Source organism: Pelomonas sp. Root1217 (assembly GCF_001425705.1).
Lineage (GTDB): Bacteria > Pseudomonadota > Gammaproteobacteria > Burkholderiales > Burkholderiaceae_C > Pelomonas.
The window spans coordinates 1,219,048-1,276,718 of record NZ_LMDC01000001.1; the positions used below are offsets into that span (position 1 = coordinate 1,219,048).

Sequence of the window (57,671 nt, forward strand, 5' to 3'; positions counted from 1 at the left end):
CTGAGAGACTGGCTGCCCGCGGCAGTGGCGGATTGGCTGGTCTCCACGGTCGAGACGCTGTCGCCTCAGCTGCAGTCACTGGCCAGCGCGCTGCCGTCGCTGACGGGCGGCGTCACGCTGTTGGCCTGGGTGGTGTGGACGCTGGGCGCCGTGATGCTGTTCGTCTTCGGCCTGGCCATCCACGTCGGCGTGGCGCTGTGGCGCAAGTCCAAGGCTTCCACGTCGCCGCCTGCCACGACGATCCCGTGACGAATGGGGGTCGTCGCGCCTGCTTCTTAGAATTCGTTGCCCCTAACCCTAGGGGGTAGATTCAGGAGATCCCTTGAAGCCCGTGACCTTCGCTGCCATCAGCAGCCTGGCCCTTGCCGTGGCCCTGTCGGCCGCAGCCCCCCTGCAGGCACAGACCGCGCCGCCCAAGCCCGTTCCCAGTCTCGAGCAGATCTTCCGTGCCGAGCCTTATCGCGGCGAGCCCGCCAAGGAGGCCGACTTCAGCCGCAGCGGCCGCTACCTGGCCTGGCTGTGGAGCCCATTCGGCGAGCCCGGCACCGATCTCTGGGTGTACGACACCAAGACCGGCAAGACGCAGCGCATCACGTCGCCCCAGGTCATGGCGGCCTTCGAGGCGCCTGAGGACATGGAGCGCTTCGACAAGAAGCTCCGGCAGCGCAACACCGAATACGCCGAGCGCCAGGCCCGTGAGGTGGCGCAGCAGGCCTATCTGCGCGGCGAGAAAGTCGACCTGGCGCAGTGGGAAACCGCCGCGATTGCCACGCTGAAGAAGGAACTGGCCGAGAAGAAGGCCAAGGACGACGCGCAAAAGGCCGCCGACAAGGCCGAGGCCGAGCTTGAGAAGCAGGCCATGGCCGCGCTGGCCGCCAGGCGCGCCGGCAAGCCGGTGCCTGCGGCAGCGCCAGCATCGGCCGCCTCGTCGCCCGACAAGGACAAGGAAAAAGAGCTTTGGGAGCTCCGCGACGAGCTGAAGAAGAAGCTCGCCCGCGACAAGCTCAAGCCTGCCGATCTCTACCCCGGCCCGAGCCAGTTCGCCTGGGCGCACAAGGCCGACGAACTGGTCTTCCAGTACCGCGGCGGCCTCTATCGCTGGAAGGCGGACGACAAGGTGCCGGCTGTTCAGCCCCTGGTGGCCACGCAGCGCGAACTGAAGCTGGTCGCCTACACCGCCGACGACAGCGGCGTCATCTACACCGACGAGACCCGCGTGCTGCGCAGCGGCTTCAAGCAGGCCGGCGTGCAGGTCATCAACCGCGAACTCATCCACCCGGACGACGAGCAGAAGAAATACAAGATCGCCGAGACCGCCATCAGCGAGGACGGCCGCTGGATGTCGCTGCTCGCCAAGGCGCCGCTGAAGACGGCCGACGACAAGCCGGCGCCGCCGCCCAAGCAGGTCGAGATCATGAACTACAGCGAGCGCTGGGCCACGGCCAAGAAGGTCAACCGCGAGGTGTCGGACGACAAGCGCAACCAGCAGCCGCTGGCCCTGTACATCCGCCAGCTGTCCAGCGGCAATGAGGCGCCGCGCAAGCAGCCGGCGCCGGTGTTCACGCAGAACGGTGGCGATGTCTGGTTCGAAATGAGCGACGTGGCCTGGGCCCGTGACGGCAGCCGCTATGCCTTCACGACCTGGGAGCGCGACAAGGAGCTGCTGCGCGTCTACATCGGCAAGACTTCTTGCCCCCAGCCGTCGGGTACGACGGCTGCCCCCCAAGGGGGCGCTGCAGGCCTTGGGAGCGGCCCGGCGGCCTGCGACGAATCCGCCAAACCCGAGATGGTGCTGGAGCGCCGCGGCGAGGTCGGCCACGAGGTCGTCAACGTGCTCAAGCCCCGCTTCACGCCCGACGGCAAGACGCTGGTGCTGGCCCTGGACGAAGCCGGCTGGCGCCAGCCCTATGCCATCGACGTGGCCACCAAGGCGCTGCGCCCGCTGGTCAAGGGCGAGTTCGAGGCCCATCAGGTGATCGGTTTCACGGCCGACAGCAAGGCCATGTTCGTGCTGGCCAACCAGGGCGACATGGCGGCCATGAATGTGCTGCGCGTCGACCTGGCCAGTGGTGCCACCCAGGCCCTGGGCGCGGCGGGCGAGTACCACCGCGCTGCGGCGGCGTCGGAGGACGGCCGCTGGGTCGGCGCCGTGGCCGGCAACTGGGCCCAGCGCCCGGAATTGAAGCTGCTGGCCACTGATGGCAAGACGCCGGCGCGCACGCTGACCGACAGCAATGACAAGGCCTGGGGCGAGTTGAAACTGTTGCGGCCCGAACGCTTCAATTTCACCAACCGCCATGGCGACCGCATCGAGGCCTATGCCTTCAAGCCCGCCAGTTGGACTGCGGCCGACAAGCGCCCGGCCATCGTCTACGTCTATGGCGGCCCGCTGAACGACCGCCACATCGTCGAGGTCGACAGCTTCCAGAACACCGCCTATCTGTTCGGCCAATACATGGCCGCCAGGCATGGCTATGTGACCATCGCCGTGGACCCGCGCGGCCACAGCAACTATGGCCGCAAGTTCTCCGACGCCAACTGGGAGCGCCCCGGCGAACCCCAGGCCGAGGACCTTGAAGACCTCGTCAAGCTGCTGCCTGCCCAGTTTGGCGTGGACGCCCGCCGCGTCGGCCTGAACGGCTGGAGCTTCGGCGGCTTCCAGACCCAGTACACGATGTACACCCGGCCCGATCTGTTCGCCGCCGGCATCGCCGGCGCCGGCCCGACCGAATGGGAGAACTACAACAGCTGGTACAGCGGCCGCACCATCGGCAAGGCGACCGACCGCACCAAGCCGGTGTTGCGCAAATATTCGCTGCTTCCGTTGGCCAAGGGCCTGAAGAAGCCGCTGATGCTGGTGCACGGCATGCAGGACCCCAACGTGCTCTTCCAGGATACCGTCAACGTCTACCGTGAGCTGCTGGATTCGGGCAAAGAGTCGCTGGTCGAGCTCTTCCTCGACCCCGACGGCGTGCATGCCCTGGGCGGTGCGGTGAAGCCGGCCGGCTGGCACCGCAAGTACGAGGCCTTCTGGCTGCGCAACCTGGGTCGCGCGGCTCCCTGAGAAAAATCAGGGTAAGGGCCGCAGCTGCGTCGCCAGCACTTCCTCGGCGACCTTCTGGCCGAGGCGGTAGCCCACGTCCACCGAGTTGCGGAAATGCACGCCGCTCCAGACGCGTGAATTGGCCAGCTCCTGGCCCATGGCCTCGGGCGAGCTCCAGCTGCGCGTCATCGACAGCGCCGAGTTGACCCAGATCAGCGGCGCGGGGCTGTCGCCGCGGAAGTCCTTCAGCAGGACCTGCAGCGTGCCGCCGCCGACCGCGCCGCCCGAGGGGTAGTCACTGTTGGGCGGCGTGTGGATCAGCGGTTCCCAGCTCGCGTCGCGCAGCCTGGCATCGGCAAAGGCACCGCGCAGCGCGTTGTAGGGCCGCCAGTGGCGGTACTTGGTCTTGATGCCGGTGTAGACGATGCGCGAGTCCAGGTCGGCCATGTCCATCAGGGCCAGCATGCGCGCGAACTCAAGCGGCGTCGCCTGGGTGCTCTCGGCCAGCTTCTTGAGCATCGCCACGGCGTCCTCCCCCTCGCCGGAGTTCCAGAACAGCGCGATGATCGACTGTTCGCCCGTGCGCTGCGTGCTGACGCGCCCGCCGACAGCCTTAACCTCGGCCAGGTCGCGCAGCGCCACGGCACTGCCGACGGCCGGCGGTGGGCCCGGGTCGTAGGCGGCGACGTCCTTGATGCCGAAGGGCTTGAATTTGGCCAGGCCGACGCCCGACTCCTGCTTGTATTCCGGTGTCAGCACATGGATGCCCGGCGCCGGCTCGACCTTGGGAGGCTCGACGCGGGCAAAGGCGTCATCGGCGCGCAGGGCCAGCAGCGCCAGTGCGACACGACGGCCCAGGGCCACGCCCTTGGCGCGCGCGGCCGCGTCGGTCACGGGTTTCAGAGAGGCCTCGTAGGTCTTGTCGAGCAGGGTTTGGTCGGTGCCCGGCACGCTGCCGAGCACGACGCGCGCGGCGGACGCGACGGCCGCCTCCGGTGAGGCATCCGGCACGGCCGCCGGTGCCGGGCCATAGGCCTGGTAGCGCGGCGTGATCGCATTCAGCGCGTTGAACATTGCCAGGTCGGTCAGCAACGTCGCGGGCAGGACCTGACCACGCGGCGACTTCTGCAGCACCTTGGGCGTGGCTTCGGCCCAGTCGCTGACGACATCGGCGCGCACCGGCGCGATCAGCAGTGCCAGCAGCAGGGCGCAGAGCTTGAGCATGAGGTTCTCCCTGGAAAGACGGCGACGCTACGCCGCGCGGGCGGCCGGCGCAATGAGGAGCGACGCGCTGACCTGCCCTAAGCTGTCGCCCATGGTGACCCCGCCCCCGCCGCCCGACGAAGACCGCCGCCTCGCCCGCCTGGCGGCGCTGGCCGTCATGGACACCGGGTCCGAGCCGCTGTTCGACCACCTTACCGCCCTGGCGGCGCAGATCTGCGGCACGCCCGTCGCCCTGCTCGGTCTGCTGGACGAGCGCCGTCAGTGGTTCAAGTCGGCCGTCGGATTTGGCCGCAGCGAGACGCCGCGGGCCCAGACCTTTTGCGCCCACACGCTGCTGGCCGATGGCCTCTTCGAAGTGCGCGATGCCCGGCTGGATGCCCGCTTCGTTGACCACCCCGATGTGCTGGCACGCCCCGCGCTGCGCTTCTACGCCGGCGTGCCCATTCGCCTGGACGACGGCAGCCACCCCGGCACCCTGTGTGTCGTCGATTTCCAGCCGCGCGAGCTGACCGAGGCGCAGCGCGAGGCCCTGACCCGCCTGGCCGACGCCGCAGCCGAGGCGCTGATGATGCGCGAGCGCGCGTTGCGTGGCGCCGACCTCGAGGCGGCGGAACAGCCCTTCCAGGTGCTGGCCGAGACGGCGCCGTTGGGCATCTTCCGTACCGACGCGGCCGGGCGCTTCATCTTCACGAACGCGAACTGGCAGCGCATCTGCGGCCTGTCGGCGCGCGCTGCCCTGGGCGAGGGCTGGGCAGCCACGCTGACGACCGAAGACAGCACCTCGGTGCTGGCCCACTGGCGGCGTTGCATTGCTCAACGTCAGGCCTTCGAGATGCGCTACCGGTTGCGCCGCGGCGGCAACGGCCAGGGCGTGCGCCAGGTCTGGACCCGCGCCCGGCCGCTGCTGGCGCCCGATGGCGGGTTGCGCGGTTACGTCGGCATCACCGAGGACGTCACCGACCGCATCACCGCCGAGCGCGAGCTGCGTGAGAGCAAGGCCCTGCTGGATCGCACCGGCCGCGTCGCCGGCATTGGCGGCTGGAGCCTGGACCTGCAGACGGAGGAACTGGTCTGGAGCGACCAGACCTGCCGCATCCATGATCTCGAGGCCGGCCACCGGCCGACGCTCGAAGAGGCCATTGGCTACTACAAGCCCGAGGCGCGCGCCGTCATCGAGGCGGCCGTGCTGCGCGGCATGCAACACGGCGAACCCTGGAGCCTGGAGCTGCCGCTGGTGACGGCCAAGGGGCGTGAGATCTGGGGGCTGTCCCAGGGGCAGGTCGACTGGCAGGACGGCATGCCGGTGCGGCTGGTGGGCGCCTTCCAGGACGTCACCGAGCACCACCGCGCGGCTGTTGAGCTGGAACACAACCGCCAGCGCCTGCGCGCGCTGTACGAGTCGACGCCGGCGCTGATGCATTCGGTGGACGCGGCCGGTCGCGTGCTCAGCGTGTCCGACCGCTGGCTGGAGCGCCTGGGCTACAAGCGCCAGCAGGTGATCGGCCGCTCCATGGACGACTTCATGACGCCGGAGTCGTCGCAGCAGGTGCGTGACGTCTATCGGCCGGCGATGTGGCGCGACGGCCATGTCAGCGACTGCCCCGTGCAGCTGATCTGCGCCGATGGCCGGCTGCGCGACGTGCTGGTCTCGGCGGTGGCCGAATACACGTCCGACGGCCGGCCGCTGCGTGCCCTTGCCCTGGTGGACGACATCACCGAGGACCTGCAGCGTCGCGCCGAGCTGGCGCACGAGCAGCGCATGCGCCGCCAGACCGAGCGCCACGTGCAGGAGCTGGACCAGCTGCTGCGCGAGCGCTCCGAGATGCTGGACGTGCTGGCCCACGAGGTGCGCCAGCCGCTGAACAACGCCAGCGCGGCGCTGCAGAGCGCGGCCGCCAGCCTGGCCGGCCGCGGCGAGCGCCAGGCCCAGGAGAGGTTGAACCGCGCCCAGGCTGTGCTCGGCCAGGTGCTGGCCGGCGTCGACAACACGCTGGCTGCCGCCAGCCTGCTGGCGGGCGGCGGACGCATCGCGCGCGAGGACACCGACATCGACACGCTGATCGCCGTCACCATCGCCGACCTGCCGCGCGAGCAGCGCGACCGCATCGTCGTGCATCGCCACACCGCCACCCGCACGGCGCTGATGGACATGAGCCTGCTGCGCCTGGCCTTGCGCAACCTGCTGTCCAACGCGCTGAAGTACGCGCGCGGTGTCAGCCCCGTGACCCTGCATGTCATCGATTTTGACGAACCTGCCGTGCTGCAGTTCGAGGTCGCGGACGCCGGCCCCGGCATTCCGCGTGAGCTGCTGCCCCGCCTCTTCACCCGCGGGGCGCGCGGCAGCGGCCATGCCAACGTCGGCGAATCGGCCCACGGCCTGGGCCTGTACATCGTGCGCCGCGTGATGGACATGCATGGCGGCACGGCGGAACTGTTGCGCACCGGCCCATTGGGGACGGTCATGAGGCTGACACTGCCCCAGGCCGACTAGAGCGGACTAGACTCGCGCGGCCCCAGCTTCGCAGACCCCGCGATGCCCTTGCGCCCCGATGTCGCCGTGTTGGAGGATTTGGCCGACCTGGCCTGGTCGGGCCAGCATCAGCGTCTGATCGACGTGAGCGCGGGCTGGCGCGCCGACGCCCGGGTGCTGGAGCTGCGCGTCGAGAGCTTCATCGCGCTCGGCGCCCTGGCTGCTGCGGCCGATGCCGCCGCAGCCCTGGCCAAGCTGGCCGAGGGCCACCCCGCCTGGCGGCTCCGCGCCCGCCTCGCGTTCGGGCTGGTGCAGATGCGCCGCGGTGAACTGCTGGCGGCCATCGCCACCGCCGAAGCCGCGCTGGCCGATGCCGGCACTGACCCACTTGACCGTGCCTATGCGCTGGCCCTGTTGGCCGAAGCCCAATGCCGTTGCCAGCTGGAGCCCGAAGTGGCGCTGGGCCGGGTGCACGAGGCCGCCGCGCTGTTTGCCGCCGCCGGCAAACCGGTGCCCCGTGGCCGCTGCGGCTATGTCGAATCCTTGCTGCTGGGCATGCTGGGTTTCATTGCCGAGGCGCGCGCAGCGGCCGAGGCCGCATTGGCGCTGGCGCTGGCCACCGGCGACCTGCTGGGCCAGGGCAATGCCTACAACGCCCAGACCTTCAACAACCCCGACCTGGCCGACTGCCTGCACCTGTGCAAGCTGGCGCTCGCGGCCTACGCCGCGGCCGGCTATGCGGAGCGCCAGGGCACGGCCATCCACAACATCGGCAACCACTACGTCACGCTGGGCCTGACGCGCCGTGCGCGCCGCTACTACCTGGCCGCGCTCGCGATCTGGCGCCGCACCGGTGCGACGGCGCTGCTGCCCTACACGCTGACGGCCCTGGCCCGGCTGGACCTGGAGGCTGGCGCGCTGGCCGAAGCGCGCGCCTATGCCGGCGAGGCCGAGTCCCTGAGCCTGGCGCGCCAGAACCCGGGCTTTCGCTCCGAGATCGCGCGCCTGCACGGCGAGCTGGCAATGGCGGAAGGCGATGCGGCGGCTGCGGCGGCGCAGTTCCGCCTGGCGCTCGAACATTCGCCGTCGGCGGCCCAGCGCATGGCCGACCTGGGCCTCATCGCCTGGGCCGAACTGGGCGCCGGCCAACTGCAGGCGGCGTTGAACGCCAGCGCCGAGGCGGCCCGCCTGCACTGGGCCCAAGGCCTGGCGCCGCTGGAGAACCTGGACCTGCCGGCGCTGTGGTGGCGGCGCTGCGAGGCGCTGCGCGCGGCGGGCCGGCGGCGCGAGGCCGGCGTCGCGCTGGCGCGGGCCTATCGTTTCGTGTGCCTGCGCCTGGCCGGCTTGTCCGACGAGGGCTTGCGGCGCAACTCGCTGAACAAGCGGCCGGTGGCGCGTGCGGTCGTGCAGGCCTGGCTGGCCGACGGCGGCCGGCCGCGTCATCTCAATGGCGCCGCGCATCTGGACGAGCGCTTCGCCCGCCAGGTCGACGTCGGCCTGCGCCTGGCCGAGCTGGCCACGGGCACCGAGTTGCATGAGTTCCTGGTCGACGAGTCGGCTGAGATCAGCGGCGCCGAACGCGTGCTGCTGGTGCTGGAGTACGGCGGCAGCCTGCGCCACATCGCCAGCCATCTGATGCCGCAGGGGGAGGCCGGTGGCGAGGAGGCCCTGCTGGCCGCCATCACGCCCTGGTTGGATGAAGCGCGCGGCAGCCGCGCGGCGGCCCTGCGCATCGGGCCCGAAGGCGTACCGGCCGTGCAGCAGCGCTCCTGCCTCGTCGCGCCACTGATCGCCGAGCGCGAGCTGGTTGGCTATCTTTACGCCGACCTGGACGGCGCGTTCGGGCGCTTCCGCGAGGGCGACCGCGATCTGCTCGTCATGCTGGCCGCCCAGGCCGCCGTCGCGCTGGCCAACCTGCGGCTGCGCGAGGGCCTGGAGCAGCGCGTCGCCGAGCGCACGGCCGAGCTGCTGGCCAGCAAGGCGCAGGTGGAGCGCCGCGTCAACGAGCTGGCGATGCTGAACAACCTGCAGCAAAGCCTGTCGCCGGAGCTGAGCTTCGAGGCCATCATCCAGCGTGTCGGCGACCGCCTGTGCGAGTTGCTCGAGACCCGGGACATCGGTATCCGCTGGTATGACCCGGCCAGCGGCCTCAACCACTACCTCTACGAGCGCGAGCACGGCCTGCCCATCCAGCTGCCCCCGGAGCGGCCGGCGCCGGACGGCCCCTTCGAGCAGATGCGCCGCACGCGCCAGCCGCTGGTCTGCCGCAACGTGGCCGAGATCGCCGCCGCCGGCCTGTTGGCCCTGCCGGGCACCGACCAGGCGCTGTCCTTCGCCAACGTGCCCATCATCGGCAACGACCAGGTGCTGGGCGCCATCCTGGTCGAGAGCTATGAACGCGAGAACGCCTTCAGCGAGGCCGACGTGCGCTTCCTCAGTACGGTGGGAGCCAGCGTCGGCGTGGCGCTGGAGAACGCGCGCCTGTTCGACGAGATCCAGCGCCGCACGCGCGAGAGCGCGGCCCTGGCCGAGGTGGGGCGCGAGATCTCCTCCACGCTGGACCTGGCCACGGTCATGAACCGCATCGCCGTGCATGCCAAGGAGCTGCTGGACGCCGACAACAGCGCCGTCTTCGTGCCGGAGGAGGGGGGCGAGGATGCAGCGCGGCGCTACCGCGCCATCGTCGCCGTCGGCAGCTACGAGGATGCGCTGCGCGACGCCGTCATCACCGCCGGCGAGGGCATCATCGGCTCGCTGATCGCCAAGGGCGAGCCCGGCGTCATCAACGCCACGCGCGACGACCCGCGCGGCGTCCGGATGGAGGGCACGCAAGAGGACCCCGACGAGCGCATGATGGTGGCGCCGCTGCGCGCCGGCCAGCGCGTGCTGGGCGCCTTGACCGTCTGGCGCCAGGGCGGCCAGCCGTTCCGCGACAGCGAACTGGGCTTTCTGGTGGGCCTGAGCCTGGCGGCGTCGGTGGCGATGGAGAACTCGCGCCTGTTCGGTGAAACCCAGGCCGCCAAGGCCGTGGCCGAGCAGGCCAATGCGGCCAAGAGTGCCTTCCTGGCGACGATGAGCCACGAAATCCGCACGCCGATGAACGCCGTCATCGGCATGAGCGGCCTGCTGCTGGACTCCCCGCTCGACGGCGAGCAGCGCGAACACGCGGCCATCATCCGCGAGGCCGGCGAGGCGCTGCTGACCATCATCAACGACATCCTCGACTTCTCGAAGATCGAGGCCGGCCGCATGGACATCGAGAGCGCGCCCTTCGTGCTGCGTGACTGCGTGGACGCGGCTGTCGACCTGATCGCGCCGCGTGCCCGCGAGAAGGGGCTGGCGCTGGCCGTCGACATCGCGCCCGGTGTGCCCGCCGGCATCAATGGCGACGTGACCAAGCTGCGCCAGATCCTGCTGAACCTGCTGTCCAACGCGGTCAAGTTCACCGAGGCGGGCAGCATCACCATCGAAGTGGAGGCGGCACCGCTTGACGCCGGCGTGGAGCTGCGCTTCCTCGTGCGCGACACCGGCATCGGCCTGGGCCCCGAAGCCCTGGCCCGCCTGTTCCAGAGCTTCAGCCAGGCCGATGCGAGCACCTCGCGCAAATACGGCGGTACCGGCCTGGGCCTGGCCATCAGCCGGCGCATGGCCGAGCTGATGGGCGGGCGCATGTGGGCCGAGAGCGAGGGGCCGGGCTGCGGGGCGCGCTTCGGCTTCACGCTGCGCGCCACGGCGGCGGCCGGCCTTGTGCCAGGCCCGCGGCGGCAGCGCGCCAACCCAGGCGCCACGCAAGACCTCGCCGGGCAGCACCCGCTGCGCATCCTGCTGGCCGAAGACAACGTCGTGAACCAGAAGCTCGCGCTGCGCCTGTTGCAGCAGATGGGCTACCGCGCTGACCTGGCCGCCAACGGCATCGAAGCGCTGGAGGCGGTGGCGCGCCAGGCCTATGACCTCGTCCTGATGGACGTGCAGATGCCGGAGATGGACGGGCTGGAGGCGTCGCGGCGCCTGAACGCCCAAAGCGAGCGGCCGCGCATCGTCGCCATGACCGCCAATGCGATGCAGGGCGACCGGGAAACCTGCCTTGCCGCCGGCATGGATGACTACCTGACCAAGCCGATCCGAGTCGACGAGCTGGTGCTGGCGCTGCAGCGCACACCGCTACGAAAGGAGCCCGAGCATGTCCCAGCCGGTGATTGACGGGGAGGTTTTCGCCGACCTTCAGGAAACGGCGGGCGTCGAGTTCGTCGTCGAGCTGATCGACTCCTTCCTGGAAGACGCCCCCCAGGGCCTTGCGGCGTTGCGCCGGGCTGCCGCGACGGGCGACGCCACGGCCTGGACGCGCCAGGCGCATTCGCTGAAGTCCAACGGCCTGACCTTCGGCGCCACGGCCCTGGCCGCCGCGGCGCGCGAACTCGAACACACGCCACTGGCCGAACTGGGCGCCGCCGCCCCGGCCCGCGTCGATGCCTTGGCCGCGCTGTTCGCCGCGGTCGCGGCCGACCTGAAGGAGCGCCGCCATGCGTGAGCGCCGCGCGCCATCCGCCCGCATCCTCCTCGTCGAGGACAACCGCGTGAATCGCCTGCTGCTGGCCCGGCACGTGGAGCTGCTGGGCCATCAGGTCGTCAGCGTCGAAGACGGCCACGCGGCCCTGGCGCGGCTGCAGGACAGCGTCTTCGACCTGCTGCTGGTGGACATCCACATGCCGGTCATGGGTGGCATCGAGCTGATGGAAAGATTGCGCGCCAGCCCCGAGCTGCGCGAGCTGCCGATCATCGTGACGTCCGCCGTGGAGGCCATGGACAGCGTGGTGCGCTGCATCGAGCTGGGCGCCGAGGACTATCTGCACAAGCCCGTCAACCTGGTGCTGCTGAAGGCGCGCATCAACGCCAGCCTGGAGCGCAAGCGCCTGCGCGACCAGCAGCGCGAGCTGGTGCGCCGCTTCGCCACCCGCGAGGTGGCCCAGGACCTGGAGGCCGAGGGCTTTGCGCTGGGCGGCCGCAAGGTGCAGGCGACGGTGCTGTTCTGCGACATCCGCGGCTTCACGACGCTGGCCGAATCGCAGCCACCCGAGGACATCATCGAGCTGCTGAACACCTACTACACGCTGATGTTCGCGGCCATCAACGGCCATGGCGGCGTGGTCAACCAGATGATCGGCGACGGCCTGATGGCCATCTTCGGCGCGCCGCAGCCGCTGCCTGCGGCCGGCCAATGCGCTGTGATGGCCGCGGCCGAGATGATCGCGATGGTGGCCCAGTTCAGCGAGGAGCAGCGCGCCGCCGGCCGGCCCGAGATCCGCATCGGCGTAGGCATTGCCAGCGGCGACGTCGTGGCCGGCTACACCGGCACGCGCCAGCGCGCCACCTACACCTGCATCGGCGACGCGGTCAACGTCGCGGCGCGCATGGAAGCCCACACCAAGGTGGCCGGCCACGCCGTGCTGTTCGACGCTGCCACCCAGGCCCAGCTTGCCGGCGCCTTGCCGAGCGAGCCGCTCGGGCCGGTGCAGTTCAAGGGCAAGACGAGCTCGGTCGACGTGTTCGCCCTGACGTTGCCATGACTGAGGGTTATCACGACCGCCTGCTCGGCGAGCTGCTGGCCCAGGCCTTCGGCGAGCTCGACGCCGCCACGCTGGCGCTGCTGCGCGAGCAGCTGACCTGGGTCGAGGTCGCCGGCGGCCAGACGCTGATGCAGCAGGGCGAGCCGGGCGACTCGATGTATCTGTCGGTCAGCGGGCGCTTGCGGGCCTATGTGTCGAGCGATGGCGAGGCGCCGCGTGTCGTGCGAGAGCTGGGCCGCGGCCAGGTCATCGGCGAGATGAGCCTGTACACGGCGGCACCGCGCTCGGCCACCGTCGTCGCCATTCGCGACTCCGTGCTCGTGCGGCTGGACAAGGCCCCTTTCCTGCGCCTGATCGAGCAGCAGCCGCGCGTCGGCATCGCGCTGACGCGCCAGATCGTGCACCGGCTGCAGACCGAACATGCGCCGGCGCCCTTCGCCGCGCCGGTCGTGCAAGCGCTGTTGCCCATCACCGCCGGCGTGGACGCAGCCGGGCTGGCGCGCGGCCTGGCGGCCGAACTCGGCCGTTTCGGCCGTGTCTGCGTCGTCGACGCGGCCGCGGTGGATGCCGCCGTCGGCGCGGCTGCCGACGAAGGCGAGCGCTATCGCCAGGTGTCGCTGTGGCTGGACGAGGTCGAGGCCGCTCACGACTTCGTGCTGCTGCTGGCCGACGACGCACCCACGCCCTGGACGCAGCGCTGCTGCCGCCATGCCGACGAGGTGCTGCTGCTGGCCGATGCCAGCACCGCGCCGGCCGTGCATCCCAGCGAGACGCAATGCCTGCTGCAGCGCCCACCGAGAACGGAGGCCGCGGAGATCGTCGTGCTGCTGCACGCGGCCGACGCGCTGGCACCGCGCGGCACGGCGGCCTGGCTGGCGCGCCGGCCGGTGGCCGATCATTTCCACGTGCGCCCCGCGCTGGCAGGCGATCTGGCCCGCCTGGCACGGCTGCAGGCGCGTCGTGCGGTCGGCCTCGTGCTGGCGGGAGGTGGCGCGCGCGGCTTCTCGCACCTCGGGCTGCTGCGCGCGCTGCAGGAGCGGGGCGTGGAGGTGGACTGCGTGGGCGGCACCAGCATGGGCGCGGTCATGGCGGCGCTGGCCGCAACCGACCAGCCGCTGGTGCACACCATGGCCGTGGCGCGCGAGGCGTTCAAGGTCAACCCGACCGGTGACTTCAACCTGCTGCCGCTGATCTCGCTGATCCGCGGCCGGCGGCTGCGCGGCATCCTGGACAAGGCGCTGGGCCGGCTGGCCGGCGCAGGCGCCGGCATCGAGGACCTGTGGAAGCCCTTCTTCTGTGTGGCGACCAACTATTCCCAGGCCAGTGAGGCCCTGTTGACCCACGGCCCGCTGGAGCGTGCGGTGCGCGCCAGCACGGCCATCCCCGGCGCGCTGCCACCCGTCGTCGTCGACGGCGACCTGCTTTGCGACGGCGGCAGCTTCAACAACTTCCCCGTCGACGTGATGCGCGCGCGCCGCGGCGTGGGCCTGGTCATCGGCGCGGACCTGAGCCTGCACAAGGCCCGCAAGCTGGACTTCGACGAAGTGCCCGGACCCTGGGCGCTGCTGCGCGACCGCTGGCGCGCGCGCTCGCGGCGGCGCTACCGGCTGCCCGCGCTGTCGGCCTATCTGCTCAACGTGACCATCCTCTACAGCAACTCGCGCCGCCGTGCCGCGCAGGCCGCCTGCGATGTTTATTTCAACCCGCCGCTGGAGCGTGTCGGCCTGCTGGCCTGGCAGCGCTTCGACGCCATCGTCGAGCAGGGCCATGCCCATGCCGAAGAGGTGTTGGCCCGCCCAGACGTGAAGGCTTTGTTGAACCCATGACCGACACCCTCGCCACCATCCTCGGCTTCATCGGTGCCACGCTGATGCTGGCCAGCTATCTGATGAAAAGCATGCTGCCGCTGCGCATCGCCGCACTGACGGCCTGCTGCTTCCTCGTGGCGTACGGCGCGCTGAAGTCAGCGCTGCCGACGCTGCTGCTCTATGGTGCCCTGATCCCGATCAACGTCAAGAAGACGCTGCAGATCAAGAAGCTCGTCAAGGCCATCGAGAACGCGCGCGACGACACGCCGGTGTCCGAGTGGCTGCTGCCGCATATGCATCGCCGGACCGTGAAAGCCGGCACGACCCTGTGGCGCCAGGGCGATGCCGCCACCGAGATGCTCTATCTCGACACCGGTACGCTGCGGCTGGCCGAGTACGACGAACTGCTGCCACCGGGCAGCCTGGTCGGCGAGATCGGCCTGTTCGCGCCCGACAACCGCCGCACCCTGACGCTGGAGGCCCGGGGCGACTGCGTCGTCTACAGCCTCACAGCCGAGGAGATGGCCTTGCTTTATTACCAGAATCCGAAGCTGGGTTTTCACGTCATGCGCCTCATCGTCGCCCGGCTGATGCGCGACGCGCAGCGCCACCGGCCCCAGCCCACCATCGCCGCTGCCGTGCCGTGACCGGCCCGCTCGGCCCAGTTCTGGGCGGCCTGGCCCCGTCCATCCTCGCGCCCCAGGACGATGCCGACGCGCGCCCCTCATTGCCTGGGCCGACGCGGCGCTGTACGAAGCCAAGCGCGGTGGCCGTAACGCCGCGGTGCTGAAGGCGGCCGACGCCGTGGCCTAACGACGTTCGCTCACGGGCCCGGCGCCGCGCCGCCAACAGGCCTCATTTCACGGCCGGGCGCTCGGCGCACCGTTCTGGAGGCGGCCCGACAGCCGGAATCAAGAATTCCCCGCATCGGTTCAAGGGGGGTGGCTTCTAGGCTGCGTACATGTTCTCCGCACCCATTCCAATGCCGCTCGACTGCCTCGTCAGTGCGGGCGCCCCGGCGTGCGCGGCACACCCCGACCAACTCTCCTGCAACCTGCCGTGAGGTCCGCCATGACCGCCAGCCCACCCTGGGGCAGCCTGCCCGCGGAGGTCAGCATCTACACCGCCGCCGAGCTGCGCTTGCAGTGGCTGGACGCCTTGCAGACGCCGCCCGGCGAGAGCGACGCCGTCGAGCTGGACGGATCGGCCGTCGAGCAGTTCGATGCCGCCGGCGCCCAGTGCCTGCTGGCCCTGGCCCATGCGCTGGTGGCGCGTGGCCAGCGGCTGCAGCTGACCCGCGCCAGCGACGCCCTGGTCAGCGCCTGCCGCAGCCTGGGCCTGGAAGATTTCATCGCCTCCACCGCGAACGGGGCCTAAAGATGCGAGACCAGGATCAGGACTTCATCGCCGCGGCGCTGCCCACCTTCATCAGCGAGGCCGAGGAACAGGTCGAGCGCCTGGAGCAGCTGCTGCTGGAACTGGAGGCCGCCCCCGGCGACCGCGAGCTGCTGGACACGCTGTTCCGCTGTGCCCACACCGTCAAGGGCTCGGCCGGTATCTTCGGCCTGGATGCGCTGGTGGGCTTCACCCACCATGTCGAGACCCTGCTCGACCAGGTCCGCGAAGGGCGCCGTGCGCTGGACGGTGGCCTGAGCACGTTGCTGCTGCAGTGCAACGACCAGATCCGCCGCCTTGTCGCCGCGGCCAGTTCGACCCGGCCCGACGATCCTGACGGCGCCGCCGAGCGCAGCCGGTTGCAGGAGCGGCTGGCCAGTGCCTGCGGCAGTGCCGCCGCCGCGCCTGCACGTGCGGCGCTGGCGCTGCCGGTCTCGTTGACGCCGGCCGGCGAGCGCCTCTGGCATGTCTGGGTGCGCTTTGGCACCGACACCTTGCGCAACGGCATGGACCCGCTGGGCCTGTTGAACTATCTGCAGACCCTGGGCCGGCTGGAGCACATCGTCTGCGACCGCGCCGCCGTGCCGGAGCTGGACGCGCTGGATGCCGAGTCCTGCCACCTGGCCTTCGAGTTCGGCCTGCGCACGGCGGTCGGCCGCGAAGAGATCGAGTCGGCCTTCAGCTTTGTGCGCGAAGACTGCGAGCTGCACCTCATCGAGCCCGATGCGGGCCCGGAGCAGTTCGTCGCGCTGATCCAGTCGCTGCCCCAGCATCCGCGCCTGGGCGACATCCTCGTCGCCGCCGGCGCCATCAGCCAGGCCCAGCTGCACGCTGCTCTGGCCGAGCAGGACCGCAGCCGTGCGGCCGGCGTGCCCACGGCGCCGCTGGGCGAGATCCTGAAGGAAAGGGCCGGCGTACCGGCGGCCGTCGTCGACGCGGCGCTGCAGAAGCAGGCTCGCCACGGCGACAGCGGCGACGACCAGCGCGTCATCCGCGTGCAGGCCGACCGACTGGACGCTGTCATCAACCTGCTGGGCGAGCTCGTCATCGCTGGCGCGGGCGCCTCCGAGCTGGCCCGCCAGGCCCGCCAGAGCCGCCTGGTGCAGGCCAACGACCAGATCAGCGGCCTCGTCGAGGAGATCCGCAACGCCACGCTGCAGCTGCGCATGGTGCCCATCGGTGAGACCTTCACGCGCTTTCGCCGCGTCGTGCGCGACACCGCGGCCGAGCTGGGCAAGGCCGTGCAGCTCGAGATCGCCGGCGGCGAGACCGAGCTGGACAAGGCCATGGTCGAGCGCATCGCCGACCCGCTGATGCACCTGGTGCGCAATGCGCTGGACCACGGCCTGGAGACGGCCGAGCAGCGCCGCGCCGCCGGCAAGCGCCCCGAGGGCCGCCTGGTGCTGTCGGCCTGCCATGATGGTGGCAGCATCCTGATTTGCATCGACGACGACGGCCGCGGCGTCGACCGCGAGCGCGTGCTGCAACGCGCCTGGGACAAGGGCCTGGTCGAGCCCGGCGTCGTGCCGGCCGAGGCCGACATCCTCGGCCTGATCTTCGAGCCGGGCTTCTCGACGGCCGAGAAGGTCACCAACCTCAGCGGCCGCGGTGTCGGCATGGACGTCGTGCGCCGCAACATAGAGGCGCTGCGCGGCAGCGTCGCCATCACCAGCGAAGCCGGCCGCGGCACGCGCATCGAGATCCGCCTGCCGCTGACGCTGGCCATCATCGACGGCTTCCTGGTCGGCGTCGGCGACTCGCGCTTCATCTTCCCGCTGGACGCGGTCGTGGAGGTCATCGAGGGCCGCAGCGCCGAAGCTGCCATGCAGCCCGATGGCAGCGGCGTGCTGGCGCTGCGCGGCGAAGCGCTGCCGGTGCTGAGCCTGCGCCACCTCTACGAGCTGGACGACGGCGCGGCGACCGAGCGCGCCAGCGTCGTCGTGATCCAGTCCGGCGCTCGGCGCTACGGCGTGCTCGTCGACGCGCTGCTTGGGCAGCACCAGACCGTCATCAAGCCCCTGGGCCGCATGTTGCGCATGCTGCGCGGCATGTCGGGCTCGTCCATCCTCGGCAACGGCGAGGTGGCCCTGATCTTCGACGTCGAGGCGCTGCGCCGCTTCGCTGAACAACCGGCCCAGTCCGTCCCCGCACGCGCGCTGGCCGCCCGCTGACACCCGCCCCCCGCACCATCGCCTCAGAGAGGAACAACCATGAACACTCCCACGCCCTCCTGGCTCGCCCGCCTTTTTGCCGGCGCGGCATTGCGCGAGGCCGATGACAGGCTGCAGGAGCAGGCGCTGGCCCGCCAGGCGGCTGAAGCCGCATTGGCTGACACGCAGGCACGCCTGCAGCAGACTCAGCTCGAGCGCGGCGATGCGCGCGGTGTCGTCGCCGCCGTCGACGCCTCCTACGCCTACATCGAGTTCAACCTCGATGGCAGCATCGTGACGGCCAACGACAACTTCCTGCGCGCCCTCGGCTACCGCCTGGACGAGGTGCAGGGCCGGCACCACCGCATGTTCTGCGAGCCGGCCCTGGCCGCCTCGCCGGCCTACGCCCAGTTCTGGCGCGAGCTCAACGAGGGCCGGCCGCAGAACGATGTCTTCAAGCGCCTCACCCGTTCGGGCCAGGAGATCTGGATCCAGGCCGTCTATGCGCCGGTGCTGGACGAGGCGGGCCGCGTGCGCAAGGTCGTCAAGATCGCCACCGACATCACCGAGGCCAGGCTGCGCGCGGCCGACTTCGAGGGCCAGCTCAACGCCATCGGCAAGGCCCAGGCCGTCATCGAGTTCAAGCTCGACGGCACCATCCTGAACGCCAACGAGAACTTCTGCCGCACGCTGGGCTACAGCCTGGACGAGATCCGCGGCAAGCACCACAGCATGTTTGCCGAGCCGGGCCTGGTGGGCACCATCGAATACCGCATGTTCTGGGACAAGCTGGGCCGCGGCGAGTACGACGCCGGCCAGTACAGGCGCGTCGCCAAGGGCGGCCGCGAGGTCTGGATCCAGGCCTCCTACAACCCCATCTTCGACATGAACGGCAAGCCCTTCAAGGTCGTCAAGTACGCCACCGACGTGACCGCGCAGGTGCAGGCCGCGCGCATGCTGGAGCAGGCCGTGGAGCAGGCCCAGCAGGTGGCCTCGGCCGGCCGCCGCGGCGACCTGGGCCAGCGCATTCCGCTGGACGGCAAGAGCGGCCCCATCCTGGCGCTGTGTGAGGGCGTGAACCAGCTGATGGAGACGACCTCGGTGATCTTCGACGACGTCGGCCGCGTGTTCGGCGCACTGGCCGCGGGCGACCTGTCGGAGCGCATCACGCGCGACTACGCGGGCATCTTCGGCCAGGTCAAGACCGACGCGAACGCCACGTCCGAGACGCTGGCCGCCATCATCGAAGACGTCGGCCGCGTGTTCTCCGGCCTGGCCAACGGCGACCTGAGCCAGCGCATCGAGCGCAGCGCCCAGGGCGTGTTCGAGCAGGTCAAGAACGATGCCAACAGCACCAGCGAGAAGCTGGCGGGCATCATCGAGGAGGTGCGGGCCGCGGCCGATGCGCTGACCGGCGCGGCCAGCCAGGTCAGCGCGACGGCGCAGAGCCTGTCGCAGTCGGCCAGCGAGCAGGCCTCGTCGGTCGAGGAGACGACGGCGTCCATCGAGATGATGTCGGCCTCCATCTCGCAGAACAGCGACAACGCCAAGGTCACCGACGGCATGGCCACCAAGGCCAGCCGCGAGGCCGGCGACGGCGGCCAGGCCGTCACTCAGACGGTGGTGGCGATGAAGCAGATCGCGCAGAAGATCGGCATCATTGACGACATCGCCTACCAAACCAACCTGCTGGCGCTGAACGCGGCCATCGAGGCGCGCGTGCCGGCGAACACGGCAAGGGTTTTGCCGTCGTCGCCGCCGAGGTGCGCAAGCTGGCCGAGCGCAGCCAGGAGGCCGCCAAGGAGATCGGCGACCTGGCCGGCAACAGCGTCAGCACGGCCGAGCGCGCCGGCAAGCTGCTCGACGAGATCGTGCCCAGCATCCGCAAGACCAGCGAGCTGGTGCAGGAGATCGCCGCCGCCTCGCAGGAGCAGAGCGAGTCGGTCAGCCAGATCGGCGGCGCGATGAACCAGCTGAGCAAGGCCACGCAGCAGAACGCCTCGGCCTCCGAGGAGCTCGCGGCCACGTCCGAGGAGCTGTCTGGCCAGGCCGAGCAGCTGCAGCAGTCGGTCGCCTTCTTCGACCTGGGCGGCGACGGCGCCGGGCGCCAAAAGGCCCAACGCGCCGAGGTCAGCGACATCGCGGCCCGCCGCATCGCGCCGCGCGGCGTGGCCAGCCTGCCGGCAAGCCGTTCGCGCAGCCCGGTCGCGAGCGGCATGAACGGCACGCACGGCACGAACGGCAACTTCCGGCCCTTCTGATCATGAGCAGTCCGACCGGCGCCGTCGCGGCGCAATACCTGAGCTTCGCCCTCGGCAACGAGGTGTTCGCGATGGACATCCGCACCGTGCGCGAAATCATCCAGCACGGCAGCATCACGCCGGTGCCCCTGATGCCCGACTTCGTGCGCGGGATCATCAACCTGCGTGGCGCCGTCGTCCCGGTCATCGACCTGAACGCGCGCTTCAACCGCCCGGCCGCGCGCATCGGCAAGAAGAGCTGCATCATCATCTTCGACGCCAGCCGCCAGGGTGAGCGCGCCGAGCTCGGTTTGCTGGTGGACGCGGTCAGTGAGGTCGTCGAGATCCCGGCCGAGCAGATCGAGCCGGTGCCCGACTTCGGCACCTCGGTGCGCCGCGAGTTCATCCGCGGCATCGGCAAGCTGCATGGCCGCTTCGTCGTGCTGCTGGAGCCCGACCAGGCCTTCGACATCGAAGAAATGGCGCAGCTGTGCGAGGCGCCACGCCCCTTGCTGGCCGCCTGAAAACATGGCTTTGCAGGAACTGCGCGAACCCACCTACGTGCGGCTCGCCGAGCTGATGCACGGGTCGGTGGGGCTGAGCTTCTCGGTGGCCAAGAAGCCACTGGTCGCGTCGCGCCTGGCTCCGCGCCTGCAGCGCCTGGGGCTGGACAGCTACGACGCCTACGTCGATCTGATCAGCGGCACGAATGACGCCGGCGAGTTTCAGATGGCCGTCGACCTGCTGACGACCAACGAGACCTATTTCTTCCGCGAGCCGGCGCATTTCGACCTGCTGGAGGCCGAGCTGGGCCGGTTGCGCCCGCAGCGCCTGCGGCTGTGGAGCGCGGCCTCTTCCTTTGGCGACGAGGCCTACAGCCTGGCCATGCTGCTGGCCGACCTGCAGCAGGCCGGCCGCATCGGTGCGGACTGGTCACTGCTGGGCACCGACATCAGCGAGCGCGTGCTGCACAGTGCCGTCGGGGCCGTCTACCCCGAGGACAGGCTGCGCCACGTGACGCCCGAGCGCTTGCGCCGCTATTGCCTGCGTGGCACCGAGGGCTCGGCTGGCCTCGTCCAGATGCAAGCCCGGCTGCGTGAGCGCGTGGCGTTTGGCCAGCTCAACCTGTGCCGGCCCATCGAGGCGCTGGGCCCCTTCGATGCCGTCTTCCTGCGCAATGTGCTGATCTATTTCGACGCCCCGACCAAGCAGGCCGTCGTCGAGCGCGTGCTGTCCCAGCTGCGCCCCGGCGGCCTGTTCTTCATCGGCACGGCCGAGGGCCGCGTATCTGGCGTGGCGGGCCTGGAAGTGCTGGCGCCCGGTGCCTTCCGCAAGGCGGCCGCGTGAAGGCAGCGACCCACGTGCTGCATCCGGGCAACGTCGTCTGCATGGTCAGGACCTGAGCATGGCGACGCGCGTCTACATCGTCGACGATTCGGCGTTGATGCGGCAGACGCTCACCCACCTGCTGCGCGGCGATGCCGAGTTCGAGGTGGTGGGCAGCGCACCCAATCCGCTGCTGGCCGCACCGGCCATCGCCAAGTGCCGGCCCGACGTGCTGCTGCTGGACATCGAGATGCCCGGCATGGACGGCCTGACCTTCCTGCGCCAGCAGATGGAGCGCGAGCCGATCCCGACCGTCATCTGCTCGACGCTGACCACCGACGGCAGCCGCATGGCGCTGGACGCACTGGCCGCAGGTGCCGTGGCCGTCGTGGCCAAGCCGCGGCTGGGCCTGAAGCAGTTCCTCGAAGATTCCCGCCGCGAGCTGTGCCAGACACTGCGCAGTGCCGCTGGCGCGACGGCGCGCCGTGCGCCGCGACCGACTGCAGCGGCCGCCACAACCGCTACAGCCGTGAAAGCGGCGGCAGCCAACCCGCTGGCCTCGGTGCCGGCCATGAACCAGCCGGTGCTGATCGGCAGTTCCACCGGCGGGACACAGGCCGTGGAGGCCATCCTGATGGCGCTGCCCGCTGACGCGCCGGGCATCGCCGTCGTGCAACACATGCCCGAGAAGTTCACGGCCATGTACGCGGAGCGGCTGGACCGGGCCTGCGCGATGCAGGTGCGCGAGGCGCGCGACGGCGACCGGCTGGAGCGCGGCCTGGTGCTGATCGCGCCCGGCGGGCGGCATCTGCAGTTGTGCAAGGCGGGCGGGCAGTATTTCGCCGTCGTCCTCGACGGCCCGCCGGTGAACCGCCACAAGCCTTCGGTGGACGTGCTGTTCCGCTCCGCCGTCGACTGCGCCGGCAAGGACGCGCTGGCGCTGATCCTGACCGGCATGGGCGACGACGGTGCCCGCGGCATGGCGGCGCTGCGCGAGCGCGGCGCCCGCACGCTGGCCCAGGACGAGGCCAGCTGCGTCGTCTTCGGCATGCCCAAGGAGGCGATTGCGCGCGGCGGCGTCGACGCGGTGCTGCCGCTCAAGGAGATGGCGGCGGCGATCCTCGCTTTCGATCGCCGCTAGATCAGTTGCAGCGGCGCGCGGAAGACATAGCCGACGCGCGACTTGCTTTGCAGCGGCACCAGCGTGGGCGTGGCGCGCTCGATGCGGCGGCGCAGGCGGTAGATGGTGGCCGACAGGCCGTCGTCGGTCTCGCCCTCGGGCACCTCGCGACCGAGCTTGTTCAGCAGGGTCTCGCGGGTGACCGGTTCGCCACCGGCCTGGGCAAAGCATTCCAGCAGCTGGCGGTCGGCCTCGCTCAGCTGGATGCGCGTGCCGTCGGGCACGACGAGTTCGCCGCTGGCGCGGTCCAGCTTCCAGACCGCGTCGGCCGCCGAGGGCTTGGCAACGCGGCGCTGCACGGCGGCAATCGCCAGCGACACCTGCTCGAACTGCACCGGCTTGACGAGATACATGTCGGCGCCGGCCGTGATGACCTCGCGGAAGACCTCCGGCCCGAGGCGCCCTGATACGACGACGATGCCGGCATCGGTGCGCCGGCGCAGGATCTTGATCAGCTCCACGCCGTTGACGCCGGGCAGCATCAGGTCGACGAGGTAGAAATCGAAGCCAAAGGCGTCGGGCGAGGCCAGCAGCGCATTGCTGTCGTCGAAACGGCTGACCGCGATGCCCTGCTGCTCCTGCAGATGCTGGGTCAGGAACTCGGAGTACTCAGCGTCGTCATCGATGAGGGCGAGGGTCTTGGGTTGCATGGTGGCGGAGGGCACGAGAGCAGCCGCGGAGTTTGCCGCATGACTGGGGCGTCAGCATGCCTCGGAATGCCTCTTGAGCGTGGTTTGCTGCACGTTTTGGGTCATAAATGACTGACACTAGGTGGGCGCTGTGATAAATCAAGCCGCCAATGAGCGGCACGAGGAGACCGCGATGGCCGATGACGTGCAAGCCGAAGGCCCAGACGAGTTGACTTGGCTGCATCCGGGCCAGCGCGCGGCACCGCCCGAGGCGCTGCGACGCATCCAGGTGCTGTGCGGCAGCCGGCCCGACCTGTTCGCCGCCATGTTCCTCGTGCTGGCAACCCACCAGGAGCTGCCGCGGGACATGCTGGCGGCGGCGATCAAACAGTTCCGCAGCGACCTGGATGCCTATTCGCGCGACGATGTTGTCAGCCTGCTGACAGCCATCTGGAATGGCGGCAGGAGCGGCTTCGACGCGGTGTTGCGCACGCGCGCCAATTCGCCCAAGAAGGGTGGTGGCGGCTTCTCCTGGGTGAAGGAATGAGCCTCAGCCCTTGAGGCCGAGCTTGCGCCAGCCCTCCACGCCCAGCTTGTCCAGCGTCTCGAGGTTGTTCTCATAGATGGACGCCGTGTCGGGCATGGACTCGACGGCGCGCTCGATGCTGTCCTCGCGCAGGATGTGCAGCGTCGGGTAGGGCGAGCGGTTGCTGTAGTTGGCGATGTCGTCGGGCTCGCTGCCTTCGAACTGGTAGGCGGGATGGAAGTCGGCGATCTGCAGGATGCCGTCGAGCTTCAGTTCTTCCACCAGCGCGTCGGCCGCGTCCAGGAAGTCGTTGAAGTCGAGGAAGTCGGTCAGAACATTGGGATGGATGACCAGCGTCGTGTCCACCTCTTCCGGATCGGCGCGGTTGAGCGCCAGCAGTTCGCGGGCGAGGTCCTTCAGCAGCGCTTCGGGCTCGGTCGCATCGCTGACGACGTAGCGGATGCGCTCGTTGACGTGCACGGCCTTGGCGAACGGGCAGAGGTTCAGGCCGATGACGGCCTTGATGACCCAGTCGCGGGTGTCCTGGATGACTTGTTCGTGGTTCATTTGAGTTGCCCTTTACGGCAGCGTGGTGCACTGATGCGGGCCGAGCGCCGGGCCGCTCCCAAGCCGGCCCGCGCTGGCGATGTGCTTGCGGCTCAATGCCGCAAGCATCGCCGTCCCCGCGGGGGACCGACCAGACGCGCCCGCGTTCAGCGCGGCGCGGTTGGGCGAGGGGCCAACCATTCTTCAGCCATGCGCACCCACATCGAGCCGCCCAGCGGGATCAGCTCGTCATTGAAGTCATAGCTGGGGTTGTGCAGCATGCAGGGCCCCATGCCGTGGCCGTTTGAGCGGTGGCTGCCGTCGCCATTGCCGATCAGGAAGTAGCAACCCGGCTTGTCCAGCAGGTAGTAGCTGAAGTCCTCGGCGCCCATGGTGGGCTCGAACTCCTGCACGTTATCGGCACCGACCATGTCGGTCAGCACGCGGCGCGCGAACTCAGTCTCGGCGGGGTGGTTGATGGTCGGCGGGTAGTTGCGACGGAACTCGAACTCGGCCTGCAGCTCGAAGGCGCCTGCCAGTTGCTCGGTCATTTCCTTCATGCGGCGCTCGAACAGGTCCAGCAGCTCCAGCGTGAACGTGCGCACCGTGCCCTCCATGACAACAGAGTCCGGCACGACGTTGGTCGCCTCGCCGGCGTGGATCATGGTCACGGAGATGACGCCGGGGTCGATGGGGCGCTTGTTGCGCGACACGATGGTCTGGAAGGCCGTGACGAGCTGGCAGGCGGCCGGCACCGGGTCCAGCCCCAAGTGCGGCATGGCGGCATGCGAGCCCTTGCCCTTGAGCGTGATCTTGAATTCGTTGCTGCTGGCGAACACCGGGCCGCTCTTCAGCGCGAACTGGCCGGCCTGCATGCCGGGCCAGTTGTGGGCGCCGAACATGGCTTCCATCGGGAACTTGTCGAACAGGCCGTCCTTGATCATCTCGCGCGCGCCGCCGCCGCCTTCCTCGGCGGGCTGGAAGACGAGGTAGACGGTGCCGTCGAAGTTGCGGTTCGTCGCCAGGTGCTTGGCCGCGGCCAGCAGCATGGCGGTGTGGCCGTCATGGCCGCAGGCATGCATGCGGCCCAGGTAGCTGCTGGCGTGGGGGAATTCATTGCGTTCGGTCATCGGCAGCGCGTCGATGTCGGCGCGCAGGCCGACGGCGCGGTCCGACGTGCCGTTCTTGACGATGCCGACCACGCCGGTCTTGCCCAGGCCGCGGTGCACGGGAATGCCCCAGTCGGTCAGCGCCTTGGCGATGACGTCCGCGGTGCGCTCCTCGTGGAAGCAGAGTTCGGGGTGCTTGTGCAGGTCACGGCGGATGGCCGTGATGGCCGGGGCGTCGGCCAGGATGGTGTCGATGAGCTTCATGAGAGGGTGACTTCAGGCTCTGTAGAGGCCTGAGTTTAGGATTGCGGCCGTGAACGTTCGTCGTTGGTCAAGAAACTGGCTGTTGTGGCTGGCCCTGCTGCTCCCCCTCGCGCAAGCGATGGCGGGAGTCCATGCCTTGTCGCACGTCAGCAGCGACCGCCAGGACGACGGCATCGCCCACCTGGTCCACTGCGACCTTTGCCTGACCGCCGCCGACCTGGGTGCCGGCGCGCCGGCCGCCGAGCCCGTCGCCCTGGTAGCCGACACCGCCACCCATGCCGCGCCGTTGCTGGCCCGTGGTGGCGCCCCGCGCGCTGTCAGCCTCGGCCTGCCGCCCGCCCGGGCGCCCCCCGCTTCCGCCTGAACTCCAAGCCTTCCCGTGCTCAGACCGAGCGCGGGCGTTTGCGTTTCATTGCGGAAGTACCTCTCATGCGTTCCTTTGCCCTGGCGCCCCTCGCGGCCGCCTGCCTGCTTTCCATTTCTGTCCACGCCGAACCGGCCGAATCCCTCGACAAGGTCGTCGTCACCGGCAACCCGCTGAAGAGCCAGGTGCTGGCCCAGCCCAGCGATTCCCTCAGCGGCGACCAGCTCGTGCTGACCCGCGCCGCCAACCTCGGCGACACGCTGCAGGGCCTGCCCGGCGTCGCCGCCACCAACTTCGGTCCCAATGCCAGCCGGCCCAGCATCCGCGGCCTGGATGGCGACCGGGTGCGCATCCTCAGCAACTCGGGCGCCTCGGTCGACGCGTCCAACCTCAGCTTCGACCATGGCGTGGCCATCGACCCGCTGGTCATCGACAAGGTCGAAGTGCTGCGCGGCGCGGCGGCCCTGCTGTATGGCGGCAATGCGGTGGGCGGCGTCGTCAACACGCTGGACAACCGCATCCCGCGCACGCTGATCGACGGCCTGAGCGGCGCGGCGGAAGTTCGCCTCGGCGGGGCCTCGCGCGACAAGAGCGGTGCCGTCGTGCTGGACGGCGGCACCGGCCAGCCGCATTCGGGTTTCGGCTGGCACGTCGACCTGGCCGGGCGCGATGCTGGCGACCAGATCGCGCCGCGCTTTGACAGCGATGGAGAAAGCCGCACCAGCGTGCGCAACTCCGCCGCGCGCAGCCACGGCGGCGCGGTCGGCGGCTCGGTGTTCTTCCAGGGCGGCTATGCCGGCGTGTCGGTGGATGACTTCCACACCAACTACGGCACCACGGCCGAGGAGGACGTAACCATCCGCATGCAGCGCCAGCGCATCGCCACGGCCGGCGAGTGGGCCACGGCCGATGGCCCCATCCATCGCATCAGCTGGCAGCTCAGCCGCAACCGCTACGAACACCAGGAGGTGGAGGGCACGGGCGAGGTCGGCACGACCTTCAAGAGCACCGGCACCGATGGCCGTGTCGAGGTGGAGCACGCGGCCCTCGGCCCCGTCAAGGGCCTGGTCGGCCTGCAGACCGAGTCGCTGGACTTCTCGGCCCTGGGCGAGGAAGCCTTTGTGCCCAGCACGCGCACGCGCACCACCGGCGTCTTCCTGCTGGAGCAGGCCAAGCTGGGTGGCGTGGACTGGTCGGCCGGCGCGCGCACCGAGCGCGTGACGGTGGATTCCGACGGTGGTGACCGCTTCGGCGCCCCGGCGTTCAAACGCTTCCGGCCGGTGAGCGTTGCACTGAGCGGCGTTTACCCGCTCAACGCCGCCTGGAGCCTGAGCGCCAACCTGAACCGCACCGAGCGCGCGCCGGCCTATTACGAGCTGTTTGCCAACGGCCTGCATCTGGCCAGCGCCGCCTATGAGCGCGGTGATGCCACGCTGGGCGTGGAGCGCTCCAAGGGGCTGGACGTGGGGCTGAAATGGGAGGGCGACGGCAGCCATGTGCACGTCAACGTCTACGAGACGCGCTTTGCCAACTACATCGCACTACAGGCCACCGGCGAGACGGCCGACAACGGCGGCGAGACGGTGCCGGTCTATGCCTTCCAGGCCGTGCCGGCGCGGCTGCGTGGCGTGGAGTTCGAGGGCCGCTGGCAGCTCCACCCGGCCATTGCGCTGCTGAGCCAGCTTGACGCCGTGCGCGGCGACAACCGGGCGACGGGCGAGCCGCTGCCCCGCCTGGCGCCGCTGCGCGCCATGCTGGGCCTGGAAGCGAAGCAGGGCGACTGGTCTGGCAAGCTGGAATGGCGCGGCGCCGCCCGCCAGACCCGCGTCGCCGAGTTCGATACGCCCACGCCCGGCTACGGCACGCTGCGCCTGTCCGTCGCCCGCCAGCTGCGCTGGGGGCAGACCGACGCCCTCTGGTACCTGAAGCTCGACAACCTGGGCAACAAGCTGGCCTACAACGCTACCGCCGTGCCGACCATCCGCGACCTGGCGCCCCAGGCGGGCCGGTCGGCGAGTACAGGGTTGCAACTGCGTTTCTGAGCCCCCGACCCGGTGTACAACCGTGCATGCCGCCCATGTACCGGGCGGTATGCACGCAAGTCGTGCGTGCACGCACCAGAAGCTTCTTTCTAGCGCGGGCGCGGAACTTGCGTCGCGAGGCAGGGAACAGGAGCAACGATGCAGACCGCCTTTGACGAGATGAATGCCGCTGCGCTGCAGTGGCAAGGCGCCACCGGCCAGGCCCAGCAGGCTGGTGGCGTGCGTGCTCATTACGAGAGCTACGCCCGCTGGCTGGCCGAGCAGCCCGAGTCGCTGATGCGCGAGCGGCGCGAGCAGGCCGAGCTGATCTTCCGCCGCGTGGGCATCACGTTTGCCGTCTATGGCGACAAGGACAGCGGGGAGGGCACCGAGCGCCTCATCCCCTTTGACCTGATTCCTCGGGTCATCCCGGCGGCCGAGTGGACCTCCATGCAGGCGGGCCTGGCCCAGCGCGTGACAGCGCTGAACCGCTTCATCCACGACGTCTATCACGACCAGGAGATCTTGAAGGCCGGCATCGTGCCTTCTGAGGAGATCCTGAACAACGCCCAGTTCCGCAAGGAGATGATGGGCGTGGACGTGCCCGGTGGCGTCTACAGCCACATCGCCGGCGTCGACATCGTGCGGGCCGGCCATGCCGACGGCAGCGGCCACTACTACGTGCTGGAGGACAACCTGCGCGTGCCCAGCGGCGTGAGCTACATGCTCGAGAACCGCAAGATGATGATGCGGCTCTTCCCCGAGCTGTTCGTCAACCATCGCATCGCGCCGGTGGCCCACTACCCCGACCTGCTGCTGGACACCCTGCGCAGCGTGGCGCCCTCGGGCGTGTCGGACCCCACCGTCGTCGTGCTGACGCCGGGCATGTACAACTCGGCCTACTTCGAGCATGCCTTCCTGGCGCAGCAGATGGGCGTGGAGCTGGTCGAGGGCCAGGACTTGTTCGTCGATGGCGGCTTTGTGTACATGCGCACCACGCGCGGCCCCAAGCGCGTCGACGTGATCTACCGCCGCCTGGACGACGACTTCCTCGACCCCAAGGTGTTCCGCGCCGATTCGCAGCTGGGTTGCGCCGGCCTGGTGGACGCCTACAAGGCGGGCAAGGTGACGCTGTCCAACGCCATCGGCACCGGCATCGCGGACGACAAGTCCATCTACCCCTATGTGCCGAAGATGATCGAGTTCTACCTCGGCGAGAAACCCATCCTGCAGAACGTGCCGACCTATGTCTGCCGCGACAAGGAAGACCTGGCCTACACGCTGGCCCACCTGCCGGAGCTGGTGGTCAAGGAGGTGCACGGCGCGGGCGGCTACGGCATGCTGGTCGGCCCCGCCGCCACCAAGGCCGAGGTGGAGGCCTTCCGGGCCCAGCTCATTGCCAACCCGAACAACTACATCGCCCAGCCGACGCTGTCGCTGTCGACCTGCCCGACCTTTGTCGAATCGGGCATCGCGCCGCGTCACATTGATCTGCGACCCTTCGTGCTGTCGGGGTCGAGCGTGCGCATGGTGCCCGGCGGGTTGACTCGGGTGGCGTTGAAAGAGGGGTCCTTGGTGGTGAACAGCAGCCAGGGTGGTGGAACCAAGGACACCTGGGTTCTTGAGGACTGAGGGAGGACTGATCGATGCTTTCAAGAACCGCTGACCATCTGTTCTGGCTGAGCCGCTATATCGAAAGAGCAGCTCGAGCGCGAAGCGCTCGTGGCGAAGCCAAAACACGGCGCAGCGCGTCAGCGCGGGCGGTGTTTTCGGCCAACCAAGGGGAGTCGAAGCATGCTGTCTAGGACTGCTGACCACCTGTTTTGGCTGAGCCGCTACATCGAACGGGCCGAAAACACCGCCCGGATGCTCGACATCGCGTACCAGACCTCCCTCCAGCCGCAATCGGCGACGGAATCCGAGCAGTCGTGGAGCAGCCTGGTGTCGATCTCCGAGCTGAACAGCCTCTACAACACCAAGTACCCGCGCATCAACAGTCGCAGCGTCATGGAGTTCATGGTGGCCGACGAGAACAACCTCTCGTCCATCTTCAACTGCCTGCGCGCGGCGCGCGAGAACGCGCGGGCCGTGCGCGGTGCGCTGACGACCGAGGTCTGGGAGACGATGAACCAGACCTGGCTGGAGTTCCGTCGCCTGCTGCGCGAAGGCCTGCTGACGCGAGATCCGTCGCAGCTGTTCGAGTGGGTCAAGTACCGCTCGCACCTGTCGCGTGGCGTCACGGTCGGCACCATGCTGCAGGACGAGGCCTTTCACTTCATCCGCATCGGCTCCTTCCTGGAGCGGGCTGACAACACGGCACGACTGCTGGACGTCAAGTTCTATCGCCACGACGGGGAGGTCGTCTCCGAGCGCGACACGGCGCGCGATTTCTACTACTGGTCGGCAGTGCTGCGCTCGGTGTCGGGCTTCGAGATCTACCGCAAGGTCTACAGCAACGTCATCCAGCCCGACAAGGTGGCCGAGCTGCTGATCCTGCGGCCCGACATGCCGCGCTCGCTGTCGCATTGCGTGACGCGCATGCTGGCCAACCTCAAGCGCGTGGCCAATCCGCAGTCGGGCGAGACGCTGCGCCGCGTCGGGCGGCTGGAGGCGGAACTGGCCTTCGGGCGCATCGACGAGATCCTGGCCAAGGGCGGCTTGCATCCTTTCCTGGATGGCTTCCTCGCCGAGGTGGCCGATCTCGGCGCGGGCATCAGCCGCGACTTCCTCGTTCCTTCGACCTGATCAGACGGGCTACGCATGTCAATCCACGTCGCCCTCAAGCACGTCACCCGCTACAAATACGACCGCCCCGTCAGCCTCGGCCCGCAGGTCGTGCGGCTGCGGCCGGCGCCGCATTGCCGCACGCCGGTGCTGAGCTACTCGCTGCGCATCGAGCCTGCCGACCATTTCATCAACTGGCAGCAGGATCCCTTTGCCAACTACCTCGCGCGGTTGGTCTTCCCCGAGAAGACGACCGAGTTCACCGTCACGGTGGACCTGGTGGCCGAGATGTCGGTCTACAACCCCTTCGACTTCTTCCTCGAAGAGCATGCCCAGACCTTCCCCTTCAAGTACGACGAGGTCCAGCAGATCGAGCTCGCGCCCTATCTGCAGGTCGAGCCGCTGACGCCCTTGCTGGCCGCCTACCTGAAGGAGATCCCGCTCGACCGGCGCTCGACGAATGACTTCCTCGTCGAGCTCAACCAGAAGGTGCAGGGCAGCGTCTCCTACCTGATCCGCATGGAGCCCGGCGTGCAGACGCCCGAGGAGACATTGGAGAAAGCCTCCGGCTCCTGCCGCGATTCCGGCTGGCTGCTGGTGCAGTTGATGCGCCATCTCGGCCTGGCGGCGCGCTTCGTGTCGGGCTACCTGATCCAGCTGACGCCCGACGAGAAGGCGCTGGACGGCCCCAGCGGCACCGAGGTCGACTTCACCGACCTGCATGCCTGGTGCGAGGTCTATCTGCCCGGCGCGGGCTGGATCGGCCTGGACCCGACCTCCGGCCTGCTCGCCGGCGAAGGCCACATCCCGCTGGCGGCCACGCCCACGCCCGGCAGCGCTGCGCCCATCAGCGGCGCCGTCGACAAAGCCGAGGTCGAGTTCGAGCACGAGATGAGCGTCACGCGCATCTACGAGTCGCCGCGCGTGACCAAGCCCTACACCGAGGAGCAATGGGCCGAGGTGCTGAAGCTCGGCGAGCAGGTGGACCGCGAACTGGCCGCCGGCGACGTGCGGCTGACGATGGGTGGCGAGCCCACCTTCGTGTCCATCGACGACCGCGACGCCCCCGAATGGAACACCGAGGCGCTCGGCCCCACCAAGCGCATCCACGCCCAGCAGCTCACGCACAGGCTGCGCGACGAATATGGCCAGGGCGGCTTCCTGCATTTCGGCCAGGGCAAGTGGTATCCCGGCGAACAGCTGCCGCGCTGGGCGCTGTCCATCTACTGGCGTGCCGACGGCCAACCCTGCTGGCGCAACCCGGAGTGGTTCGCTGACGAACGCGAGGGCCACGCTTACACGAGCACGCATGCCCAGGCCTTCATGAGCGCACTGACGCGCCGCCTGGCCCTGCCAGACAGCCATGTCGAGCCCGCTTACGAGGACACCTTCTACTACCTGTGGCGCGAGCGCCGCCTGCCGGTCAACGTCGACCCCTTCGACTCGCGGCTGGACGACGAGATGGAGCGGGCGCGCCTGCGCCGCATCTTCGAGCAAGGCCTGGCCGAGGTCGTCGGCTATGTGCTGCCGATCGCCCACAGCGGCGACTCGCCGGCCCTGGCCGGCACGCGCTGGCAGACGGGGCCCTGGTTCTTCCGCGACGATCGCCTCTACCTGCATCCCGGCGACTCGCCGATGGGCTGGCGGCTGCCGCTGGACTCGCTCCCCTGGGTCAGCAAGGGCGACTACCCCTACCTGATCGAGCAGGATCCTTTCGCACCGCGCGGCATGCTGCCGGCCGCGGCGGCACTGCGCGTGCAGACGCTGGGCGTCACGTCCGCCGGGCCGGTGCCGGGGCAGCTGCGTGGCGGCAAGGCTGGCGGTGCTGGCGGTGCTGCCGCCGGTGGTGCCGGAGGCACGAGCGACGGCTCGACCAGGGTCGCACCAGGCCGCTTCGAGAGCGCCCGTGACGTCACGCGCACGGCGCTGTGCGTCGAGGCCCGCGACCCGCGGCGCGCCAACGGCCCCGCGGCCGAACGCAAGGGCAAGGCCAGCGGCGTGCTCTACGTCTTCATGCCGCCGCTCGAAAAGCTCGAGCACTATCTTGAGCTGTTGACGGCGGTGGAGGCGGCTTGCGAGGACACCGGCTACAAGATCGTGCTGGAGGGCTATCCGCCGCCGCGCGACCCGCGCCTGAAGCTGCTGCAGGTCACGCCCGACCCCGGCGTCATCGAGGTCAACATCCACCCGGCCCACAACTGGCGCGAGCTGGTCGACCACACAGAATTCCTCTACGAGGCGGCGCGGCTGACGCGCCTGTCGAGCGAGAAGTTCATGATCGACGGCCGCCACACCGGCACCGGCGGCGGCAACCACTTCGTGCTCGGCGGCGCCACGCCGGCGGATTCGCCCTTCCTGCGCCGCCCCGCGCTGCTCGCGTCGCTGCTGGCCTACTGGCACAACCACCCCAGCCTGAGCTATCTCTTCAGCGGCCTTTTCATCGGCCCCACCAGCCAGTCGCCGCGCGTGGACGAGGCGCGCAACGACCAGTTGCGCGAGCTGGAGATTGCGCTGGGCGAGATCCACAAGCTCGGGGACAACGTCGCTCCTTGGCTTATCGACCGCACGCTGCGCAATGTACTGGTCGACGTGACTGGCAACACGCATCGCAGCGAGTTCTGCATCGACAAGCTCTACTCGCCTGACTCCGCCACCGGCCGCCTGGGCCTGCTGGAGCTGCGCGCTTTCGAGATGCCGCCGCATGCACGCATGAGCATCGTGCAGCAACTGCTGCTGCGCGCGCTCGTCACCCGCTTCTGGAACAAGCCCTACCGCGCACCGCTGGTGCGCTGGGGCACGGAGCTGCATGACCGCTGCTTGCTGCCGCATTTCGTGCGCGAGGACTTCGCCGACGTCATGCAGGACATGCGCGAGGCCGGCTATGCCTTCGACGCCAATTGGTTCGCGCCGCACTTCGAGTTCCGCTTCCCGAAGTACGGGGAGTTCGTGGCCCGCGGCGTGCATGTGACGCTGCGCGGCGCGCTGGAACCCTGGCATGTGATGGGCGAGGAAGGCTCGGCCGGCGGCAATGTGCGCTATGTGGACGCGTCGCTGGAACGGATGGAGCTGCTCGTCACCGGCCTCGTTGACCCGCGCCACCGTGTGACGGTCAACGGCGTGCCCGTGCCGCTGCAGCCCACGGGCCGCGTCGGCGAGTTCGTCTGCGGCGTGCGCTACCGCGCCTGGCTGCCGGAGTCGGCCCTGCACCCCACCATCCCCATCCACGCGCCGCTGACGCTGGACCTTGTCGACACCTGGCAGAACCGGTCCTTGGGCGGCTGCCGTTACTCGGTCGCGCACCCGGGCGGGCGCAATTACGAGACGCTGCCGGTCAACGCCTACGAGGCCGAGAGCCGCCGCCTGGCGCGCTTTGCGGCGATGGGCCACACGCCGGGCCGTGTCGAAGTGAAAGAGCCGCAACGCAGCTTGGAGTTCCCGTTCACGCTGGATCTGCGCAAGGTGGGTTGATGTAGCACAATTGCGCTACAGCATTGGAGCCCCCATGTCGACGACGACCATTCGCCTGGAAGACGACTTGAAGGAACGCGTGAGCGAAGCCGCCGCGCGGGCCGGCAAGACGGCGCATGCCTTCATCCGTGATGCCATTGTCGAGTCGGTTGAGCAGGCGGAATTCGATGCGGAGACGGACAGGATCTGCGAGGAGCGCTGGACCGAGTTCCTGAAGACTGGCGAAGCCGTCAGCCTTGACGAAGCCAAGGCGTACTTCGATGCCAAGGTTGCCGGTAAGCCGGCGGCACTGCCGAAGCCGCGCAAGATTCTCGGATGACGCGTGTCGAGCTTGGACGCGGTGCAATTGACGATCTGGACCGCATCACGGATTTTCTGATGGCGCACGATGCTGACAACGCCGTCGAGCGCAAAGACGAGTTGCTCGATGCGCTGCGTGTGCTGACTTACGCGCCAGAAATCGGACGCCGTGCCGGCACCGGAACTCGTGAACTGGTCGTCGGCCGCGCTGCACGAGGTTACGTTGTTCGCTACCGATACATGCCGAGCGCTGATGTGGCCGTTGTAATCTCGATTCGCCACCAGCGCGAATCGCGCTAAGACCCGAAGCATGCGCATCGAAATCGAACCCGGCGTCCGCCTCTTCGTCGACATCGAGGGCCTGGGCTTTGAGCCCGTCGGCCCGGAGCTGCGCGAGAAGCCCACGCTGATCCTCGTCCATGGCGGCCCGGGTTTCGACCACACGGCCTTCCGGCCCTTCTTCAGCCGCTTCACCGACCTCTGCCAGGTCGTCTACTTCGACCAGCGCGGCCATGGCCGCAGCGACCCGCGCCCGGCAGATGAGTGGGTGCTGGATGTCTTCGCCGACGACATCGTGCGGCTGTGCGACGCGCTGGGCGTCGTCAAGCCCATCGTGCTGGGCCAGAGCTTCGGTGGCTTCGTCGCGCAGCGCTATCTGGCCCGCCACCCGGAGCACCCGGGCAAGGTCGTGCTGTCCAGCACCTCGCATCACTTCGGGCTGGAACGCAAGATCGAGCGTTTTGGTGCGCTGGGCGGGCCGGACGCCGCGGTCGCCACGCGCGAGTTCTGGGAGAACCCCGGCCCGGCCAGCTGGGCCGTGTATGAAAAGGTCTGCCGCCGCCTCTACAACACCCAGCTCAAGAACCCGAACGCCGGCGGCTGGATGATGTTCAAGCCGGAGATCCTGTTCGCCCACACCCGCACCGAGCTGCGCGACATGGACCTGCGGCCGGGCCTGGCGAATGTGCAATGCCCGGTGCTGGTCATGGCCGGCGAGCAGGACCCGGTCACGCCGCCGCAGGACGCCGAAGAGATCGTTGCCGCGCTGCCGGCGCAATGGGTGCAGTTCGAGCGCTTTGCCAACGTGGGCCATGGCGCCTGGCGCGATGACCCGGAGGCGGCCGAGCGCGTGTTGCGCGCCTTCCTGTCGCCGCGTGGCCAGGTCGCCAGCGAGCCGGGCTTGCCGGCGCCCTGAGCGGTGATCGGCGCCGGCCGGCGCACCCCCCGCAGCCCCGGGCCGGCGCTGCGCGGACATTGCTCGACAATGCCTTTTCCGCCTTCTTCGCGCCGCATGACTGCATCGATCCGTCTCTCCCATGTCTGAGCTCACCCCCAGCCAGTGGAGCCTGCTTCCCGACGAGCCCGAGGAGGTGCTGGCGCCCGACCCGCTGGCGCTTGCTGCTTCGGCCGCGCTGCGCAGCCGTGACGGCCACTTCTATGAGCTGACCGGCCAGGTCAACCAGCCCGGCGAGCCCCAGGGCGGCCTCACCGAGCGCTGGCGCCGTTTCTTCGCCGCTGGCGGTGCGGCGGGCTGGCAAGAGCTCAGCGCCAAGGCCCTGCGCGTGCAGCGCCGCGTGCTGGAGGACGGTGCCAGCTACAACGTGCACAGCGATGCCCCGCCGCTGCCCGGCCAGGACGAGAGAGAGGGCGCGCCGCTGGCCCGCCACTGGCCGCTGGAACTGTTGCCCATGCTCATCGAGCCGGACGAGTGGCGCCATATCGAGGCCGGCATCGCCCAGCGCTCGCGCTTGCTCAACGCCGTCATGGCCGACACCTACGGCGAGCGCAAGCTGTTGAGCGAAGGCCTGCTGCCCGCGTCGCTGGTGCTGGCCCACCCGCAATACCTGCGCGGCATGCACGGAGCCAAGCCAGCCGCCGGTGTTCACCTGCATGTGCTGGCCTTCGACCTGACGCGCGCTAACGACGGCCATTGGTGGGTGGTCGGCCAGCGCACGCAGGCGGCGTCGGGCCTGGGCTATGTGCTCGAGAACCGCCTCATCATTGCCCAGCAGTTTCCGGAAGCCTTCCGGCAGATGGCCGTGCAGCGGCTGGCGGCGAGCTACCGCGATTTCATCCAGACCCTGACCCAGCTGTCACCCGCCGGCGAGCGCAGCCGTGTCGCGCTGTTGACGCCGGGCCCGCGCAACGAGACTTATTTCGAGCAGGCCTTCCTGGCGCGTTATCTCGGCATCACCCTCGTCGAAGGCGCCGACCTGACGGTGCGCGCGGACAAGGTCTATCTCAAGACGCTGGCCGGCCTGGAGCGCGTGCATGTGCTGCTGCGCCGCGTCGACGACACCTGGCTGGACCCGCTGGAACTGCGCGCCGACTCCATCCTGGGCGTGCCGGGCCTGCTGCAGGCAGCGCGTGCAGGCGAGGTCGTCATCGCCAATGCGCCCGGCGCCGGCTGGCTGGAAAGCCCCGGCCTGTCGGCCTTCTGGCCCGGCGTGGCCGAGGCCCTGCTCGGCGAGGAACTGACGCTGCCGGCCATCCAGAGCTGGTGGTGCGGCGAGGACAACGCCTGGCGCAGGTTGCGTCCGCGGCTGGCCGAATTCGTCGTCGTGCCGACCTTTTCGGCCAGCAGTACGACGCGCAGCTTCTCGCCCATCGTCGCCGCGGAACTGACCGACGAGCAGCTCTGGGAGCTGGCCGAGCGTATCGACGCCGACCCCACCGCCTACACCTTGCAGGCCCGGGTCAAGCCCACCAAGCAGCCGGTCTGGACGCGCGGCGCGCTGGAGCCGCGCGTGGCCGTGCTGCGCGTCTTCGCAATGACCGACGGCCAGGGCGGCTGGAAGGTGCTGCCCGGCGGCCTGGCGCGCGTGGCGCCCAAGCGCGACCCCCTGGCCGATGCCTGGCTGTCCATCCAGCGCGGCAGCTTGAGCGCCGACACCTGGGTCATGACCGACGGCGAGGTCGACCCGACGACGCTGCTGGCCCAGCCGCTGCAGGCCGCCGACCTGCGCGACGTGCACTGGACGGTGACCAGCCGCGCCGCCGAGAATCTGTTCTGGCTGGGCCGCTACACCGAGCGTGCCGAGAACAGCGCCCGGCTGGCGCGTCATGTCATCGAGGCCAGCGTCATGGTGCAGCGCGGCGCGATGCCGCCGCCCATGCTGCCGCTGCTGGACGCGCTGGCACGCCGCCATGGCCTCGTCGGCGCCAAGGCGCCCGCGGCCGAGGACGATCCGCGCGGTTTCGAGCGTGCGATCCTGACGGCCCTGCTGCCGGCGTCCGGCGAGACCAGCGTCGGCTGGAACCTGCGTGCGCTGCAGTCCTGCGCCCAGGCGCTGCGCGAGCGCCTGTCGCCCGAGGCCTGGCGCCTCATCCACGAAACAGCCGCCCAGTTCGAGCAGCATCTGCGCGCCGTGTTAGACCGCCCCGGCCCGGCCACGCCGGTGACCGATGTGCTCAATGTGCTGGCGCGCGCCGACACCCACCTGGCCGCCATCACCGGCGCCCAGACCGACCGCATGACGCGCGATGACGGCTGGCGGCTGCTGTCCATCGGCCGCCAGATCGAGCGCCTGTCCTTTCATGCCGAGGTGCTGGCCGAGACTTTCGAACATGGCTTGGCGCTGACCGAGGACGGCTTCGGCCTGCTGCTGGGCGTGTTCGACTCGACCATCACCTACCGTGCCCAGTTCCAGGCGCGCCGCGAGGCACCGCCATTGCTGCACCTGCTGGTGCACGACACCGACAACCCGCGGTCGCTGGCCTGGGTGGCGCGCACGCTGCGCGACCGCTTCGCCAAGCTGGCCCGCCACGATCCCGGCTGGGCCGCCGACATCGCTGCCGAGCTGCCCGTGCCAGAGGCCTGGCCACTGGCCGAACTGGCTGCGTCAGGGCTGGCCCTTGTCGAGCACCTGACGCGCGCAGCGGCCCAGGCGGGCGAGCTGTCCAGCCTGATCAGCCAGCGTTATTTCGCGCATGTGCTGGGTGCCGAGCAGAGGGTCTGGCAATGACGGACGTCAAGCTCGCCGTCCATCACGTCACCGAGTACACCTACGAGGCCTCGGTGGAATGGGCCTATCACGCCGCCTGCCTGGCGCCGCGCCACACGCCCTGGCAAAAGGTCAGCGACTGGCGACTCAACATCGACCCGCTGCCGGACGGCTGGGGCGTTGAGGGGCTGGAGCTGGACACGGGCGAACTGGCCCGGCATCTGCGTCGCGACCCCTGGGGCAACCGGCACCTGAGCTTTGGCCATGCGCGCGTGCATGAACGCCTCGTCGTCGACAGCCGTTTCGAGGCGGAGCTCAGCGCCCGCCCGGTGCCCGAGCCCGGCCGCGGGCAGGCCTGGGAGGCCGTTGCGGCCGGCCTGCGCTACCGCGCTGGCCGTGCGCTGCAGGAGGCCGACGAGTTCGCGCTCGCCTCCAACTACGCCGCACCCGACGAGACGCTGCGCGCCTATGCGCGCCGCGCCTTTTCGCCCGGCCGCACGCTGGCCGCCGGTGGCCTGTCGCTGATGCACCAGATCCACACCGACCTGCGCTATCTGCCGCAGAGCACGACGGTGGCGACCCGCGCCGCCGACGCGCTGGCCCTGCGCAGCGGCGTCTGCCAGGACTTCGCCCACGTCTTCATCGCCGCCTGCCGCTCACTGGGCCTGGCGGCGCGCTATGTGAGCGGCTATCTGCTGACACGCCCGCCCGAGGGCGTGACCAAACTTGTCGGCGCGGATGCCTCGCATGCCTGGGTTGAACTGTGGTGCCCCGAGCAGGGCTGGCTGGCCCTGGATCCGACCAATGCCGTGCCTGCGGGCCTGGACCACGTCACGCTGGCCTGGGGCCGCGACTATGCCGACGTGGCGCCGCTGCGCGGCGTGCTGCGCGGCGGCGGCGTGGCGACGCTGCGCGTAGGCGTGGCGGTGGAGCCGGTCCAGGAGGTATGACCGGTGAGCCGCCGGCGAATCCTCTGCGCGCTGGCGGTCATCCTGGTTCTCGTCGCCGCCGGCTGGGCCTGTGAAGAGGCGGGACTTTCCCAGATGTCCGACGTGCTTCAGCGTCGGTGGGATTGCTGGGCCGAACAGACCCGCACCAGAGCCACCTGTGCGCCACAGCGCCACGTCGCGCATGACGACGCGGACTGGTGCGAGTCGGCCGTGGCGGCCTGCCGCGCCAAGGGTTTTGATCGCGCCGCCGAGGCCGCCGAAGCGAACTGGGGTCGCTGGCAGGCGACTGGGGCCATGTTCAGGATCCTGGCCGCGCTGGCATCTGTGGCGCTCGTGTTGAGCGTCGGCTGGCGATGGATGACGCGGCGCCGCTCCGGGTGAGCGTGACGATCGAGCCGGCAGCAGCGATGTCGCTCAGCCGCGCAGCAAGGGCAGCACTGAGACGACCATCAGCGTCGCAGCGCCCCAGTTGAAGGCCTTGAGCGCGCGCGGTCGGTGCAGCCAGCGGCGCATCTGCTCGCCCAGCAGCGCCCAGGAGCCGCAGCAGGGCAGGTTGACGAGCACGAAGACGGCAGTCACTGCCGGCATGCCGAGCTCGCCGTAGGCCGTCACGGCCGTCAGCGCCATCGCCCAGGCCTTGGGGTTGACGACCTGGAACAGCGCCGCAGCGCCGAAGCCCATGGGGCGGCTGTTGCCACTGCCGCCCGCCGTGGGCGGCGCGGCGGTCGCGACGCGAAAGGCCAGATAGAGCAGATAGCCCAAGCTCGCCCACTTCAGCACATCGTGCAGGCCGGGAAAGCGGGAGAAGACCTCACCCAGGCCCAGGCCGACGAGCACCAGCATGACGCCGAAGCCGAAGCTGATGCCCAGCAGATGGGGCAGGCTGCGCCGCCAGCCGAAGTGGGTGCCCGAGGCCAGCAGCATCAGGTTGTTGGGGCCGGGCGTGATCGAGGTGACGAAGGCGAAGCCGGCCAGGGCGGCCAGGGTGCTGAGAGTGGCGGTTTCCATGGCACGCAACTCTAGGCAGGCTGGCGTCGAATGGGTTTGCGTTCTGCGGTGTCGGGGTGCGCCCATGTGCAATCATCTGCGGCCATGGATGCGATCGACGAGAAGATCTTGCGTGAGCTGGCCCGCGATGGCCGTGTCACCAATGCCGAACTGGCCCAACGCATTGCGCTGAGCCCGTCTGCCTGTCTGCGCCGTGTGCAGGAGCTGGAGAGAGTGGGCGTCATCAAGGGCTACCGCGCCGTGCTGGACCCGGGGCGGCTGGGCCTGGGTTTCGTGGCCTACGTGGCCATCGGCTTGTCGCGCCACACGCTGGACGAGCAGCTGAGCTTTGAGCAGGCGATGAAGGATTGCCCGGTGGTGCGGGAGTGCCACAACGTGACCGGCGCCTTCGAATACCTGCTGCGCGTCGAGGTGGCCGACCTGCCAGCCTACAAGCGCTTCCATGCCGACGTGCTGGGCGGCCTGCCGCAGGTCAGCATGATCACCAGCTACATCGTCATGGATTCGCCCAAGGACGATCGAGGCTAACGATGAAGGAAATGCAACCACAGAGGCACTGAGGCACTGAGAAAACCCCTCTTGGATGTTCTCTGTGGCTCAGTGCCTCTGTGGTTGCCTTTTGAGAATTCGCCTCAGCGTTTGACTTTTCCGTCGCCGGTCAGCATGGAGAGTTCCACGAAGCTGGAGCCGGTGTGCTTGGTGGGCGAGAAGTTCAGGTGATAGCCGCGTGATTCGTAGCCGGACAAGGTCTCCAGCGCGGCGATCAGGGCTTCGCGGGTGGGGCGGCCGCCCAGGCGGCGCAGGGCATCGACGATGACGCGCGCCGCGACATAGCCTTCCATGCTCGTGTAGTTGGGCTCGGCCTTGGCGTCGAGCTTGCGCAGGGCCTGCTGGTAGTCGTTGACGAGGCCGACCGCGGTGCCGAAGGGCGACGGCATGACCTGCGAGACGACGATGCCGGCGGCGTCCTTGCCGAGCTCATCGGCCAGGGCCTGCGTGCCGACGAAGGACACGTTGTAGAACTGGCCGAAGTAACCCGCCTTGCGGGCCTCGCGGATGAAGGCGGCGCAGCTCTTGTACGCGCTGATCTGCACGATCGCCTCGGCCTGTGCCGGCACGAGGGTCTTGATGGCGGCGGCCACGTCGACACTGTTGCGTTCCACCGTCGCAACGGCCACCGGCTGCAGGCCACGCTTTTCAAGCGCGCGAACCACGCCCTTGAGACCGGCCTGGCCATAGGCGTCGTTCTGGTGGAAGACGGCGATCTTCTTCAGGTCGAGCTGGGTCAGCTGTTTGACGATCAGCTCGGTCTCGTCGTAGTAGGACGCGCGGATGTGGAAGACCAGCTTGTTGAACGGGTCGCGCAGCGCCTCGGCGCCGGTGAAGGGGGCGATGAAGGGAATCTTGGCCGCCGTCGCCAGCGGCAGCGCCGCCACCGACGTGGGCGTGCCCACATAGCCGAACAAGGCGAAGACATCCTCCTGGATGAACTTCTCGGTGTTGGCCTTGCAGCGCGCGGGCTCGTAGCCGTCGTCCAGCGTCCTCAGCACGATGGGCAGGCCGCCCACGCCGCCGTTGGCGTTGACGGCATCGAAATAGGCCTTGGCGCCGAGTTGCATCTGCAAGCCGAGCTGGGCGGCGGGGCCGGTCAGCGGCACGGACTGGCCGAGCACGATGGCGCGGCGTTCCTGGGCGCGAGCGGATGTGGCCGGCAGCGCGAGGCTGGCCAGGGCGAGATGGGCTTGGCGGCGAGTCAGCATGGGCGCGAATGATGCCCCAAGCCGGGGGCCGCTGTTACAACCGATCGGCGCGCGGTGCCCGCCTGGCGTGAATACATCCCGGCGGAAACGTTTGCTAACTTGTGCGTGCGCGAGCGCGGCCCGCACGCTTGTTGGCAAACATGGCCTCGTCGGCAACGCGCATCAAGCCGTCCGCCGTCTGGCCGTCCACCGGGAAATGGGCCAGTCCCAGGCTGCTGCCCACGGCCACCTGCTCGCCCGAGCTCAGCGTGATCGGCTGGGACAGGGCGTCCAGCAGCCGGTTCAATACCGGTTCGGCGTCGGCCGGCACGAGCGTCGGCGTCAGCAGCACGACGAACTCGTCGCCGCCCAGGCGAGCCACCGTGTCGCTGGCGCGCAGGCCGGCGTGCAGGCGGGCGGCCACGGCCTTCAGCACTTCGTCGCCGGCGTCGTGGCCATGGCTGTCATTGATCTGCTTGAAGCCGTTCAGGTCGAGATAAGCCAGCGCAAAGACATGGCCGCTGCGCTCGGCGGCGGCAATGGCCTGCTTGAGCCGATCGCCCAGCAGCAGGCGGTTGGGCAGGCCGGTCAATGCGTCGTGCAGGGCCGCGCGCTCCATGCGCGCCTCGTGGGCCTTGCTCTGCGTGATGTCGACCATCATCCACAGCGACTCACCGCCCCGTTCGTTGGACAGGGCCGGCAGCTCGACGCCGGCCATGTCCACCCAGATCAACGAGCCATCCTTGCGCCGCATCTGCAGCTGGGTGCGAAAGCGCCCGCCGGCCTTGAGCTGTGGATAGGCCAGCGCACCCAGGGTCTCGTAGGCGGTGTCGTCGACGTAGAGCTGGCGCACCGGCGCGCCGAGGAGCTCGCCCTCGGCGTAGCCGAACATGCGCTCCAGCGCCTGGTTGCGCCAGACGGTCACGCGGTCCCGCAGCTTGACGATGCCGACCAGATCGCTTTCCAGCATGGCCTCCTGGTCCAGCGTCAGCTGGTGGAGCTGCTGGCGGATGCGGTGGGTCTCGCTGATATCGAACATCACGGAGCGGCTGCGCAGGTAGTTGCCGTTGGCCTCGTAGATGGCCGTGGCCGACAGGCTGACGCGGCGGGCTTCGCCCTGGCGGCCCTTGACGTTGAACTCCAGCTCCGAGATGCGCCCTTCGCGCATAAAGCGCGGGAAGGCCTGGCTGAAGAGCAGGCGGCCCTCGGCATCGAAGAAGTCCGCCGGGCTGGCCAGGCCGATCAGCTCCTCGGCCGTGCAGCCCAGCCAGCTCAGGCCCAGGGCGTTGATCTGCAGGAAGCGCCCGTTCTGGTCCAGTGCATAGTAGGCACAGGGCGCGTTGTCGTAGAGGTCCTGCAGGCTCTGGCGCGCCTCGTCGGCCTGGGCCTGGAGCTGCTTGCGGGCCGTGATGTCGGACTCGATGACCATGAAGCCCGTCAGCGTGCCCTCGGCGTCGTGCAGAGGCTGGACCTCGACGTCCACCCAGTAGTCGCGGCCGTCCTTGGCGCGGCGTATCAGTTCGACCTTGCAGCCCAGTCCAACGCTCATGGCCTCGCGCATGCCGTGCAGCGTGTCTTCGTTGGTCAGCTCGGAGCGCAGCAGGTCGCTCGGCCGCTTGCCCACGGCCTCCGCACTTGCGAAGCCGCTGAGCCGCGTGAAACCATCGTTAACCCAGTTGATGCGGCGTTCGGTGTCGGTGATCAGGACGGCGTTGGTCGTGTGGCTGGCCACCATGGCCAGCCGCGCCAGGTCGGCGGTCATGCCGCGCGCCATCTCCTCGGCGCGCGTGCGGCCGGCGGCCAGCAGATAGACCGTCACCGCCAACAGCAGGCTCAGCAGCGCCCCGCCCAGTTCCAGGCCCAGGCCCGACAGGCCCAGCAGCCGCATGGACGCCTCATGGGTCAGCGCCGTATCGAGCATGAACTCGCGGCCGGCGACCGTGAAGCGCAGCGAATCAGCCGTCGGCGCGTCGCTGAGCCCGTAGTCGGCCGCCTCGGCCGGTGCCAGCGCCTGGCCCGCGCGTGTCGCCAGCAGGGGCTGGAACTCGCCGTCCGTCGTCCGGACGGACAACTTCAAGTCCAGCAACGATGACGCCGGCTCGGCCACGCCGCGCAGCAGGTCGCCGGCCACCAGCGGTGCATACAACAGGCCGAGCAGCGCCGCGTGGCGTTCGGCCGGCGTGCCGGGGTCGTGCCCCTGCAGATAGACCGGCACGAGCAGCAGGAAGCCGGTGCCCTTCAGCGGGTCCTGCACCAGGCGCACGGGAGCGGAAAGAGTCGCCTCGCCGCTGTCGATGGCCTGCTCGATGGCCTGGCGGCGCACCGGGTTGGCGCCGGAGTCGATACCCCAGGCTGAGAAGTTGTGAGAGAACGGCGAGATCTGCGTGACGACGTACAGCGTCGGGTCCTGGCCCGAGCCATGCACGCGGAACTCGGTGCCTCCCTCGCGCTGGCGGGCGGCGACGAAGGCGGCCAGGTCGCGGCGCGCCACCCTCTCGATGAAACCGAAGCCACGCACGCCGGGGAACTCGCGGGGCAGGTCGCGCGACTCGACATAGGCATCGAAGGCCGCGCGGCTGAACTTGCCGTCCAGCGCGGCCAACGCACCTCGTGCGCCCTTGAGGCCGTAGACCGGCATGGTCAGCCGCTTCACGACATCGGCCTGCAGCCGCTCGACCTGGCGCTCCTGCAGACCGCGCGCCTCGGCGCTGGCGCGTTGCTGCTGCCAGATGACGGCGCCGGCCGTCAGAGCCAGGCCGATGGAAAGCACCGCCGCGGCCGCAACCCATGCGGTCGTGCTGACCTTCTCTGACCCGGTATAGCCGTCTCCGATGCGCAAGCCTTGACTCTTCTTGTGGTGCGGCATGCTGCCTGCGTGGCGATTGAAGCATGTCCGGCCCGTGCCGTCAGCCCCATGGCGAAGCCGCCCCGAGCACAATGCCCGCCATGAATATCTTCCTCATCCAGGCCCGCGCCAACCGCCTCGCCAACCGCCGCCTGCTGGGCGCCGTGGCAGCGCTGTCCGACGCCGATTTCCAAGCGCCGCGCACCAGCTTCTTCCCCAGCCTGGCGCTGACGGCCAACCACATCCTCAATGTGGACCATTACTACCTCGCCGCCTTGCAGGGCGACGCGGCCATGCGCCACATCTGGGCCAGTTATGTGCCGGCACAGACAGCGGCCGAATTGGCGGCGCGCCAGGATGAGAGCGACGCGAAGCTGGTCGCCTTCTGCGCAGGCCTGCAGCCGGGAGAAGAGGAGAACATCGTCGCCTTCGACCGCGGTGCCGGCATCGAGAACGGCCCGCGCGAGCCGGTGGGGCGTGTGCTGGCGCATCTTTTCATGCACCAGACCCACCATCGGGGGCAGGTGCATGCGATGTTGGCCGGCACGTCGGTGAAGCCGCCGCAGCTGGATGACTTCATCATGCTGGGCGATGACAAGCATCGTGTGGCGGACATGGCGGCGTTGGGGTGGAAAGAGCCTGTGTGAAGATCGGCGCTCTGTATCGAGGTGCGTCATGCTGATTCCTACCGCCGCTGAACTCGCCCGCCTTGGCCTCTAGTTGCCCCAGGAAGAACGCGAGCGCTTGGTCGATGAATTGCTGGCATCGTTGAATGAGCCGGCGGCCCGGGAGTTGGACGATGCCTGGGCTGCGGAGATCGAACGGCGTCTCGCGGCCTTTGATCGTGGTGAGGTGCAGAGCTTGTCTGCGGATGAAGTTTTCGCCAAGGCTCGTGTGCTGGCGCGGTAATGAACCTGGAAGCTGCCATCGAGCGGGCGTCCCACCATCCGCTAGGCGCGCCCCTTCTCCTCGTGGCACGCGCAGCATGCTGGTCAAAGGGTTTCCATTCAGCATCGTTTATCGCGCCAGCGGCGACGATTTGCTGATCGTTGCTATCGCGCGCATCGGCGGAGGCCAGGCTACTGGAAGGCCCGGGCCGGTTAATCAGTCACAGCTCCGCCACGCCCTTGACCCGCACCGGCATGGCGACCAGCTGCGCGGGCACATCTGCCGTGCGGCCGTGGAAGCGGTCCAGCAGCGCCTGCCGCTGCTTCTTCACTGCGACGACATTGGCGTGCTTCACGTGGCCGTAGCCGCGGATCTTCTCGGGCAGGCGGGCCAGTTCGACGGCGGTGTTCAGGTTGTCGGCTGAGAGGGACGCCAGGATCTCGTCGACGAGCTTCTCGTAGTCGACGATCAACTGGCGCTCCATGCGTCTCTCCTCGGTCTTGCCGAAGATGTCCAGCACGCCGCCGCGCAGGCCTTTCAGCTTCGCCAGCCATTTGAAGGCCGTGAAGGTCCACGAGCCCAGCTCGATCTTCCTGGCGCGGCCGTCGGCGCCGGGCCTGGAGATCAGCGGCGGGGCGAGGTGGAAAGACAGGCGCTCCCAGTTCTCGAACTGATCCTTCATCGCCTTCTCGAAGCGGCCATCGGTGTACAGGCGCGCCACCTCGTACTCGTCCTTGATGGCCAGCAGCTTGGCGTAGTAGCGGGCCACCGCCTGGGTCAGGCGCTGGCCCTTGCCAAGCGCTGACTCGGCGGCGCGTACGCGCTCGACCAGGGCGCGGTAGCGCTGGGCGTAGATGGCGTCCTGATAGTCGGCCAGGAACCGGGCTCGCCGCTCGATCAGTCCGTCAGGGCCGTCGAGCTGGTCGTAGTTGAAGAGCTTGACGACATTGACGTCGCCGGCCAGTCTTGGAATAGCGTCAGGCGCGGCAATGGCCAGGCGGCCCAGCGCGAAGGCCGTCTTGTTGGCCTCGGCGGCGACGCCGTTCAGTTCGATGGCGCGCATCAGCGCCGCTTCGCTGACGGGGATGAGCCCGCGCTGCCAGCAGGCGCCCAGCATGATGATGTTGCTGGGCAGGGTGTCGCCCATCAGGCGCTGCGAGATGTCCTGGGCGTCGATGGTGTCGAGCGAACCCTGCTCGCCGACGGCGAACTTCATCTTGGCCAGCAGCGAGTCGCCCTGCAGGGAAGCATCCGGATTGCGCACGAAGCCGGCGGTCGGCAGCTCGTGCGTGTTGGCGAGGATGACGGTGCGGCCGGCCTTGACGGTGCCCAGCGCATCGGGCGACGCGCCCACCACCATGTCGCAGGCCAGCAGCACGTCGGCCTGCTGGGTGTCGATGCGCACCTGGTTCAGCAGGTCCAGCGTCGGCGCTACGCGCACGAAGGACAGCACCGCACCGCCCTTCTGCGCAAAGCCCATGAAGTCCAGCACCGAGGCCTGTTTTCCCTCGAGGTGGGCGGCCATGGAGACCAGCGCGCCGACGGTGACGACGCCGGTGCCGCCGACGCCCGTGACCAGCAGATCAAACGGCCCCGTCCACTGCCAGGGTGCGGGCGGAGTGATGGCGGCCATCTCACGCGCCAGGTCTTGCGCCGTGTAGCTCCCGCCGGCCTTCTTCTTCAGCACCGGCTCGTGCACCGAGACAAAGCTCGGGCAGAAGCCGTTCACGCAGGAGAAGTCTTTGTTGCAGCTGCTCTGCTCGATGGCGCGCTTGCGGCCCCAGTCGGTCTCGACCGGAACGACGGACAGGCAGTTGCTGGCCACGCCGCAGTCGCCGCAGCCTTCGCAGACGGCCTCGTTGATGAAGATGCGCTTGGGCGGATCCGGGAATTCCTTCTTCTTGCGGCGACGGCGCTTCTCGGCGGCGCAGGTCTGGTCGTAGATCAGCACCGTCACGCCTTCGATCTCGCGCAGTTCGCGCTGCACGGCATCCAGCTCGCTGCGGTCGTGGAAGGTCGTGCCGGCCGGGAACAGGCCGTGGTGGCCGTCGTATTTGCCGATCTCATCGGACACCACCACCAGGCGCTTGACGCCCTCGGCCTCGACCTGGCGCGCGATCTGCGGCACGCTGGTCTGGCCGTCCACCGGCTGGCCGCCGGTCATCGCGACGGCGTCGTTGTAGAGGATCTTGTAGGTGATATTGGTCTTGGCCGCGATGGCCTGGCGGATGGCCAGATAGCCCGAGTGGTAGTAGGTGCCGTCGCCCAGGTTCTGGAAGACGTGCTTCTCCTTGGTGAAGCGCGATTGCGCCGCCCAGTCCACGCCCTCGGCGCCCATCTGGATCAGCCCCGAAGTGCCGCGCTCCATCCAGCTCGCCATGAAGTGGCAGCCGATGCCCGCCAGCGCCCGCGAGCCCTCGGGCAATTTCGTCGACGTGTTGTGTGGGCAGCCCGAGCAGAAATAGGGTTGGCGGCGCACTGCGTCGGCGGCGTTGGAGAGCAACTGCGGCGGCAGGAAGTCGACAACCAGGTGGCGGCGGTCCAGGGCAGGGTTCAGCCGTGCCAGCCAGTCGGCCACAGTGCCCATGATGCGGCTGGGGCGCAGCTCGCCCAGCGCGCTCAACACCGCGCAGCCGTGTTCGTCCGTCTTGCCGACGACGCGCGGGCGCTGGAAGTCGGGCAGGTGGTAAAGCAGCTCCTTGATCTGGCGCTCGACGACCGGGCCCTTTTCTTCGATCACCAGCACGTCGGTCAGGTTGGAACAGAACTCCGTGATGCGCGTCGGCTCCAGCGGGAAGACGAGGCCGACCTTGTAGACCCGCACACCGGCCGCGGCAAGCGCGTTGGGGTCCAGGTCCAGCCGGCGCAGCACTTCCATGAAGTCGTAATGCGCCTTGCCGACGGTCACGATGCCGAGTGTCGCGGCGGGGCTGGTGACGATGTGCTTGTCGATGCTGTTGACCTTGGCAAAGGCCTTCACCGCGTCGATCTTGTGCGCCAAACGCGATTCCAGCTCCAGCGAGGGCAGGTCGACCGACCGGATGTGCAGATTGGTCGGCGCCGTGTAGTCGACGGACTGGGTGAAATCCAGCGGCACCGCGTCCAGGTCCACCGTCATGCCGCTCTCGACAACCTCGGAGATGGCCTTGAAGCCGACCCAGGCGCCCGAGAAGCGCGACAGCGCCCAGCCATACAGGCCGAACTCCAGGTACTCGGCCACATTGGCCGGGTGCACCAGTGGCATGCTCCAGGCCTGCAGCGCCTGGTCGCTCTGGTGCGGCGTACTGCTGGACACGCAGCCATGGTCGTCACCGCAGACGACCAGCACGCCGCCCTGCGTGCTCGTGCCGTAGACGTTGCCGTGCTTGAGCGCATCGCCCGAGCGGTCCACGCCCGGACCCTTGCCGTACCACATCGCAAACACCCCATCGACGGTGCGCTGTGCATCCAGTGCCACCCGCTGCACGCCCAGGCAGGCCGTCGCGGCCAGGTCTTCGTTGATGGCGGGCAGGAACTCGATATGGGCCTTCTCGAGGAACTTCTTGGCCTTCCACAGTTGCTGGTCCACCATGCCCAGCGGCGAACCGCGGTAGCCGGAGACGAAGCCGGCCGTCTTCAACCCGGCGCGCTCGTCCTGGGCCTTCTGCGCAAGCAGCAGCCGCACCAGGGCCTGCGTGCCGGTCAGGAAGACGGCGCCGCTGTTGGCGGCGAGGTTGTCGCTGAGCTGGTAGGGGCGCAGGCTGGGCGTGACAGAGGTGTCGAACATCGGATCTCCTAAGGCGGGAAATTCTTCCCTCCAGACGCCGGAAGAACTTGCCTCAATGCCGGGTCATGACAGGCTCAATGAGATGATTCTTCTCCAAAGAGGGGATTCATGGAAACAAACGAGTTCGACCGCGCCAGCCTGCAGATCCTGGAGGCGCTGCAGCTTGACGCGCGGCTGTCGACCCAGGCCCTGGCCGAGAAGGTCGGCCTGTCGGCCACGCCGGTGTGGCGGCGCGTCAAGGAAATGGAGGAGCGCGGCGTCATCCGCGGCCAGGTCGTGCTGGTGGACCGCGAGAAGATCGGCCTGTCCATCCTCGTGCTCGCCAATGTCAGCCTGGTGCGGCACAGCGAAGGCGCAGTGGAGCAGTTCGAACGCCTGGTGGGCACGCGGCGCGAGATCATCGAATGCCATGCCATCACCGGCGAGGCCGACTACGTCATCAAGGTGGTCGCCGCCGACATGAAGGCCTACGACCTCTTCCTGCAGCAGCACATCTTCAAGCTGCCAGGCGTGTCCAGCGTGCGCAGCAATGTCGTGCTGCGCGAGGTCAAGTACGAGACGGCGCTGCCGGTGGGCTAACCTCAGGGCCTTTTCATGGACTCCTTCTTCGCGCAGCTCACCGACTCCGTCTCGACCGCCCGCACGCTGGAGGAGCTGACCCGGCCGCTGCTGGAGCTGCTGGAGGTGGTGACGGGCATGGAGTCGACGTATCTGACGACGGTCGACCTCACCGAGGGGCTGCAGCATGTCGTCTACGCGCGCAACTCGCGTGAGCTGCAGATTCCCGAGGGGCTCACCGTGCCCTGGGGCGACACGCTGTGCAAGCGTGCGCTGGACGAGGATCGGCCCTACACCGACGACGTCACCGGCCTGTGGGGCGACTCGGGCGCGGCCCGCGACCTGGGCATCAAGACCTATGTCAGCACGCCGGTGCGCACCGAAGGCGGTGCCCTGTACGGTACGTTGTGCGCGGCCAGTGCCCAGCGCCGCCCGATGAGTGGCACGGCCGAGCAGGTGCTGCAGCTGTTTGCCCGGCTCATCGAGCAGCATGTGGAGCGAGAGCGCCTGGTCGAGAAACTGCAGCGCGCCAATGCCGAGCTCAAGACGCAGGCATTGACCGATGCACTGACGGGCCTGCTGAACCGGCGCGCACTGATGCAGGAGCTGGCGCGCCTCACTTCCCTGGCGCAGCGAACCGGCAGCTGGCTGCTGGCCGGCGCCATCGACCTGGACGGTTTCAAACAGGTCAATGACACGCACGGCCACGATGCCGGCGACCGGTTCCTGTGCGGCATCGCCGCCCGCTTGCAGGCAGCTTTGCGCGGCGGCGACGTGCTGGCGCGCATGGGCGGTGACGAGTTCGTTGTCATCGGCCTCGGCCCCAAACTCGGTGTCGATGGCGTGGGCGCGGCGCAGTTGCTGCAGCAAAGGCTGGCGTCGGCCACCGTGGGCTCCTACGCGGCCGGCATGGCCCGCATCGACTACGCAGGCGCCAGCGTTGGCGTGGCCTGCCTGGACCCGCATCAGGCGGGCGCCGAGGAGGTGCTGCGCCAGTCCGACGCGGCGATGTACCGCGTCAAGCTGGCGCGCCGCCAGCAGGGCTGAGTTCGCTCAACGCTGCCTGGAAATCCAGCCGGTCCAGCGCGCGGCGCAGCCGCTCGAAGCCGGCTTCGCCGCAGGCCGCAAGCAGTGCCGGGGCGAGCGGCTGGAACTGGTCCAGCGCGGCCAGGTCATGCGCCTGCAGGGCCTGCTTCAAGCGCGCCAGCGCCTGCGCATCCAGCGGGCGGACCGCGGCGGTCGGCGGGGCGGGCCGGCGGCCTTGCAGCCAGGGTCGGGCCTGCGCCGCCAGCGCCGACAGGCGCTGTGCCACTTCGGCCAGCGCGGCCTGGAAATCCTGTCCGGCGCGGGCCTGGACTTCGCCGCGCTGGGCCGCCTGGCGCAGGGCCGGCGCTGCCAGCAAGCCGGCGCTGCCGCCCAGCTTGTGCAGGCGGGCGGCGGCTTGCGTGGCATCCAGGGGCGCCAATGCCGCCAGGTCCTGGAACTCGTCGAGCAGGCGCTCCAGCAGCCGGGCGAAGAAGTCCAGGTCACCCTGCATGCGCTGGCTGGCCTCGTCACTGTCGATGCCGTCCAGCGCTGGCCAGGGCTCGCCCGCCGGGCTTTCAGCGGCGCGGGCGGCCACCGGCAGGCGCCGACCCTGCATGCGTTCCACCTGCTCGCGCAACTGCTGCACGAGGCCGGCCGGATCAAAGGGCTTGCTGATGAAGCTGTTCATGCCGGCGTCCAGCGCGCGTTGGCGCTCGCTGAGCAGCGCGCCGGCAGTCAGCGCCAGGATGGGCAGTTCGCGCAGGCCGAGCTCGGTGCGGATGCTGCGCGCGGCGGCCAGGCCGTCGAGCACCGGCATCTGCACATCCATCAGCACCGCGTCGAAGCCGCCCGGCTCGGCGCGCAGCCGCGCGACGGCCACGGCCCCGTCTTCGGCCAGCGTGACGACCGCGCCCTCCTGCTCCAGGATGCGCCGGGCCACCTCGAGGTTGATGTCGCTGTCGTCGGCCACCAGCACGCGCACACCGGGCAGGCGCTGCACGGCCGTGGCGGCATGCGCGCTGGCCAGCGGCGGCTGGGCTGTGCCGTGCTCGGCGAGGGCGGCCTGTACGGCGTCGAAAAGCGCCGACACATCGGCTGGCAGGCGCAGCTGCCCCACGCTGGCGCTGCGGCTCATCAGCACACAGGGCAGGGCGGCCAGGCGCTCCTGCAAGACGTGTTGCCCAGCCGAGGGAAGGGTCTGCAGCAGGCGGTGGTCAAGCAGCACCAGATCAGGTGCGGCGCGGCCCAGGCGCTCCATCAGCGCCGCGGCGGCGTCCAGCGGTTCGGCCTGCCAGCCAAGGTCGGCACACAGGCGCTGCAGCGCGTCGCGCTGAGTGGCATCTTCGCTGGCCAGCAGCAGCGTCAGCGGGCGGGCGGCCGGGCCTGGGCCGACCGCGGGCTCGAAGGGCAGGCGCACGATGAAGCGCGTGCCGGCGCCGGGGCTGCTGCTGACGCCGACCTGGCCGCCCATCAGCTCGCACAGCTGCTTGACGATGGACAGGCCCAGGCCCGTGCCGCCGTAGCGGCGCGAAGTGGAGCTGTCAGCCTGCGTGAAGGGCGTGAAGATGCGCGACAGCGCCTCGGCCGGAATGCCAATGCCGCTGTCCTGCACGGCAATCTCGAGCTGCAGCGGCTTGGCGCCGGCAGCGGCGCAGCGTGCACTCAAGACGACCTCACCTTCAGACGTGAACTTGATGGCGTTGGAGACGAGGTTGCTGACGATCTGGCGCAGCCGGGCCGCGTCGCCCAGCAAGAGCGCAGGCAGGTCAGCGTCGAGGTTGAGATCCAACGCGATGCGCTTGGCCTCGGCCTGCGACTGGAACAGGCTGGCGACGTCGCGCAGCAGGGCGCGCGGGTCGAAGGGCGTGGCTTCCATGACCATCTCGCCGGCCTCGATCTTGGACAGGTCCAGCACCGCATTGATGACGTCCAGCAGCGAGCGGCTGGCGCTGCTGACCTTGGCCAGAAGGTCGCGCTGGCCGGCGTCCAGTGGTGTGCGCTCGAGCAGGAAGGTCAGCCCCATGACGGCATTCATCGGTGTGCGGATCTCGTGGCTCATGTTGGCCAGGAAATCGCTCTTGGCCGCGCTGGCCGCATCGGCCGCCTGAATGGCGCGGCGCAGCGTGTCGGCGGCGGCGCGTCGCTCGGTGATGTCCTGCACGGCGCCGACCAGACGGACCACGCGACCGGCCTCGCGGCCTTCTTCTCGTTCGGTGGCGCCAACGGAATGCAGCCAGCGCAGCCTGCCATCTGGAGCCAGCAGTTCCAGTTCCAGGTCCCATCCCTCGCCGGTGCGAGTGGCTGTGGCCATGGCCTGGCGCAGCTTCTGCTCGGAGTCAGGCATGAAGCCGCGCAATACCGCCTCGCTGTCCGGTTCGGTGCCATCCGGCAGCTGATGGATGGCGTGGGTCTGGCCCGTCCAGCTCAGCCGGCCGCTCTCCACATCCAGCTCCCAGCCACCGACGCCCGCCATCTTGCCGGCGCGCTCCAGAAAGGCCTCGTTGCGTGCAAGCTGGCGGTTGCTGTTGCGCAGGGCCGTGTCGCGCTGCTGCAGGGCGGCTGTCATGGCGTCCAGGGCCTGGGACAGCTGGCCGAGCTCGTCCTTGCTCTGCAGGCCGCTGCGGGCAGCCAGGTCACCGCCTTCGACAGCCTTGGCCACGCTGCGCAGCTTGTCGATGGGCGCGAGCACGCGCTTGAGCAGCAGGCCGGCCAGCAGCAGCGTCAGCGTCAGCAGCGTCGCCTGCGTGCCGACCGCCAGCCAGCGCTGGCGCACGGCATCGCGGCGTCGCGACTCGACGAGGTCGCGCGACAGCTCGAAGGCGCCGTCGCTGACGCGGCGCGTCTCGTTGACGAGTTGGTCGGTCAGCATCTCGCGGCGGGCGACACCGTCGGTGTCGATGGTGGCCGACTGCGAGGCCTGGCGCAGCGCGGCGAAGACCTGCGGCAGACCACGGGCCGTGTCCTGCAGGTCGCCGACCTGCTCGGCGCTGGCCGCGTCGGTGCCGGCGTAGTTGGCCAGGGCCTGGCTCAGGCGCTGGTGCACGAGGTTCCACTGCCGGGCGGCGCGTTCGCTGTGGTACAGGCCGTAGTCCTGGGTCAGTACCAGCAGACCGGCGGCGTCGCGCGCGATGACCTCGACCGTCGTGCGCTGCGCGTCGTTGCGCTCGGAGGCTTCGCGCTCGATGGCGATGCTCGTCAGCCGCGCGCCGACGACCAGCAGCGCGGCGATCACGCAGGTCATCAGGGCGGGGCGCAGGCGCATGGTTACTTGACTATCGTCATGGAGCGCGGATCCAGCGCGCGCAGCGGCTCGACGCGCATCAGCTCGAGATAGTCCGGGACGGCCTTGTTCTCCACCAGGCCTTCGCGCACCGCCCAGCGCGACTCGGCCTCCAGCGTTGACAGCAGATTCTGGTCCAGACCAAGGTGGAATTCATAACCGTCGAGCTGGGCGGCGGCATTGCGGGGGTCGACCTTCCAGCGCGCCCCGAGCAGCTCGTGGGCCCGGCCCGGCTGGTTGTTGAGCAGGGCCACGCCGCGTTGCGCCGCCTTGAGCATGCGCAGCAGCGTGTCCTGGCTGAGCCCGGTCTGGGCCACGAGGTTGACCATGACGGTGTAGGGCCGCAGCGTCAACAGCTGCACGCCCTTGGGGCCGAGCTGCTGCAGTGCCTGGGGCCCAGCGGGGCGGTAGAGGCCGGCCGCGTCCACCTCGCCGCGCAGCAGCGGCTCGGCGCCGCGGTTGGGGTCGATGAAGACGAGGTTGACCGAGTCGCGCGGCACGCCATTGACGAGCAGGAAGACGTTGGTGAAGTAGTGGGCGCTCGTGCCGCGCACGACGCCGATGCGCTTGCCGGCGAGATCGGCGGGCGTGCGGATGCCGCGGTCGGCGCGTGCCACCAGGGCCGCGTCGCGCGACGAGGTACCGAAGGTGGCGACGATGTCGAAGCGCTGGCCGGCGTGCAGGGCGAACACCATGGGCGTGTCGGCAACGGTCGCCACCTGCGCCTCGCCGTCGGTCAGGTGCTTGAGGCAGCGCCGGCCGTTGATGCAGCCGATGACTTGCACGTCCAGGCCCTCGGCTGCGAAGAAGCCCTCCTGCGCGGCCAGCTGCATGGGCGCGAACAGCGTCGAGTCGCCAATGGCGATGACCAGGGGAGCTGCCGGCGCCGCGAACGTGGTCGCAGCGAGCAGCAGGCCGGCGAGCCAGCGGCGGAAGGCAGAGGCGCGTTGCGGCAGATGCATCTCAAGGCTCGTGCGGGTCGCGGCGCGTGAGCTCAACCGGCAGCGCCGTCGCCGGCCGTTGCAGGCTGCAGCCTGTCGGGAGCGGGCAACGTCATGTAGCGAGCGGGGGCTCGTGACCGTCGGCGGTCGCGGCGCACACATAGACACGGCCCGCGCCGGCTGCACGCGCTGCCGCCAGCGCAGCCTCGGCGGCCGCGGCCGGGTCGCCCTCGCTGGCCAGCAAGCCGATGCCGATTGCCAGCGTCAAAGCGTCCTCGCCGTTCAGGGCTTGCAGCAGCCGCGCAGCCAGGGCGGCTGCGCCGGCGGCGTTTGTGTCGGGCAGTAGCAGCGCGAAGACTTCATCCCCATGGCGTGCGACCAGGTCGCCGGGCCGCTGCAGCGCGTGCTGGGCCAGGTTGGCCACATGGCGCAACGCGTTGTCGGCGGCGCCTTGGCCGTGGCGCTCGCGGTAGGCCGTCAGGCCTTCGAGGCCGGCCAGCAGCAGGGCCAGCGGCTGGCCGCTGCGGCGGGCGCGGCGGCATTCCAGGTCCAGCTCGTCGTTGAACTGGGCGCGCTCGGCCACGCCGGTCAGCGCGTCGCGGCGGGCCAGGCGCAGCAGGCGCTGGGCGGTGCGGTGCAGGCGCAACTGCATGGCGACGCGGGCGCGCAGGGCCGGGCCGGCGACGGGCTTGGCGACGAAGTCGGCCGCGCCGAGTTCGAAGACGGCGGCCTCGACGCGCGCGTCAGTGTGTTGGGTGACGAAGATGACCGGCACCTCGGCCAGCAGCGGGTCGGCCTTGAGCTGGCGGCAGACCTCGAAGCCGTCGATGCCGGGCATCTCGGCGTCTAGCAGCACCAGCTCGGGCTGCCAGCTCCGCGCGATGGCCAGGGCCTGGGCGCCGTCGGTCGCGAAGCGCAGCTGGCTGTAGCCCGACAGCAGCCGGCCGAGCACCTGGATCATGCCGGGGTCGTCATCGACGAGCAGCACGCGGGCATCCGCCAGGGCCGGCAGCAGGCTGTCGAGCCGGCTGGCCAGAGGGCTGGGTGCGGCGGGGCGGATGGAGCTAGGGAGGGTCAAAGGCATGGCGCAGTCCATTTTGAGGCCGCGCGGTGAAAGCAGGTCAATCCAGCGTGCCTGTGGGTTGGCTGGCCGCCAACAGGATCTCGAAGCGGCAGCCGCGGCCGGGTTGGCTGCGCACCTCCAGCCGCCCGCCCATGGCCTGCACGAGGTCGCGCGTCAGCGTCAGGCCCAGGCCGGTGCCGGGAATGGCCCCACCATCGCGGCCGAGGCGGTTGTAGGGTTCGTAGAGGTGGGCGAGCTGGTCTTCGTCGAGGCCGCAGCCATGGTCCTGCACGGCCAGCACGATCTCCTGGCCGCGGGCTTCGATCTCGACCTCGATGCAGACGCCATCGCCGGCGTACTTGATGGCGTTGGACAGCAGGTTGTCCAGGCATTGACGCAGCCGGCGGGCATCGGCGCGCGCACGCATGGGGGACGCCGGCGGCGGTGCGCGCAGCAGCATGCCAGCGGCCGCGGCCTGGGCGGCGGCCGGCTCGCAGGCCTGCGCGGCCAGCGCATGCAGCTCGACGTCCTGCAACTCGACGCGGAACTGCCCCGACTCCATGCGCGCGACGTCGCTGACGTCGGCGAGCAGCTCCGACAGGTGACCGACGGCGTCGAGGATGTGGGCGAGCTTGTCGGCCTGGCTGGCGCTCATGCGTTCGGCCTGCATCAGTTGGGCGAAGCCCTTGATGACATTGACCGGATTGCCGATCTCGTGGGCGATGTAGGAGAGCATGGACGCGGTCGCGCGGCGCGCGGCGGCGGCCTCGGTCTGGCGGCGCATCAGTGCCTGCTCACGGTCGCGCTCGCGGGTGTCGCGCAGCACGTGCACGGTCAGGGCGTCGGTGCCATGGCCTTCGGTCGAGGTGCTGGCCTCGACCGGCACGCGCTGGCCGCTGGCGCGCTGCACGCAATGGCGGCCCAGCGCGTCGACGATGAGCAGTTCATCCAGGCGCACGCTGAGCGGCTGTGCTTTCACGTTGAGCAGGGCACAGGCGGCGGCATTGGCCATGACGACGCCGCCGGCCGCGTCGACGACGAGGATGGCGTCCTTGCAGGCCTCGACGATGGCGGCGACCCGACCGTCGCTGATCTGGCGGTGGCGGTCGCCCTGGCCGGGATGGCGCTCCAGCGAGCGCTTGCGGTCGACCAGGCGGCGCACGCGGGCGCACAGCACCGGCGCGCTGAAGGGCTTGCGCACGAAGTCGTCGCCGCCCAGGGCCAGCGCGCGGGTCTCGATGCCGGGATCGGCATGCGAGGTCGCGAAGATGATGGGCAGCTCGCCCAGGCCGCGCATGGCTCGCAGCCGGCG

The 57,671-nt window shown here is 69.4% G+C and carries 43 protein-coding genes and 2 pseudogenes (2 of these 45 only partly in view); 33 read left to right on the top strand and 12 right to left on the bottom strand.

Annotated elements, in window-relative coordinates; genetic code table 11:
- Both ASC95_RS05525 and ASC95_RS05530 read left to right on the top strand, forming a co-directional pair.
- A protein-coding gene (locus ASC95_RS05525; protein ID WP_057296717.1) for a hypothetical protein crosses the window boundary here: on the top strand, window positions 1-249 show its 3' portion. The gene continues 144 nt to the left of window position 1, outside the view; 249 of the gene's 393 nt are visible here — the last part of the coding sequence; its start codon lies off the left edge, out of view; its stop codon occupies window positions 247-249.
- 82 nt (window positions 250-331) lie between these two features.
- Window positions 332-3,064, top strand: a complete 2,733-nt coding sequence (locus ASC95_RS05530) for a prolyl oligopeptidase family serine peptidase (RefSeq protein WP_235537751.1) — start codon at window positions 332-334, stop codon at window positions 3,062-3,064.
- A 6-nt stretch (window positions 3,065-3,070) separates the two neighbouring features.
- Here the strand turns inward: ASC95_RS05530 and ASC95_RS05535 are convergent, their stop codons facing one another.
- Window positions 3,071-4,267 (bottom strand): vanadium-dependent haloperoxidase, encoded by a 1,197-nt coding sequence (locus ASC95_RS05535; protein ID WP_057296719.1) that lies wholly within the window; start codon window positions 4,265-4,267, stop codon window positions 3,071-3,073.
- Window positions 4,268-4,358: 91 nt separating this feature from the next.
- Here ASC95_RS05535 and ASC95_RS05540 point away from each other — a divergent pair, with 91 nt between their 5' ends.
- The 13 genes and pseudogenes from ASC95_RS05540 to ASC95_RS05600 all read left to right on the top strand — a co-directional run bounded on the left by ASC95_RS05540 (window position 4,359) and on the right by ASC95_RS05600 (window position 22,361).
- A complete protein-coding gene (locus ASC95_RS05540; protein WP_162250721.1) occupies window positions 4,359-6,758 on the top strand; it encodes a PAS domain S-box protein in 2,400 nt (799 codons plus the stop codon).
- 42 nt (window positions 6,759-6,800) lie between these two features.
- Window positions 6,801-10,937, top strand: coding sequence for a GAF domain-containing protein (locus ASC95_RS05545; RefSeq protein WP_057296721.1), 4,137 nt, complete (start codon window positions 6,801-6,803; stop codon window positions 10,935-10,937).
- Window positions 10,918-11,265 (top strand): Hpt domain-containing protein, encoded by a 348-nt coding sequence (locus ASC95_RS05550; RefSeq protein ID WP_057296722.1) that lies wholly within the window; start codon window positions 10,918-10,920, stop codon window positions 11,263-11,265. Before ASC95_RS05545 ends, ASC95_RS05550 begins: the two co-directional genes overlap by 20 nt.
- Window positions 11,258-12,301, top strand: a complete 1,044-nt coding sequence (locus ASC95_RS05555) for an adenylate/guanylate cyclase domain-containing protein (protein ID WP_057296723.1) — start codon at window positions 11,258-11,260, stop codon at window positions 12,299-12,301. Before ASC95_RS05550 ends, ASC95_RS05555 begins: the two co-directional genes overlap by 8 nt.
- Window positions 12,298-14,127 (top strand): patatin-like phospholipase family protein, encoded by a 1,830-nt coding sequence (locus ASC95_RS05560; RefSeq protein WP_057296724.1) that lies wholly within the window; start codon window positions 12,298-12,300, stop codon window positions 14,125-14,127. The genes ASC95_RS05555 and ASC95_RS05560 overlap by 4 nt, the downstream gene beginning before the upstream one ends.
- Window positions 14,124-14,756: a Crp/Fnr family transcriptional regulator gene (locus ASC95_RS05565; RefSeq protein ID WP_057296725.1), complete on the top strand. Its 633-nt coding sequence runs from the start codon at window positions 14,124-14,126 to the stop codon at window positions 14,754-14,756. Before ASC95_RS05560 ends, ASC95_RS05565 begins: the two co-directional genes overlap by 4 nt.
- Before the next feature lie 424 nt (window positions 14,757-15,180).
- Window positions 15,181-15,486, top strand: a complete 306-nt coding sequence (locus tag ASC95_RS05570; RefSeq protein ID WP_057296726.1) for an STAS domain-containing protein — start codon at window positions 15,181-15,183, stop codon at window positions 15,484-15,486.
- 2 nt (window positions 15,487-15,488) lie between these two features.
- Entirely contained in the window at window positions 15,489-17,675 is a 2,187-nt protein-coding gene (locus ASC95_RS05575; RefSeq protein WP_057296727.1) for a chemotaxis protein CheA, read from the top strand.
- A gap of 39 nt (window positions 17,676-17,714) precedes the next feature.
- Window positions 17,715-18,827: pseudogene (locus ASC95_RS31685) on the top strand (PAS domain-containing protein); the annotation flags it as partial.
- Window positions 18,828-19,037: 210 nt separating this feature from the next.
- Window positions 19,038-19,750 (top strand): annotated as a pseudogene (locus tag ASC95_RS31690) (methyl-accepting chemotaxis protein); the annotation flags it as partial.
- 167 nt (window positions 19,751-19,917) lie between these two features.
- A complete protein-coding gene (locus ASC95_RS05590) occupies window positions 19,918-20,418 on the top strand; it encodes a chemotaxis protein CheW (protein WP_057296730.1) in 501 nt (166 codons plus the stop codon).
- Window positions 20,419-20,422: 4 nt separating this feature from the next.
- Window positions 20,423-21,241: a protein-glutamate O-methyltransferase CheR gene (locus ASC95_RS05595; protein ID WP_082567501.1), complete on the top strand. Its 819-nt coding sequence runs from the start codon at window positions 20,423-20,425 to the stop codon at window positions 21,239-21,241.
- A 58-nt stretch (window positions 21,242-21,299) separates the two neighbouring features.
- Entirely contained in the window at window positions 21,300-22,361 is a 1,062-nt protein-coding gene (locus tag ASC95_RS05600; RefSeq protein WP_057296732.1) for a chemotaxis response regulator protein-glutamate methylesterase, read from the top strand.
- On the opposite strand, the gene ASC95_RS05605 is transcribed toward ASC95_RS05600, so the two are convergent.
- A complete protein-coding gene (locus ASC95_RS05605) occupies window positions 22,358-23,050 on the bottom strand; it encodes a response regulator transcription factor (RefSeq protein WP_057296733.1) in 693 nt (230 codons plus the stop codon). The two genes, ASC95_RS05600 and ASC95_RS05605, sit on opposite strands and share 4 nt — an antisense overlap.
- Before the next feature lie 172 nt (window positions 23,051-23,222).
- Here ASC95_RS05605 and ASC95_RS05610 point away from each other — a divergent pair, with 172 nt between their 5' ends.
- Complete coding sequence (locus ASC95_RS05610; protein ID WP_057296734.1) at window positions 23,223-23,576, top strand: hypothetical protein; 354 nt, start codon at window positions 23,223-23,225, stop codon at window positions 23,574-23,576.
- Window positions 23,577-23,579: 3 nt separating this feature from the next.
- Here ASC95_RS05610 and ASC95_RS05615 read toward each other — a convergent pair whose 3' ends face one another.
- Window positions 23,580-24,122 (bottom strand): DUF1415 domain-containing protein, encoded by a 543-nt coding sequence (locus ASC95_RS05615; protein ID WP_057296735.1) that lies wholly within the window; start codon window positions 24,120-24,122, stop codon window positions 23,580-23,582.
- Window positions 24,123-24,268: 146 nt separating this feature from the next.
- Window positions 24,269-25,474, bottom strand: a complete 1,206-nt coding sequence (locus tag ASC95_RS05620; protein WP_057296736.1) for a M20 aminoacylase family protein — start codon at window positions 25,472-25,474, stop codon at window positions 24,269-24,271.
- A gap of 49 nt (window positions 25,475-25,523) precedes the next feature.
- Between ASC95_RS05620 and ASC95_RS05625 the strand changes: the two genes are divergently transcribed.
- The 12 genes from ASC95_RS05625 (at window position 25,524) to ASC95_RS05675 (ending at window position 39,626) form a co-directional block, all read left to right on the top strand.
- Entirely contained in the window at window positions 25,524-25,838 is a 315-nt protein-coding gene (locus ASC95_RS05625) for a hypothetical protein (RefSeq protein WP_157255963.1), read from the top strand.
- 65 nt (window positions 25,839-25,903) lie between these two features.
- Window positions 25,904-27,880, top strand: coding sequence for a TonB-dependent receptor (locus tag ASC95_RS05630; protein ID WP_057296738.1), 1,977 nt, complete (start codon window positions 25,904-25,906; stop codon window positions 27,878-27,880).
- 138 nt (window positions 27,881-28,018) lie between these two features.
- Window positions 28,019-29,491 (top strand): circularly permuted type 2 ATP-grasp protein, encoded by a 1,473-nt coding sequence (locus ASC95_RS05635; RefSeq protein ID WP_057296739.1) that lies wholly within the window; start codon window positions 28,019-28,021, stop codon window positions 29,489-29,491.
- A 14-nt stretch (window positions 29,492-29,505) separates the two neighbouring features.
- Window positions 29,506-29,664 carry an alpha-E domain-containing protein gene (locus tag ASC95_RS32415; RefSeq protein ID WP_082567502.1) on the top strand — a complete coding sequence of 53 codons (159 nt, stop codon included), beginning with the start codon at window positions 29,506-29,508 and terminating at the stop codon, window positions 29,662-29,664.
- Window positions 29,654-30,604 (top strand): alpha-E domain-containing protein, encoded by a 951-nt coding sequence (locus ASC95_RS05640; protein ID WP_057296740.1) that lies wholly within the window; start codon window positions 29,654-29,656, stop codon window positions 30,602-30,604. The genes ASC95_RS32415 and ASC95_RS05640 overlap by 11 nt, the downstream gene beginning before the upstream one ends.
- Window positions 30,605-30,619: 15 nt before the next feature.
- Window positions 30,620-34,051 carry a DUF2126 domain-containing protein gene (locus ASC95_RS05645; RefSeq protein ID WP_057296741.1) on the top strand — a complete coding sequence of 1,144 codons (3,432 nt, stop codon included), beginning with the start codon at window positions 30,620-30,622 and terminating at the stop codon, window positions 34,049-34,051.
- A 34-nt stretch (window positions 34,052-34,085) separates the two neighbouring features.
- Window positions 34,086-34,370, top strand: coding sequence for a DUF6290 family protein (locus tag ASC95_RS05650; protein ID WP_057296742.1), 285 nt, complete (start codon window positions 34,086-34,088; stop codon window positions 34,368-34,370).
- Window positions 34,367-34,651, top strand: a complete 285-nt coding sequence (locus tag ASC95_RS05655; protein ID WP_057296743.1) for a type II toxin-antitoxin system RelE/ParE family toxin — start codon at window positions 34,367-34,369, stop codon at window positions 34,649-34,651. Before ASC95_RS05650 ends, ASC95_RS05655 begins: the two co-directional genes overlap by 4 nt.
- A 10-nt stretch (window positions 34,652-34,661) precedes the next feature.
- Entirely contained in the window at window positions 34,662-35,546 is an 885-nt protein-coding gene (locus tag ASC95_RS05660; protein WP_057296744.1) for an alpha/beta fold hydrolase, read from the top strand.
- Between the two features lie 121 nt (window positions 35,547-35,667).
- Window positions 35,668-38,316, top strand: coding sequence for a circularly permuted type 2 ATP-grasp protein (locus tag ASC95_RS05665; protein WP_057296745.1), 2,649 nt, complete (start codon window positions 35,668-35,670; stop codon window positions 38,314-38,316).
- Window positions 38,313-39,245 (top strand): transglutaminase family protein, encoded by a 933-nt coding sequence (locus ASC95_RS05670; protein ID WP_057296746.1) that lies wholly within the window; start codon window positions 38,313-38,315, stop codon window positions 39,243-39,245. Before ASC95_RS05665 ends, ASC95_RS05670 begins: the two co-directional genes overlap by 4 nt.
- A gap of 3 nt (window positions 39,246-39,248) precedes the next feature.
- The gene (locus ASC95_RS05675) at window positions 39,249-39,626 is read left to right on the top strand and encodes a hypothetical protein (protein ID WP_057296747.1); all 378 of its coding nucleotides are present in this window, start codon (window positions 39,249-39,251) and stop codon (window positions 39,624-39,626) included.
- Between the two features lie 33 nt (window positions 39,627-39,659).
- On the opposite strand, the gene ASC95_RS05680 is transcribed toward ASC95_RS05675, so the two are convergent.
- Window positions 39,660-40,253, bottom strand: a complete 594-nt coding sequence (locus ASC95_RS05680) for a LysE family translocator (RefSeq protein WP_057296748.1) — start codon at window positions 40,251-40,253, stop codon at window positions 39,660-39,662.
- A gap of 84 nt (window positions 40,254-40,337) precedes the next feature.
- Between ASC95_RS05680 and ASC95_RS05685 the strand changes: the two genes are divergently transcribed.
- Entirely contained in the window at window positions 40,338-40,781 is a 444-nt protein-coding gene (locus ASC95_RS05685) for an Lrp/AsnC family transcriptional regulator (protein ID WP_057296749.1), read from the top strand.
- A 104-nt stretch (window positions 40,782-40,885) separates the two neighbouring features.
- Here the strand turns inward: ASC95_RS05685 and ASC95_RS05690 are convergent, their stop codons facing one another.
- Together ASC95_RS05690 and ASC95_RS05695 are read right to left on the bottom strand one after the other, a co-directional pair.
- Entirely contained in the window at window positions 40,886-42,013 is a 1,128-nt protein-coding gene (locus ASC95_RS05690) for an ABC transporter substrate-binding protein (protein ID WP_057296750.1), read from the bottom strand.
- Between the two features lie 94 nt (window positions 42,014-42,107).
- Complete coding sequence (locus ASC95_RS05695; protein WP_162250722.1) at window positions 42,108-44,831, bottom strand: CHASE domain-containing protein; 2,724 nt, start codon at window positions 44,829-44,831, stop codon at window positions 42,108-42,110.
- A 107-nt stretch (window positions 44,832-44,938) separates the two neighbouring features.
- Here ASC95_RS05695 and ASC95_RS05700 point away from each other — a divergent pair, with 107 nt between their 5' ends.
- Both ASC95_RS05700 and ASC95_RS05705 read left to right on the top strand, forming a co-directional pair.
- Entirely contained in the window at window positions 44,939-45,484 is a 546-nt protein-coding gene (locus tag ASC95_RS05700) for a DinB family protein (protein ID WP_200960072.1), read from the top strand.
- A gap of 73 nt (window positions 45,485-45,557) precedes the next feature.
- Window positions 45,558-45,746 (top strand): addiction module protein, encoded by a 189-nt coding sequence (locus ASC95_RS05705; protein WP_255355205.1) that lies wholly within the window; start codon window positions 45,558-45,560, stop codon window positions 45,744-45,746.
- Between the two features lie 199 nt (window positions 45,747-45,945).
- On the opposite strand, the gene ASC95_RS05710 is transcribed toward ASC95_RS05705, so the two are convergent.
- A complete protein-coding gene (locus ASC95_RS05710; RefSeq protein ID WP_057296753.1) occupies window positions 45,946-49,491 on the bottom strand; it encodes an indolepyruvate ferredoxin oxidoreductase family protein in 3,546 nt (1,181 codons plus the stop codon).
- 108 nt (window positions 49,492-49,599) lie between these two features.
- On the opposite strand from ASC95_RS05710, the gene ASC95_RS05715 reads away from it, so the two are divergent.
- Together ASC95_RS05715 and ASC95_RS05720 are read left to right on the top strand one after the other, a co-directional pair.
- The gene (locus tag ASC95_RS05715) at window positions 49,600-50,070 is read left to right on the top strand and encodes an Lrp/AsnC family transcriptional regulator (protein ID WP_056202791.1); all 471 of its coding nucleotides are present in this window, start codon (window positions 49,600-49,602) and stop codon (window positions 50,068-50,070) included.
- A 15-nt stretch (window positions 50,071-50,085) separates the two neighbouring features.
- Window positions 50,086-51,096 (top strand): sensor domain-containing diguanylate cyclase, encoded by a 1,011-nt coding sequence (locus ASC95_RS05720; protein ID WP_057296754.1) that lies wholly within the window; start codon window positions 50,086-50,088, stop codon window positions 51,094-51,096.
- Here ASC95_RS05720 and ASC95_RS05725 read toward each other — a convergent pair.
- From ASC95_RS05725 to ASC95_RS05740, 4 genes are all read right to left on the bottom strand, one after another.
- On the bottom strand, window positions 51,068-54,337 hold the full coding sequence (locus tag ASC95_RS05725; protein ID WP_057296755.1) for an ATP-binding protein: 3,270 nt from the start codon (window positions 54,335-54,337) through the stop codon (window positions 51,068-51,070). The two genes, ASC95_RS05720 and ASC95_RS05725, sit on opposite strands and share 29 nt — an antisense overlap.
- A gap of 2 nt (window positions 54,338-54,339) precedes the next feature.
- A complete protein-coding gene (locus ASC95_RS05730) occupies window positions 54,340-55,317 on the bottom strand; it encodes an ABC transporter substrate-binding protein (RefSeq protein WP_057296756.1) in 978 nt (325 codons plus the stop codon).
- Window positions 55,318-55,408: 91 nt separating this feature from the next.
- The gene (locus ASC95_RS05735; RefSeq protein ID WP_162250723.1) at window positions 55,409-56,380 is read right to left on the bottom strand and encodes a response regulator; all 972 of its coding nucleotides are present in this window, start codon (window positions 56,378-56,380) and stop codon (window positions 55,409-55,411) included.
- 37 nt (window positions 56,381-56,417) lie between these two features.
- Window positions 56,418-57,671, bottom strand: the 3' portion of a protein-coding gene (locus ASC95_RS05740) for a hybrid sensor histidine kinase/response regulator (protein ID WP_235537699.1). 300 nt of this gene lie beyond the right edge of the window; only the last 1,254 of its 1,554 coding nucleotides appear in the window; its start codon lies beyond the right edge, outside the window; its stop codon occupies window positions 56,418-56,420.

Coding starts and splice junctions, on each gene's coding strand:
- ASC95_RS05640 (WP_057296740.1), top strand. CDS start 29,654: ATGCTGTCTAGGACTGCTGACCACCTGTTTTGGCTGAGCCGCTACATC.
- ASC95_RS05700 (WP_200960072.1), top strand. CDS start 44,939: ATGAATATCTTCCTCATCCAGGCCCGCGCCAACCGCCTCGCCAACCGC.
- ASC95_RS05630 (WP_057296738.1), top strand. CDS start 25,904: ATGCGTTCCTTTGCCCTGGCGCCCCTCGCGGCCGCCTGCCTGCTTTCC.
- ASC95_RS05610 (WP_057296734.1), top strand. CDS start 23,223: ATGGCCGATGACGTGCAAGCCGAAGGCCCAGACGAGTTGACTTGGCTG.
- ASC95_RS05600 (WP_057296732.1), top strand. CDS start 21,300: ATGGCGACGCGCGTCTACATCGTCGACGATTCGGCGTTGATGCGGCAG.
- ASC95_RS05545 (WP_057296721.1), top strand. CDS start 6,801: ATGCCCTTGCGCCCCGATGTCGCCGTGTTGGAGGATTTGGCCGACCTG.
- ASC95_RS05565 (WP_057296725.1), top strand. CDS start 14,124: ATGACCGACACCCTCGCCACCATCCTCGGCTTCATCGGTGCCACGCTG.
- ASC95_RS05735 (WP_162250723.1), bottom strand. CDS start 56,380: ATGCCTTTGACCCTCCCTAGCTCCATCCGCCCCGCCGCACCCAGCCCT.
- ASC95_RS05715 (WP_056202791.1), top strand. CDS start 49,600: ATGGAAACAAACGAGTTCGACCGCGCCAGCCTGCAGATCCTGGAGGCG.
- ASC95_RS05650 (WP_057296742.1), top strand. CDS start 34,086: ATGTCGACGACGACCATTCGCCTGGAAGACGACTTGAAGGAACGCGTG.
- ASC95_RS32415 (WP_082567502.1), top strand. CDS start 29,506: ATGCTTTCAAGAACCGCTGACCATCTGTTCTGGCTGAGCCGCTATATC.
- ASC95_RS05575 (WP_057296727.1), top strand. CDS start 15,489: ATGCGAGACCAGGATCAGGACTTCATCGCCGCGGCGCTGCCCACCTTC.
- ASC95_RS05570 (WP_057296726.1), top strand. CDS start 15,181: ATGACCGCCAGCCCACCCTGGGGCAGCCTGCCCGCGGAGGTCAGCATC.
- ASC95_RS05590 (WP_057296730.1), top strand. CDS start 19,918: ATGAGCAGTCCGACCGGCGCCGTCGCGGCGCAATACCTGAGCTTCGCC.
- ASC95_RS05665 (WP_057296745.1), top strand. CDS start 35,668: ATGTCTGAGCTCACCCCCAGCCAGTGGAGCCTGCTTCCCGACGAGCCC.
- ASC95_RS05725 (WP_057296755.1), bottom strand. CDS start 54,337: ATGCGCCTGCGCCCCGCCCTGATGACCTGCGTGATCGCCGCGCTGCTG.
- ASC95_RS05550 (WP_057296722.1), top strand. CDS start 10,918: ATGTCCCAGCCGGTGATTGACGGGGAGGTTTTCGCCGACCTTCAGGAA.
- ASC95_RS05615 (WP_057296735.1), bottom strand. CDS start 24,122: ATGAACCACGAACAAGTCATCCAGGACACCCGCGACTGGGTCATCAAG.
- ASC95_RS05690 (WP_057296750.1), bottom strand. CDS start 42,013: ATGCTGACTCGCCGCCAAGCCCATCTCGCCCTGGCCAGCCTCGCGCTG.
- ASC95_RS05685 (WP_057296749.1), top strand. CDS start 40,338: ATGGATGCGATCGACGAGAAGATCTTGCGTGAGCTGGCCCGCGATGGC.
- ASC95_RS05680 (WP_057296748.1), bottom strand. CDS start 40,253: ATGGAAACCGCCACTCTCAGCACCCTGGCCGCCCTGGCCGGCTTCGCC.
- ASC95_RS05595 (WP_082567501.1), top strand. CDS start 20,423: ATGGCTTTGCAGGAACTGCGCGAACCCACCTACGTGCGGCTCGCCGAG.
- ASC95_RS05645 (WP_057296741.1), top strand. CDS start 30,620: ATGTCAATCCACGTCGCCCTCAAGCACGTCACCCGCTACAAATACGAC.
- ASC95_RS05710 (WP_057296753.1), bottom strand. CDS start 49,491: ATGTTCGACACCTCTGTCACGCCCAGCCTGCGCCCCTACCAGCTCAGC.
- ASC95_RS05605 (WP_057296733.1), bottom strand. CDS start 23,050: ATGCAACCCAAGACCCTCGCCCTCATCGATGACGACGCTGAGTACTCC.
- ASC95_RS05555 (WP_057296723.1), top strand. CDS start 11,258: ATGCGTGAGCGCCGCGCGCCATCCGCCCGCATCCTCCTCGTCGAGGAC.
- ASC95_RS05720 (WP_057296754.1), top strand. CDS start 50,086: ATGGACTCCTTCTTCGCGCAGCTCACCGACTCCGTCTCGACCGCCCGC.
- ASC95_RS05655 (WP_057296743.1), top strand. CDS start 34,367: ATGACGCGTGTCGAGCTTGGACGCGGTGCAATTGACGATCTGGACCGC.
- ASC95_RS05730 (WP_057296756.1), bottom strand. CDS start 55,317: ATGCATCTGCCGCAACGCGCCTCTGCCTTCCGCCGCTGGCTCGCCGGC.
- ASC95_RS05620 (WP_057296736.1), bottom strand. CDS start 25,474: ATGAAGCTCATCGACACCATCCTGGCCGACGCCCCGGCCATCACGGCC.
- ASC95_RS05635 (WP_057296739.1), top strand. CDS start 28,019: ATGCAGACCGCCTTTGACGAGATGAATGCCGCTGCGCTGCAGTGGCAA.
- ASC95_RS05560 (WP_057296724.1), top strand. CDS start 12,298: ATGACTGAGGGTTATCACGACCGCCTGCTCGGCGAGCTGCTGGCCCAG.
- ASC95_RS05540 (WP_162250721.1), top strand. CDS start 4,359: ATGGTGACCCCGCCCCCGCCGCCCGACGAAGACCGCCGCCTCGCCCGC.
- ASC95_RS05670 (WP_057296746.1), top strand. CDS start 38,313: ATGACGGACGTCAAGCTCGCCGTCCATCACGTCACCGAGTACACCTAC.
- ASC95_RS05535 (WP_057296719.1), bottom strand. CDS start 4,267: ATGCTCAAGCTCTGCGCCCTGCTGCTGGCACTGCTGATCGCGCCGGTG.
- ASC95_RS05660 (WP_057296744.1), top strand. CDS start 34,662: ATGCGCATCGAAATCGAACCCGGCGTCCGCCTCTTCGTCGACATCGAG.